The sequence below is a fragment of the Bradyrhizobium sp. LB8.2 genome (assembly GCF_040548035.1).
Classification (GTDB): Bacteria; Pseudomonadota; Alphaproteobacteria; order Rhizobiales; family Xanthobacteraceae; genus Bradyrhizobium.
On the sequence record NZ_JBEPQV010000002.1, the window covers coordinates 113,639 to 171,309 of the forward strand.

The window sequence follows — 57,671 nt, forward strand, 5'->3', positions numbered from 1 at the left end:
GGCACGACGCCGGCGGCGATCGCATCGGCATCCCTCCTCCTGTGGAGCGTCCATTTCCTCGTACTGCGAGGCATCAAGAACGCCGCCACGCTCAACACGATTGCGACCTACGCCAAGATCATCCCGATCTTGCTTTTCATCGGCGTGGCGTTCATCGTCCTCGATCCGGACCTGATCTCGCAGAATTTCTGGGGGACCGAGCAGCCGGGCGCGGTAGCGGTGTTCTCGCAGGTTCGAAGCACGATGCTACTCACGGTGTTCGTCTTTGTCGGAATCGAGGGCGCCAGCGTGTACTCGCGCTACGCCCGTGATCGCTCCGACATCGGATTTGCGACCGTCGCCGGATTCCTGTCCGTCCTCTGCCTTCTCGTCCTCGTGACGATACTATCCTATGGAGTCCTTCCGCGACAGGAGCTCGCGGGCCTGCCGACACCCTCGATGGCCGGCGTGATGGAAGCGATGGTCGGGCGATGGGGCGGCATTTTCATCAGCCTGGCGCTGCTGGTCTCGATCCTCGGGAATTACCTCTCTTGGTCGCTGCTCGCTGCGGAGGTGCTGCATTCCGCGGCCGTCAACCGCACCATGCCCTCCTTTCTAGCGGTCGTGAACAAACACGAAGTCCCTGTCGGAGCACTCTGGCTCACCAACTGCGTCATCCAGGCCTTCGTTCTGGTCACCTGGTTCGCGGAGTACGCGTTCACCGTCGCCCTGAAGATGACCAGCGCGATGACGCTGATCCCCTATTTGCTGGTCGCGGCGTACGGCCTCAAATTGTCATATCTCGGCAATTCCTACCGTGCCGGCGAACGCGCCCGCACCGTCGACGGGATCCGCTCGGCCATCGCAACGCTCTACGCCATCGGCATGATCTACGCCGGTGGCCCGACATTTCTCCTGCTGTCGTCGATACTCTACGCGCCGGGAACGGTTCTATTCTTTCTGGCCAAGCGCGAGCGCAAAGAGGCCGTCTTCAAGCCGTTCGAGGCGATCATCTTTGCTGCGATCGCGCTCGCTGCGTGTGCCGGCGTGTATGCGCTGGCCGTCGGTGCGATCTCGATCTGAGGTGTTGTTGGTCGAAAGGAGGCGAACATGAACGTCCGGACCGTCTATGGCGCACTGATCCTGATCGGGTCGATCGCGGCCGCGCAGCCGAGTTTCTCCCAAGCGCAATCGACCGCGTCGACGCCGAAACCCCCAGCGACAGCGCCCGCAGCCGCCACACCAAATACGAATACGAACCCGACCAAGCATCGCCATTGGCGCCATCGCGGCGGCTCGCATCCTCACTATGGCAGCCGTCGTGTTCGTACCTGATGGGCGGATGCGACGGTCCCAGCTGCAATCCCCGAGTTCCCCCGATGAGCGACGTGACGTCCGGACAAGAGCAACTCCACGAGAGCGCGATCCGCACGACGCCGGCGATCGAACACGGCCCGCGCAGCATTCTCGCAACGGGTCTCGCTCTGCTCGGCGTAAGCGTGGCCCTCTTTTTGATCTGGAAAACCGTCTCGAGCCTGCTCATCATCTTCGCGGGCGTGCTGTTTGCAGCGCTTCTGGATGCCGCCGCAAGGGCGATTGCGCCTGTCGTCCGCCTCGGTCGCATCTGGCGCCTGACCTTGGTGCTGCTGCTGCTCACTGCGGCGGTCGGACTTGGCCTCGTGTGGGGAGCCGGCAAGCTTCCGGAGCAAACTCGTCTTCTGCTGAAGGTCATGGACACCCAATTTGACGTCCTGCAGCAGCATCTTCTGACCTATGGCGTCGATCTGCTCGGTCCCGAATGGGGCCGGGATTTCACGCAATGGCTGGTCTCCGACCAAGGGCGGTTCTTCAAGCACGCCCAATTCGTCCTTGGCGGGGCGTCGAGCTTCCTGACTGGCGTGCTGGTGATCCTGTTCCTGGGCATCCTCTTCGCCTTCGATCCCGATAGCCACCGCGAAAGTCTCGTCATACTCGCGAAGCCGTCCTATCGCGCACGGATGCGCGGCGTGATGGACCAGACGGGAAGCGTCCTGCGGCTCTGGTTCGTAGGACAACTTATCCGCATTGTCCTGATGACGCTGTGCGTCTGGATCGCACTCTACTGGATCGGGCTGCCTGGTCCCTTCCTGCTTGGTTTGCAGGCGGGCTTATCGAACTTCGTCCCGTATCTCGGGCCGATCGTCGCCGCGATTCCGATCGCGCTCGTCGCTATGCCGCTCGGAGGATCGCCGCTGATCTGGGCCGTCGTGGTGTATACCCTGATCCAGTCGATCGAAGGATACGTGATCGGCCCCCTGATCCAGCGCCAAGCCGTCGAAATCCCCCCGGCCTGGACTTTGGTGGCGATCGTGCTGCTGGGCGCCATGTTCGGTGTCATGGGCATCGCGCTCGCCATGCCACTCGTCGCGGTCGGCCGGGTCGCGATCATCAGGTTCTACGTCGAGGACTATCTCGGCGATCCCCCGCTGGTGGTCAACAAGGGACGATCCTGAGGTGCCGCATGAGCGAGCTCGAAGCTGAACGGAACGCCGCAACGGGTCCGCCGTCAACACATCCGGGGATGACCCGCTTGCTGTGGCAGCAGCTGCCCTACATCGTCGCGCTTGTGCTCGCCATTGCGGGCGTCGCCTACACCAATGCTTCGCATCAGCCTCTCGTCGGCTATTGGGAATTCCTTGCTCTTGCCATCGGCGTAGTCTGCGTCATCAACAAGTGGCCCGAGGTCGACGGCAGGGAGGAGCGCTGGCGGCTAATCTGGACCCAGGCGCTACATTGGGTCGCCGTTCTGGTCGCGATGAACATCATGCTGGTATCCGGAGTTCAGCAGTTGCTGCCGACGCCGGCGACAAGCCTGGTTCTCCTTACCTTGCTCGCGCTCGGGACATTCCTCGCCGGCGTCAGTCTCCAGTCCGCCCAGATCGCCTTCCTCGGCCTTGCGATGGGCATCACGGTTCCGGCGATATCCTGGTTGCAGCAGTCCATCATCTTCTTCCTGTTGGGCGCCGTCCTGCTGATCGGCCTCGGTATCACGTTCTGGCTTCGTCAGGACCGCAGCCCAGCGAGCTTGCCCGACAACACTGGAAGCCAAACGGAGGCCTGAATGCGCATTAACCTGCTTCTCGCAATCATCTGCGGATCCGCTTTGATGTGCGCCGACGCCCTACCCGCGCGCGCGGAAACGTTCCGAGTCGGCCGGCTTATATGCGCCAGCACACCACGCGTTGGGCTGGTGCTTGGCTCCGCGCAGGAGCTTCGTTGCGTATTCACGACCACACGCCCGACTCGGCAGTACGTCTACGACGGGCGGATCAGGCGGGTTGGTCTCGACATCGGCGTGACCAGCGCCGGAAGCCTCTCATGGGCCGTCTTCGCCAGGAACTCGCGCGTCGGCCCCGGCACGCTGCGGGGGAGCTACGTGGGCGCGAGCGGCAATGTCGCGTTCGGTCCCGGGCTCGGAGCAAACGTTCTCATTGGAGGCTCTCGCCGGACGATTGCGCTCCAGCCGCTGTCGATCGAGCGATCAATCGGATTGAACCTTGCGGCGGGGATTACGAACCTGACACTCGGCCCGCGCGGACAGCGATAGCAGCTTGTCCCAAGCCCTGGAGCCGGGAGCGGACAATGGATATTGCGGAAATTTCGGTCAGGATGCTGGCGGCGAGTTTCCTGACATTCATCGCTGGCGGCATGGCCTTAGCACAGCCAGCCTCCAGCGCTCCGCCTGCTGTCGGCATCGTCGAAGCGATCAAGCGACCGATCACCGAGAGCAGCGAATTTCTTGGGCGGATCGAGGCGGTCAATCGCGTCAATATCGTGGCTCGCGTCACCGCGTTTCTGGAACAGCGACTGTTCGTCGACGGTGCCGAGCTCAAAAAGGGCGCCCCGCTCTACCGGCTCGAGCACGGCCCGTTCGAGGCCGATCTTGCGTCAAAGCAGGCGCAGGTGGCCCAGCTCCAGGCGATACTCGAGAACGCCAAGCAGACGACCGAGCGCGCGCGTACGCTGCTCAGTGGGCCAGCCGGTCAGCAATCGACCTACGACGCAGCGATCGCCAACGAGCGCAGCCTGGAAGCCCAGGTCCAGGCCGCACAAGCACAAGTCAATGCGTCCCAGATCAACCTCGACTACACCATGATCAGCGCGCCGATCGACGGCAAGATCGGACGCACAGCCGTGACCGAAGGCAATGTCGTCGGTCCAAGCTCGGGCGTGCTGACCACGATCGTCAGCCAGGATCCGATTTACGTCACCTTCCCGGTGCCGCTGCGTCAGGCACTCGAACTGCGCGAACGTTATGGACCGCAAGGGGGTCTGGAAGCCGTGATGATCCGGCTGCGACTGCCCAATGGCCGCATGTATGGCAAGTCCGGCAAGCTGAACTTTGTCGACAACACGATCGCCCAGAATACCGACACGATCACCGTGCGCGGCGAGATCGACAACCCGATCCTGCGCGCGCCGTCCGTCGCGGGCGTGACCGTCCACGAACTGACCGACGGCGAATTCGTTACGGTCGTGCTGGAAGGTATCCAGCCCATCGAGGTGTTGGCGGTCCCGCGTTCGGCCGTGCTGTCCGATCAGCAGGGCGACTACGTTCTCATCGTCGCCACCGGCGACAAGGCCGAACAACGCCGTATCCAGCTTGGGCAGTCGACGCCCACCATCGCTTCCGTCATCAATGGCCTCGCCGCCGGCGACAAAGTCATCGTCGAAGGCCTGCAAAGGGCTCGTGCGGGTCAGGCGGTTTCGCCGGGTCCGGCCAGTGCGCTGATCCAGTCGAGCATGAAGGCCGGCGCAAGCGACGCACCCTCGTTGCCAGACCGTGGCAACTCGACCGCCACGCGCCCGGAGGACAAAAAGCCATGATGTCCGCCGTCTTCATTGATCGCCCGCGACTTGCGATGGTCCTTGCCTTCATTATCACCATCGCAGGCGCGCTCGCGCTGACGCGGATCCCGGTGGCGCAGTTTCCGGACATCGTGCCGCCGCAGGTCACGGTCGCCGGCACCTTTCCCGGCGCGTCTGCCGAGGTCGTGGAGACCAGCGTCGCTCAGCCCCTCGAAGCGCAAGTGATCGGTGTCGATCGGGCGCTCTACATGAAATCGACCAGCGGCAACGACGGCAGCTACACCCTGACGGTGTCGTTTGCGCTCGGCACCGACCCCGATATCAACACCGTCAACGTCAACAACCGCGTGCAGAGCGCGCTGTCGCAATTGCCCACTGAGGTACAGCAGCAGGGCGTGACGGTGCAGAAGAAATCGTCGGCGATCCTGCAATTTCTGGTGCTGTACAGCGCCGAAGGTCAGCAGGACCCGCTGTTCATCACCAATTACGCGATCATCAACGTGCTCGACGCGATCTCCAGCACACCCGGCGTCGGCCAGGCTCACCTGTTCGCCAAGATGAATTACTCGATGCGGATCTGGTTCGATACGCAGCGGCTGACCAGCCTCAATCTCACGCCCTCGGACGTGATCGCAGCAATTCGCACGCAGAGCGTCCAGGCGCCGGTCGGCCGCATCGGTGCGCGTCCGATCAGCGACGACCAGCAATTCCAGTTCAACGTGCAGACCCTGGGGCGGCTCGCAACGGTCGACCAGTTCGCTAATATCGTGCTGCGCGCCAACCCGGACGGTTCGACGCTGCTCGTCAAGGACGTCGCCCGGGTCGAGATGGGCGCGCAGAACCTTGACAGCGAAGCGAGGATCGACGGGCGCGCCGCGGTGCCTCTCGCGATCTATCTGGCGCCGGGCGCCAATGCCGTAACGACCGCGCAGGCGGTCGCAGCCACGATGCAGCGGCTGTCCAAGCGATTCCCGATGGGGTTGAGCTATCTCGTGCAGTACGATTCCACAAGCTTCGTACGAGATACGATCTCGGAAGTTCTGCGGACGCTGGGCGAGGCATTCGTCCTTGTCGTGATCGTGGTTTATCTGTTCCTCGGCAATCTTCGCGCGACGGTGATACCGGCCGTTGCCGTGCCGGTCAGCCTGGTCGGCACCTTCGCCGTGTTGCTGATGCTCGGCTATTCAGCGAATACGGTGTCGCTGCTCGCAATGGTGCTCGCCATCGGCATCGTCGTGGATGACGCCATCGTCGTAGTGGAGAACGTCGAGCGTGTGATGGAGGAAGAACCGGATATTTCGCCGGCCGAGGCCAGCAAGAAGGCCATGAGGCAGATCACGGCGCCGATTGTTGCGATCACGCTGGTGCTGCTCTCCGTCTTCGTTCCGATCGCCTTCATTCCCGGCATTTCCGGCACGTTGTTTCGGCAGTTTGCGGTGACGATCAGCGCCGCCATGATAATCTCGGCGCTCAATGCGCTGACCCTGTCGCCCGCTTTGTGTGCGCTCATCCTACGGCATACCGGACCGCGGCGCGGCGTGATCGGACGCGTTCTTGACGGCATCGACTGGATTCGCGACCGCTACAGCGGCGGTGTACGACGTCTACTGCGCGTGGCAAGCCTCTCGCTCATACTCGCCGCAATGTTCGCGGCCGGCATTTTCGGGATGTCGCACCTGACTCCGACAGGGTTCCTTCCCGAGGAAGACCAGGGCGCCTTCTTCACCTCGATACAGCTGCCGGACGGCGCGTCTGTCGCGCGGACCAGCGAGGTCACCGGACAGATCGAGCGAGTCCTGACGCAGATGCCTGCGGTCGACCACGTCTTGGCCATCATAGGTTTCTCCCTGCTCGACGGGGCGTCCGAGCCCAACAATGCGCTGGTGGTGACGCGCCTCAAGCCGTTTGCCGATCGCAAGGCGGCCGCGGATTCGGTGCAGGCGTTGATCCGGCAGACTTACGCAGCCGGCGCGCAAATCCGGCAGGCCAATGTGCTACCGTTCAACATGCCGCCGATCATCGGACTCTCGACCTCAGGCGGGTTCGAATACCAGCTCCAGGCGCTGGAAGGACAGGACCCAGCCGCGATTTCCAGTGTCACGAGTGCGTTGATCGGAGCGGCCAATGCCGATCCACGACTGACGCGCGTGTTCTCGACCTTCACCGCGACCAATCCATCGATCTATCTCGACATTGATCGCCGCAAGGCGCAGGCGCTCGGCGTGACCATCAGCGATATCTTCACCGCCCTTCAGGCGACGCTGGGCGGCATCTACGTCAACAACTTCAACCTCTATGGACGCACCTGGCAGGTCAACGTGCAGGGCGAGGCGCTCGACCGCGCCGACATTTCCGATATCTGGCGCATCTATGTGCGCAACGGTACCGGTCAGATGGTTCCGATGCGGTCGCTCGCCAGCATCAAGATCGTAACCGGGCCTCAGGTCATCACCCGCTACAACAATTATCGCTCAGTGACGGTGAATGGCAGCCCGGCGCCAGGCGTCTCGTCGGGCACCGCGATAGCGGCCATGGCGGAGGTCTCCAATGCCGTACTGCCCGCGGGCTACAGTTTCGAGTGGACCGGCACCGCCTATCAGGAGCAACAGGCTTCAGGACAAACCGGAGCGGTGCTCGCGCTGGCCGTGCTGTTCGCCTATCTGTTCCTGGTGGCGCTCTATGAGAGCACGGTGATCCCGATCCCGGTGCTGCTGTCCGTCGTTGTCGGCGTGCTCGGCTCCTATATCGGGATCAAAATCGCCGGCCTCGATCTCGATCTGTATGGCCAGATTGGCCTCGTGGTGCTGATCGCGCTTGCCGCCAAGAACGGCATCCTGATCGTGGAATTCGCGAAGGAACGACGAGAAGCCGGGACGGAACTTGCGGAGGCCGCGATCGAGGGGGCGCATATGCGGTTCCGCGCGGTCATGATGACTTCGGTTGCCTTCATTCTCGGGCTGCTGCCGCTGGTGCTCGCAACCGGCGCCGCTGAACTGAGCCGCAGGGCGGTCGGGACCGCCGTCTTTGCCGGCATGCTCGGCGCAAGCTCGATCGGAATCTTTATGGTGCCAATGCTCTATGTGACATTCCAGCGCCTGCGCGAGCGCCTGAAGGCACGATCGGTTCCGGCGCGAACCACCTGACCCGCGCGTCCAGAACGCCGGGAAGCACTTTCCGGCAGGCTTCGGGACACGGCGAATATTCCCGCCGTCACATTCAGGGTTTCATCGGATGTCGATGTTGCGCGGCGGCGACTAGCGTTTCCGTGGCGCCAACTTGATTGGCCGCCGGAATGCGGGAGGATGACGTGGCCACCTACGATAGCAGCCCCCAGGTAAAGACCTTTAGTTCTCCATCCCGGTGGACATGCGCGCTCCTTGGCGTCGTGATGATCGCGGCCGGCATTTTGGCGCTGGGCGACATCGTCTTCGCAACGATCATCAGCGTCAAGCTGATCGGGCTTACCGCAATCCTTGCCGGTGCATTCGAGATCATCCACGCCTTCTGGACAAAGGGATGGGGCGGATTCCTGTGGCAGATCCTGCTCGGCGCGCTCTATCTCGCGTTCGGGTTGCTGCTGCTCATGCAGCCGGCGGCCGGTGCCCTCATCCTGACCTCCCTGCTGGGCGCGGTTCTGTTGGCATCGGGCATCATCCGGTGCGTGCTGAGCTTTGCACATTGGCGACAGGGTGGCTGGCTGATGCTGGCTTCTGGCGTCATCGGGCTGCTCGCCGGCTTCCTGATCGTGTTTGGCTTCCCATCCATCAGCGTCTGGGCGCTTGGATTCCTGCTGGGAGTCGATCTGATTTCGCACGGGCTCGCTTGGCTGCTCTACGCGCTGCAATCCCCGCGGAGAGCCGCTTAACCTAACCCGAAGAGGAGAAAACCATGAACGCTCCCACCCGTCGCGATTTCCTCGGTCTCGCCCAGAACGCCGTCGCCGCTGGCGCGGTTGGCGCGATTGCACTTCGCTTCATCGGCACAGCGGAGGCGATGCCGGTCGCGTCCAACCCCGGACCTGCCGATAAGCGGCCCGACTTCGTGACTGAAGCACAGTGGGGTCCCGGTTGGGGGCCTCCGCCGCGCCGGCGTCGGCGCCGATGGGTTTGCTGGTGGCATCGCGGCCGCCGTGTTTGCGGCTGGCGCTGGTTCTAATCGGATCGACCGGTCCGCAAGCATCGAGCATCTGCGCCTACGGGCACCCTCCGTGAGGATCGCCTACTCACCTGGAAGCCCCTGGGCCTCATTGCTCGCTTTCCACGCCTCGAAATCGTGGCCAAAGAAATCGAGCTCAATCAAGAGTGATCCACAGTGGCCAGAAGGCCGACAGATCGCCCGCAAGTCTAAATGCTGCGATAGCGTTCGATATATGAAAGATCAGGCATTATGCCGAGCCCCGGATCCTGGTCCAATTCAACCGTGCCCTCCCTCACATTGAGGATCGGGCCACAAAACAGATCGCGCAACGGGTTGTCATTGGCATCGACTTCCAGCCAGCCATCGCCACCGATACCGGCGAGAACATGTGCGGACGCAAGCAAGCCGAGGCCGCCGCCGAGATAGTGCGGACAAAAGGTCTTGCCCGCCTTCAGAATGTCGCGAGCCAGTCCAGCGCAGGCGCTGAGCCCGCCCCACTTCGCGATATCGGGTTGGATCACACCGAGCACGTCTTCGGCCAGGGCCTCCTTGAAGCCTTCGACGCTCGAAATGTTTTCGCCGGCGGCAATCGGCATCTTCGCCTCGGCGCGCAGCTTGTGCCACTCCTCGCGCGGCCGATCGGCCCTGATGGGCTCTTCCAACCAACGCAAATCAAATTCGGCAAGGCGCGGCATCATCTCCAGCGCCTGCGTGACTGACCAGCCTTGATTGGCATCTGTGGCGAGCATGCCGGCACCAACGATCGCGCGCAGTGCAGCCAGATTGGCGAAATCGGTCTCGGCTCCGAACCCGACCTTCAGCTTCAACGCGCGATGGCCGCGCTTGAGGGCGGCTTCGGCTGTTTGCGCGGCGCCGCCGGGATTGATGCCGCTGGCATAGACCTTGATCCTGCGCGACTGCCCGCCGAGAAGCCGCCACAGTGGCAAGCGCTGCCGACGCGCGGAGAGATCCCACAGAGCGAGATCGATGCCCGAAATCGCCTGCGCGAACGGGCCGGGCTCGCCGCATTGAAGCGCAAGCACCTCGGTGCCCTTGGTCAGGACCTCGAATGCCAGCGCGGGACTATCGAACTTGCGCCCTACGAGGCCGGGCGCGAGCACCTCGTTGACGAGCCGTGCGCGATGCTCCGCCCCCGGTGCGGGGAAGTTGGACCAGGCTTCGCCCCACCCCTCGACGCCGTCTTCGTCGACAGCACGAACGAAGACGGCGGGGCGGTTGAGCATTTTTCCGAACGACGTCACCACCGGCGTCGCCAACGGATAGCGATAGCAGAACGCCTCGATCGAGCGGATGGTGAAGCTGTCAGTCGTCATGTTGCAGATCCTGCGAGCGAGATCGGACCACGCTGAACTGCCACCCTCTCAATAGGCGCGCGCGAAGTCACCTTCCTGCTTGATATCAGTGAACACAGGAAAGCGCGCCTTCCACGGCGTGCCTTTGGCCGTAGTCAGTTCACTGAGTCGTTCGAGCACGTTGAGGCCATCGTTGCGCAGGCTTGCCGACACCGCCGCGCGATCCGGAAAATTCTTCAGGACGGCATCGAGCCAGATGGTGCGGCCGGCGAGGAAGCCGCCGGCGCCTGCAGCATAGGCGAAGTCGAGGACGCGCTCGAACTTTTCGGGCGCAGCGCCACCCGACAGCAGCACCCAGGGGATGTTGCGCTCGCGGCAGATATCGCCGATCGAATCGAATTCCTTCTGCGCGACTTTCGCTTGCGCACTGCCGTCGCGGGCCGGCAGGCTATTGGCCGCCAGCGGGCTCTCCAGCTTGAGGAGATCGACGCAGTATTCCGGCTTGGCAAACTCGCGGACGCTGTCGATGACGAGGCCCGGCAGCTTGCCCGGCGACTCCACGTAATCAGCGGTGTGATTGGCGCTGCCGAGGAACGGATAGACAAGCAGTTCGAGGACATAGGGAATGTCGTGGCGGGCGCAGTCCTCGCCGATCTCGCGGACAAACCGCTTCTGATGTTCGTTCACCGCCGCATCGGCATCCGGCCGGTACCAGGCCAGCACCTTGACGGCATCGCTCCCCATGGCACGGATTTTCTCCACGCTCCAGTTGGTGATTGCGCGTGACTTGCGACCGCCTGCGGTTTCTTCGACGCGATGCTCTTCCAGCGTCATGATCAGGCCGCAGCGCGGCGGCAGCAGATCGATCGCGGCAGGCACCGCGAAATTTGGGTCGAACAGCATCGAGCTGCAATGCGGCGCGAGGTTCTCGACCAGGAGACGCTTGGCCGCCGTCACGTCGGAATATTCGACCTGATCCCGCGCGATGCCTCTTGCTTTCGCGATAGCATCGAAAAGTGGCGGCCGCTGATCCAGCGCGACCATGCGAAAGTGGCCATCCGCGTCTGCGAGCCGTGCCAGGCCGCGGTTCTTTCCAATCGTTCTCATGGCTTCGTCCTCATGAATGCAAGACACTCGTTGATGGTGGGGATTCCGTTGCGGCCGCCGGCGTGGCGGCATTTCATCGCAGCTGTCGCTGCCGAAAACGCCATGGCGGCGCGCACATCGAGGCCGACGCCGATCGCAAGCGCATAGGCGCCGTGGAAGACGTCGCCCGCGCCGGTGGTGTCGACGACATCGACCGCAAACGCGGCCTGCTGGTGCAGTTGGCCATTCTCGTACCAGCTCACGCCCGCATCACCGCGCGTGACGGCGATGACACGGCAGCCGAAGCGCGCGAGCGAGGCAAGAGATTCATCTCCAGCCGAGCCGGCAAAGGATGTGAGCGCGGGTTCGGAGAAGATCGCGTGGTCGGTCAAGGGCAGCAGCCGCTCGAATACGTCGGCATCGGCCACGTCGCCGTCAAGCACCGCGGGAATGCCGCGCGCGCGGGCTTCACGGAACAACGTCGCGGCACCTTCGACCCAGCGCGGATCGGCCAGCACGGAGGATGTGCGGGCGACCGCTTCGAGCGGAAGCCAATCCGCAGCTTCCGGGAACAGGCCACGGAAGTTGACGATCTGCCGCTCACCCGAGCGATCGACGATGATTCCGGAGACGGAGGAGCGGCCATCGGGAAACAGCCGGAAATTATCGACATCGACGCCTTCGGCAACAAAGGCCGAGCGCATCTCCGCGCCCGCGGCATCATTGCCTGCCCGGCCCCAGAACGCGACGCAAGCGCCGAGCTTTGCCACCGCGACTGACGCATTGGCAGCCATGCCTCCGCCAAGCGTGCCGTAGCCGGCGGCCTTGATCTTCTCGCTTCCACCCGCGAACAGACGATCGACGCGCCAGACCTGGTCGAGCGCGGACAATCCCAGGCAGACCACCTGCACAGGCCGGGCCCCGGACGCCACGTCCGCCAGCGCCGACATATCTCCGATGTTCGCCGACGCGCTCACCGCAAGACCTGCCCGTTGGTCGCATCGAACAAATGGGTCTTGCCCGCCTGCGGACGCAGGCCGAGACGATCGCCGACCTTTGGCCGCAGGGACGGATCGACCCGCGCGATCGACGACACGCCGGCGAGATCGAAATGGATCAGCGTATCCGAGCCGAGCGGCTCGACGAGCTTGACGTCGATGGCGATGCCGTCGGCGGCATCGGGAGCAATGGCAAAATGTTCAGGGCGAACACCGACGACAGCGCTGCCGGCCTGCCGCAGGCGGCCCGCGGTCTCGCCATCCAACGGCAGCGTTGCTCCTCCTTGCGAAAGGATCGCACGCTCCTCGCGCCATTCTACGGCGAAGAAATTCATCGCGGGCGAGCCGATGAAGCCGGCCACGAACTGGTTGGCCGGCCGCTCGTAGACCGTCTCCGGCGTGTCATATTGCTGGATCGTGCCGCTCTGGAGCACGACGATCCGGTCCGCCATGGTCATGGCTTCGATCTGGTCATGGGTCACGAAGACCATGGTGGTCTTGAGCTCCTGCGACAGCGCCTTGATCTCCGCCCGCACCTGCCCGCGCAGTTTTGCGTCGAGATTGGACAGCGGTTCGTCGAACAGGAACGCCTTGGGATTGCGCACGATCGCGCGGCCCATGGCGACCCGCTGGCGCTGACCACCGGAGAGCTCTTTCGGCTTGCGGTCGAGATAGGGCTCGATGTGCAAAAGCGCGGCGGCGCGCTTCACCCGCGCATCGATCTCCGCCTTCGGCGTCCCCCGCAACTCCAGCGCAAACGACATATTGTCGTAGACGCGCATGTGCGGATAGAGCGCGTAGTCCTGGAACACCATCGCAATGTCGCGCCGCGCGGCCTGGACGCCGTTGACGCGCTTGTCGCCGATATAAAGGTCTCCCGATGAAATCGGCTCGAGGCCCGCAATGATGCGCAGCAGGGTCGACTTGCCGCAGCCGGACGGGCCGACGAACACTACGAATTCGTGGTCAGCGATCTCTAGATTGAGATCGGGGATCACGGTGAAATTGCCGTAGCGCTTGACGAGGTTACGGATCGATATCGAGGCCATGATCGTTTAATCCAGCGCCAGAACTGGCTTGATCAACTCGCCCTTGGCGAACCGCGCGAAATTCTCGGGCAGAGCCGACAGGCCGAACTCGCCATCGACGAGCACGCGGTACTCGTCCTTGTACTTGCGTAGCAACTCGACATTCGGCTCGAAGTCCGAGACCGGGAAATAGAAGGTCCGGATCATGTAAAAATCCTTGCGGCGGAACACCTTGCCTTCCTCGATAGTCCAGGGCGCGGCGTTCTCGCCGACCAACACCAGCGCGCCCCGCGGCAGCACGAGTTCGATCCCGAGGTTGCGCGCGGCATGCGCGCCGGAGCATTCCATGATGAGGGCAAAGCGTTTTGACGCATCGCCCACCGGATGCGCCTTCGCACCGAACGATTGCGCGATCTTCAGGCGCGCCGCGTTCGGATCGGCGATGTGGATGTCGTCGTAGCCGAGCGCACGGAGCGCCAGTACGACGCCGAGACCGACAGGCCCTGCTCCCATCACGAGAACCGGCCCCGCCTCGCCCGGCGGCACCACGCGGCTGACAAAGCGCACGGCGTGGCCGGACGTGCCGATGGTGTCGAGCAGGAGCGGCGCGAGGCTGTCCTCGATATCGTCGGGCACCGGAAGCAGGCAATTTTCCGGCACCGGCACATATTCGGCATAGCCGCCGGGCCTGTTCCAACCGATCAGGCTGGAGACTTCGAGGCACATCTGGGTATCGCCGCGCTTGCAGGCGGCACAGTGATCGCAATGCAAGGGAATATAGACGGCGCAACGGCGGCCATGCAGGCGGTGACCGGGCTGCTCGACGACGCCGAAAATCTCGTGGCCAGCGGTGAACTCGGCGCCCTTGTGCCAGAGCTTGAAGTCCGAACCGCACAGCGCGGTGCGCGAGACACGCACGAGGAGCTCGCCTGCCCCGACGTCAGGCATCGCCACCCGCTCGATGGTGATGCGGTCGTGGCCGTGGAAGACCGCCGCCTGCATGATCGAATTCGGTCGTGGTGACAAATTCATCAGATACCTAACCTTTCACCGCACCGAGCGTCAGCCCAGACACCAGCCAGCGCTGAACCAGGGCGGCCAGCACCAGCGGCGGCAGTGCGATCAACGTCGCCGCGGCCATGAGGGCGCCCCATTGCGTCGAGCCTTCGCCGATGAAGTTGAAGGCCGCCGCGATCAGCGTCTTGGTGTCACCATTCGAGAGCACCAGCGCAAACAGGAAGTAGTTCCACGAGAATACAAAGGCGAGGATCGCGGCGACGGCGACGCCGGATGCCACCAGCGGCAGCGCGATACGCCAAAGGATGCGCGTAACGCTGCATCCGTCGACCTGCGCCGCCTCGAAGATGCTGCGCGGGATACCATCGAACGACGGCAGCAGTACCCAGATCACGATCGGCAGCGTGATGACCGCGTGGCTGAGGATCAGCGCCGTGTACGATCCGATCATGCCGACCTGCCTGAACATGACGTACCACGGCAGCAGGAACAGCGTGCCGGGCGCCATGCGCGCCGCGAGCGTCAGGATCGCCGGCCACGTAATCCGCGTCCAGGACACGGCGAAAGCGGCGGGAATTCCGAACAGCAGCCCGAGCGCAGTCGAGCCGACGGTGACGATGAGGCTGTTGAGGGCATAGCTCAGGAACGGCGTGGTCTTCGTCAGCTCGACATAGTTATCCAGCGTCGGCGTAAAGACCAACGTCGGCGGATAGGCCGTCACCTCGAACGATGGCTTGAACGAGGACAGCACCATCCAGACCGTGGGCGCCATGATGATGATTCCGGCCAGCACGAGCTGCACCAGATTGAGCCGCCGGATCCAGCGATCGGTGTTGACTGCGTCCGTCATGGTGTCACCATGCCACGGCGCCGCGAAGGCGGTTGAAGGCGAGCACGGCGCCGAACACGATCGCTGTCAGCGTCAGCATCAGCGCGCTGGCATAGCCGATGTTGAAGAATTCGAAGCCGACCCGGAAGCCATAGATGTTGAGCGTGTTCGAGGCGTTGCCCGGGCCGCCCTGGGTGGTGATGTAGATGATGTCGAAGAAGCGCAGGAGATCGACGCTGCGCAGGATCGCCGCGGTGACGATCGTCGGCAGCAGCAGCGGCAGCGTGATGCGCTGGAACGTCTTGAATGGAGTTGCGCCGTCGATTTGCGCGGCTTCGTAGACGCTCGGTGGCAGGGATTGCAGGCCACCCAGCACGATCAAAGCGACATAAGGAGTCCACTGCCAGCTGTCGATCAGTGCGATGGTCGGAATGACCAGTGACGGCGATGCCAGCCAGTCGGATGGCGGCAGGCCTAACGACTGGAGGATATAGTTGGCCGCACCCAGCGAAGGATCGAGGATCACCAGCCACATCATGCCGGCCACCACCGGCGGCATCATGAACGGCGAGATGAATAGCGAGCGCACGATTCCGGGCAAGCGCTTGGCGTGGAACAGCACCAGCGCGAGCCAGACCCCGAAGACGAGTTGGAGCATCAGCGACAGCACGAACAGCGCAATGGTGATCCATAGCCCGTGCCAGAATTCGTAGTCGGAGATCAGCTTGGAGTAATTGGCGAGGCCGGCAAAGGATTGCTTGCCGGTCGAGGAGAAAGTCTGGAAGCCGAGCCAGATCGTATAGACGACCGGAAACGCGATCATCGCGACCGTGAAGATCACGGCCGGCGCCGAGAGGGCCGACATTTCCAGTCGCTGTCGGTCCCGCGTTATTGTCGCAGCCGCATCAGACATGCGTCCGTGTCCTTGATCGGTTGAGATTCCGGCCGGCACGAAGCCGACCGGCATCGGGCCGTTACTTCTGTGCGATCAGCGCGTCGAGCGCCTTGTCGGCGTCAGCACAAGCCTGGTCGATCGGCTTCTGCTTCAAGATGAGATCCTGCACGGCTTGGCCGATGAACTCGCGCGACTCGGGGTTGGCGACGATGGGATAGCCGACCTCGGAGGAGCCCTTGGTGGCGAGCACGTCGAGCGCGGCCTGCCATTCCTTGCGCACCGGTTCTTCGTCGATCCACTTGCGATATTCAGGATCCTTGGCGACGGACGGGCGCGGCGGAGCGATGCCCTGGAGCGCCATCTTCTTCTGCACCTCGGGGCTGGTCGCCCATTGCACGAAATACCAGGCTGCGTCCGGCTGCCTGCTGTGCGAGGACACTGCCATGCCCCAGCCGATCGTGGTTGGCACCTGCCCGGCCTCGCCCGCTGGGAACGACGAGAGCCCCGTATCCTTGAGGCGCGCGCCGCCTTCCATCACCGTGCGCAACTCATTCGACGATTCAAACGCCATCGCAGCGCGGCCGCTGCGGTAGAGCGCGGAAATCTGCTGGAAGCTGTAGTTGACGACGCCGGGCGGTCCAAAGTCACGCAGCAACCGGCTATAGGTGTCGAGTGCCTCCTTGCCCTTGGCCGAGCAGAGGTTCGACTTGCCGGCGGCGATGTAGCTGCCGCCGACATTGTGCAGCACATTGCTGAAGGTGTAAGCGATCGCAGGCTTGAGGCCGCGCGAGACGAACGGCGTGACCGCGCTGTCGCAGGTCTTGATCTTCTCGGCCGCGGCCTCGACGTCCTTGATGGTTTTCGGCGCCTCGATGCCGCATTTCTTGAAGATGTCGGTGCGGTAATAGAAGATCGGACCTTCGATGTTCATGGGCATGCTGGTCAGCTTGCCGCCGAATGTCGCAGCCTTCAGGAGGGCCTGGCTCAGCCCGGCCGGGTCGTATTCCCTGGCGACATCGTTCTTGGCCATCGCGGTGAGATCCCCGTACCAACCGGCCGCGGCGAACTGTTCGCCTTCACGCGAGGGCAGCGTCATGAACACGTCGACCTCGTCGCTGTTCGCATTCATGACCGTGATCAGACGCTGGCGCATCTGCTGTTCCTGATAGCCGTCGACCTTTAGCGTCATGCCGGTCAGCTTTTCGAAATCGGCCTTGTAGGTCAGCAGCGCCTGCGAGACCGGATTGTTGTTGGCGAGAAAGGTGACCGTCTTGCCCTTGAATTTCATCCAGTCGAAATCGGCCGCGCGCGCCTGCGCACTGGCGGCAGCAATAACGAGAACCGGCAACGCGACGTGCGTCACGAGCATCCTGGCCTTCATCGAACTCTCCTCCCGGTTGGCCCGCCTTAAGCTGGCGGACCTTTTTGAACGCGATCTGTTTGAACATTAGCTGAAAACGGTTACATCCTAAGCATCACATCGGCCCTGTCAAGCGATGGACAAACCGCACAATCTAAGGCAGATTTACAATATCTGCGCTACCCAACGGCCGCTCCATGTCAATGTAACGTTACATTTATGAGACTGACGAATGCCAAATCTGTGAAGCAGGGCATCCGCGCCGTTGCGGCCCGCGCCGGCGTCTCGACCGCGTCGGTCTCGCGCGTTCTCAACAATCCCGACGCGGTAAGTCCCTCTTTACGCGCGCGCATCACGCAGGCCATCGAGGCACTCGGCTACATCCCGCATGCGCCGGCGCGCATCCTGTCGTCGCGGCGCTCGCGCACACTGGGCGCGATCGTGCCGACGATCGACAATACGATGTTCGCGCGCGGTATCGCCTCGCTTCAGCAGTATCTCTCCTCGGTTGGATACATGCTGTTTCTCACCACCAGCGGCTATGATCTCGATGTCGAATTACAGCAAGCGCGCAACCTGATCAGCCGCGGTGTCGATGGCCTCGTGCTTCGCGGCGACTGCCATCATGACGGGTTACGCAAGCTGCTCGCGGACAATGCAGTGCCCTTCATCAATGTCGGCATCTATCAGCCGGACCGGCCCTACCCCTGCGTCGGAACCGACAATGAAGCTGCCGCGCACCGCGCAGCCACGCATGTCATCGAACTCGGCCATCGCCGCATCGGAATCGTCTCGGCCCTCCAGCGCAACAACGACCGCGCCAGCGCCCGCGTCGCCGGCTTTCGCCGCGCGCTCGCGGAAAACGGCCTCGAACGCCCCCCGCAATGGCACGTCGAGGTGCCCTATACGCTGGACGACGCGCGCGAGGCGGCGCGCTATCTCCTCAATCTGAGTGATCGTCCAACGGCCGTGGTGTGCGGCAACGACGTTATCGCCTACGGCGTCCTGCTCGAGGCTGAACGCAGCGGTTTTTCGGTGCCGCGCGATCTATCAGTCGTCGGCTTCGACGACCTCGACTGGAGCCGCCATTTGCGACCGAGCCTGACCACGATCCATGTTCCGACCGGAGAAACCTGGCAGCGCGCAGGAGAATATCTGGTGCGCAGCCTCGCTGGCGAGCAAACCATCATGCATCGAGAGATCGATTTTTCGCTGGTAGTCCGCGAATCGACAGCTTCGCCTCCCAAATCCTGAAGTGAGATCCTTGCGATGAGCTCAATCTTTTCTCTTGCCCCCGGCTTTCATGCCGTGGTGATCGGCGGGGCCGGCGACATCGGCGCCGCAATCAGCAACCAGTTTTGCGACCTCGGCGCAACCGTGACTGCAACAGGTGCCAACGAGACCGATCTTGCGCGCACCCTGCTGAAATCGCGTACCGGGCTCACGCTCGCATCGCTCGACGTCACGAACGACGACGCTGTCATCTCTTTCTCCCGACAGCACGAGCGCGTCGACGCGCTGATCAACTGCGCCGGGATTCTCGCGCGCGACAAGGAATTCGAAATCGAGACCTTCATGAAGGTGCTCGACGTCAATCTCACCGGCACGTTCCGAACCTGCATGGCGTTCCGTCCGCTGCTCGCCGAGAGAGGAGGCTCGATCGTCAACATCGCCTCGATGAATGCCACGCTGGCGCTGCCGCGGATTCCCGCCTACTGCGCCAGCAAAGGCGGCGTCGTGATGCTGACCAAGGCGCTCGCCTTGAAATGGGCCGAGGAAGGTATCCGCGTCAATGCCGTGGCGCCCGGCTATATCGAAACGGCGATCAACGCGGCCGGCCGCACCGATCTCGCACATTATCAGCGCATCGCCGACCGCACCGCGTTCAAGCGCTGGGGGCAACCGGAAGACATTGCAGGCGCCGTTGCCTTCCTCTGCATGCCGGCCTCGCAATACGCGACCGGAACGGTTGTCGCCGTAGACGGCGGTTTCTTGGCGGGATGATTGACCCGACGCTCCCGGCCACAAGGGCTTCGCATTAGCCAGAACTGACGCGTCCGAGCCTGCAACAAGCACGCTGCTCGTTCATCTCTTTGCCGAAGACATGCGCGAGAGTGCACCGCAGAACGATTTGCGCCGCAACATTCAAAATGAGACTGGCCGTTAAGCCGCGCACGGCTCCGACACGTGCGCTGCATCCGAGTTCGGTTAGCTTCCATTTCAAGAACCGCCAGCCTCGCCAAAACGCCGCACCTCGCGGCGGACGCGCGAGGGTGCGGTAAAAAATTGCGACAAGAACGCCCAGGGAGGGGAGCAATGTTGAGAAGCAGTCTAGGACTGATCGCGTTGAGCAGCCTGTTACTTTCGGGCACCGCCTTCGCACAGGAGAAGATCAAGGTCGGCGTCACCGCGACGCTCGAAGGCACCTACACCGTGCTCGGCGAGGACGGTATCCGCGGCTTCCAGACGGCCCTCAACGTGCTCGGCAAGAAGGTCGGCGACAAGGAACTCGAATTTGTCATCGCCTCGACCGACGCGACGCCCGACTCCGCGGTCCGCGCCGTACGAAAACTGATCGAGCAGGACAAGGTGCAGATTCTGCTGTCGCCGCTGTCCGGAGACGAAGGCATCGCGGTCAAGAATTTTGCAAAGACCCATCCCGAGCTGACCTTCATCAACGCCGCCTCCGGCGCCCAGGAAACGACCTATGTCGATCCGGCTCCAAATTTCTTCCGCTACAACATGGACGGCGCGCAATGGCAGGTCGGCCTCGGAAAATACGCCTTTGAGGAAAAGAAGTATCGCAAGATCGCCACCGTCGGCGAAGACTACTCCTTCATCTACACCCAGGTGTTCGGCCTCGTGCTCGAGTTCTGCGGTGCCGGCGGACAGGTCACCAACCGGCAATGGGTGCCGCTTGGCACCAAGGACTTTGCCTCGGTCATCGCCGCGCTGCCCGACGACGTCGATGCAATCTATCTCGGCCTCGGCGGCGCCGACGCCGTCAACTTCCTCAATCAGTACCAACAGGCCGGCGGCAAGGCGCATCTGATGGGCGGCTCGATCATGATCGACCAGACCATCCTGTCGTCCAAGGGCAACGCCAAGAACGCGCTGGTCGGCACGCTGGCCGCGAGCGGCCAGGCCGACACCTGGGAAAACCCCGGTTGGCAGAAGTTCGTGAAGGACTATCAGGACGCCTTCCCGCCCAACAAGCGCTTCCCGAGCCCCTCGCTGCTCGCCACCAACTATTACGGCTCGACCATGGCGCTGATCCTGGCGCTGCGTCAGGTCAACGGTGATCTCTCCAACAACCAGGCCAAGTACAAGGAAGCACTCGCCAAGATTGAACTCGACGCCCCCAACGGCAAGATCAAGCTGGACTCCAACCGCCAGGCGATCGGCACCAATTTCGTCACCGAGGTCGTCGACGACGGAAAGGGCGCGCTGTTTTCAAAGGTTGTCAAGGTGATTCCGAACGTCAACCAGACGCTCGGCTACGATCCCGCGGTGTTCGCCAAGATCGGTTTGCCAAGCCGTACAGTACCGGAATGTAAGAAGTACTGACGTAGTCTCGTTCGCGAGCGATGGCGGACTTGGGAGAGATTTGCAAGGCGCGGACTTCGTGCGCCCTTGCATTCTCTCCCCGGTTGTTGAACGCTACCAAAAAACGACAAGAGCTTTTGGGAGGGAAGGCATGAGCCGGGCGCTCGCCGTCTTCCACGGCCGCTTTGGCCGGGCGACGGTCTATCAGTTGAACCGCCCTTTCAACATCCACGCACATCGCGAAGGTCATCTGATCTTCCATGTCGGGGGACGTCCCGCTTGCATCGATGTGAGCGAGGGACATTACGAACTCACCGAAGGTTCTGTCGTCGCGGTCAATCCATGGGAGCCGCATAATTTCCTGCCATCCGATCTGGAAGGCGGCGCCGTTTTCTTCGTGCTCTATGTCAATGCGGAGTGGTTCGCGCCCGATGCGCCCGGCGCCGACCGTCTGCGCTTCGGCCGTACCCAGTTCACGCGGTCGGTTGCGCTGGACAAGCAGATCAGGCACGCAGCCGCCCTCGTGTGCGGCGCACCCTCGCTCAACAGCCTCGATGGCGAGCTGAGAGGTCTGATCGATATCTGTTACGACGAAAGCTGGCAGCAGGCCGCGATCGCGCGTGATCCGCGCGCAAACGGCTCCGTCACAGATTTTCGCGTGCGCAAGTGCATCAAGATGATGTCGGAGAGTCCCGGCGCCGAGATCGAGCTCGACACTATCGCGCGCGAATCCGGCCTGTCGCGGCCGCATTTCTATCGGCTATTCCGCACCCAGACCGGCGTCACCCCACATCTCTATCTCAACACGCTGATGATGGAGCAGGCGCTGGAGGCGCTGGTGGCGAGCGAAGCGCCGATCGCCGATATCGGCTTCGACCTCGGCTTCTCATCGCAGAGCGGATTCACCCGCTTCTTCGCCGCCAATGTCGGCATGGCGCCGACCGATTATCGCCGCGTGGCCAAGGTTTTGCGCACCTGACGGCACGCGAAAAGATACTCACGATCAAGTGCCTCCCTTATGGCCGCATTAGGATGCGCCAAACGCGGTCCCGAAAAGAGGATCGCACTCGATAGGGAGCGCACGTTCATGGCAGGGCTTGCGGCCGGCAACGGTCTGCGTGCCCCTTCGCCCCGCTTGCGGGGTGAGAGTTGGGGTGACGTGAAGACGGAGCGGCGATCATGACCCGCTTTGTCGAACGCCATCCCGTCTGGGCACTGATTGTCATCATCGCGATCGCGGTGGCGCTTTGGCTGATTTTTGCGGTGTGGCCGCAGGGCCTTGAAGAAGCGATCGGCCGCAAGCGCGTCTTCCTCAACGCCGTCTTCAACGGCATCACGCTCGGTGGGCTCTACTTCCTGGTCGCCAGCGGTTTTACGCTGATTTTCGGCCTGATGCGCAACGTCAACCTCGCGCACGGCTCGCTCTATTTGTTCGGCGGCTATGTCGGCTACGCCATCAGCGCCTCGACCGGCTCATGGGTCCTCAGCTTCATCGTCGCCTTCATCCTGACGGCACTGGTCGGCGTCCTGCTTCAGGTCCTCGTCTTCCGCCGCATGGAGGGCCAGGACCTGCGCCAGACCATGGTGACGATCGGCCTTTCGATCGTGTTCGCCGATTTGATGCTGTGGGCCTGCGGCGGCGATTTCTATCAGATTCAGACCCCGAACTGGCTGATCGGACCTGTGGAGCTGCCGCTGGTCACCGCGATCAAATCATCAGGCGAGCCGGTCTATCTGCGCTATCCCTTGGTCCGACTCGTGATCTTCGCCGCCTCCGTCGTGATCGGCGTGGCGATGTGGCTGGCGCTCAACCGCACGCGCATCGGCATGATCATCCGCGCCGGCGTTGACGATCGCGACATCCTGGCTGCGACCGGAGTGCGGATCCAGCTCGTCTTCGTGGTGGTGTTCGCACTCGGCGCCGGGCTCGCCGGCATCGCCGGCGTCGTCGGCGGGACTTTCCAGTCGCTCTCGCCCGGCGAGGATATCCGCTTCCTGCTCGCCTCCCTCGTTGTCGTGATCGTCGGTGGCATGGGCTCGATCCCGGGAGCCGCGCTGGGCGCGCTTATCATCGGCCTCGCCGAGCAGCTCGGCTCGGTCTACATCCCGACCTACGCTATCGTCGTGACCTTCTTGATCATGGTGCTGGTGCTGGCAATTCGGCCGCAGGGCCTGTTGGCGAGGCGCTGACATGTCCCTCGCTCACGACGCCCACGTCACGGTTCGTCCCACGGCTGCGGTTCAGGGCTCCAAATTGCGCGGATGGCCGGAGATCGACAATCCAGCGGCCTGGACCGTCGCGGCCATTCTCCTGATCATGCCGCTGATCGCCAACGGCTTCTTCCTGATCGAGATTTTCGCGACCGCGCTGATTCTCGGAATCATGGCGCTGAGTCTGATGTTTCTTGCCGGCTATGGCGGCATGGTCAGCCTGATGCAGCTCACCATCGCTGGTTTCGCGGCCTATATGGTCGCGGTGTTCGGCGTCAGCGGCAATGCCAATATCAGCCTGGGCTGGCCGTGGTGGCTCGCGGTTCCGATGGCACTCGCGTTGGCGACCATCTTCGGCACGCTTGGCGGCGCGCTGGCTGTGCGCACTGAAGGCATCTACACCATCATGATCACGCTCGCGATCGGCGCGGCGTTCTATTATTTCACCAACCAGAACTGGGCGATCTTCAACGGTCATACCGGCATCAACACCGTTGCCACGCCGCATTTCTGGGGCGTCAACTGGCGCGCCGACATTCCCTACTACTATATTGTGCTCGCGGTTGCCGCACTCTGCTACTTCGCCGTCGACTACATCTCTCGCGCCCCGTTCGGCCTGGCGCTGCAAGGCGTGCGCGACAATCCCCGCCGCATGGCGGCACTCGGCTTCCACGTCAATGCGCACCGCGTGGCGGCTTACGCCTTCGCGTCCTTTGTCGCGGCGCTGGCCGGGGTGCTCCAAGTCTGGAATTACGGACAGATCTCGCCGGGATCCGTGAGCGTTGCAGCCTGCATCGATATCCTCATCATCGCAGTGGTCGGCGGCATCACGCGGCCCATCGGTCCCTTTATCGGCGCGCTGATCTTCGTGCTGCTGCGCACCTTCGCACTCGACTTCCTGGTCAAGCTGGGGCTCGACGGCAACCGCTTCCGGCTCCTGATCGGCCTTGGCTTCCTCGCCATCGTGTTCTGGTCCTCGGACGGCGTCATCGGGCTCTGGCAGAATTGGCGGCAGCGCCAACGTTCCGGCGCCGCCAGTTCAAGCGGCCGACGTGGCCGAGGATCTGGCCAAGGATCTGGCCAAGGATCTGGCCAAGGATCTGGCCAAGGATCCAGCCATGGATAGCGTCGCGCAACGCCTCTCTGCCGTCGGCGCCGGCGCAGCGCTGGAGCTTCGCGGCGTGACGCGCATGTTCGGCGCGCTCGCGGCGCTCACCGACGTCACCATTACCGTCCGCCCCGGCGAACGGCGCGCCGTGCTCGGCTCCAACGGCGCCGGCAAGACCACGCTGTTCAACTGCATCACCGGCGACTTCCCGCCTTCTTCCGGCACCATCCGCTTCTTCGGCGAGGACGTCACGCACTTCCCGCCCTATGAGCGAATCCGCCGCGGCCTGCGCCGGACTTACCAGATCTCCGCGCTGTTCCCCGGCCTCACCGTCCAGGACAATGTCTATCTCGCTTGCCGTGGCGTCTCACGGGGGCGGTTCTCGTTTCTCCGCCCCGGCCAGAACGACGCGCTGATGCACGCGGCCGAAAATCTCGTGCAGGCCGTCCATCTCACGGGCGTGAAGGATCAGCACGTTGCCGAGCTCGCACATGGCCAGCAGCGCCAGCTCGAGATCGCACTGGCGCTTGCCGGCGCGCCTCGCTTCGTCCTGTTCGATGAACCGGCCGCAGGACTGTCGCCGACCGAGCGTGCCGAGCTGATCGAGATATTGACCTCGCTGCCGGCGCATATCGGCTACATCATCATCGAGCACGACATGGACGTGGCCCTGCGCGTCGTCGAGAGCGTCACGATGATGCACAACGGGCGCATCTTCAAGGAAGGCCGTCCGCAGGAGATCGAGTCCGATCCCGAGGTGCAGGAGCTTTACCTCGGAGGCGGCCATGAGTGAGGCCCGCCGTTCCGCAGCCGCGCTCGAAGTCCGCGGCCTGGACGTCTACTACGGCCATTCGCATGCGCTGCAGGGCGTGGACCTGACGCTCGAGGCCGGCGTGTTCTCGGTCGTCGGCCGCAACGGCATGGGCAAGACCACTCTGTGCAAGGCCATCATGGGGCTGGCGCCGGTCAGCGGCGGCTCGATCCGCGTCCGCGGCGATGACATTACCCGGCGGCCGCCCGCCCACATAGCCCGACTCGGCGTCGGCTACGTCCCGCAAGGACGGCGGCTGTGGCGTTCGCTCAGCGTCGACGAGCATCTGCAGCTTGCTGCAGGCTTGCGCCGCGGCGCCTGGACGGTCGAGCGCATCTACGAGACGTTTCCGCGATTGGCCGAGCGCAAGAATCACGGCGGCGGCCAGCTCTCCGGCGGCGAGCAACAGATGCTCGCGATCTCGCGCGCATTGCTCACCAACCCGCGGCTCCTGATCATGGACGAACCCACCGAGGGGCTTGCGCCTGTCATCGTCGCCCAGGTCGAGGAGATGCTGCTACAGCTTGGCGAGGACGGCGACATGTCCGTCCTTGTGATCGAGCAGAATATTGGCGTGGCGACCGCCGTGTCGCGCAACGTCGCCATCATGGTCAACGGTCGCGTCAACCGCATCATCGATTCGGCGCGGCTGGCCGCCGACCGCGAACTGCAGCAGCGCCTACTCGGCGTCGGATTGCACGCCGAGCTCGAGCTCGACCTCGACTTGCCCGCGGGTACGGAGGCGAAGCCTGCCCCGCGGCAAGCGCGCCCAGGCGGCGCGATCCGCATCTACATGTCGAACCCGACGCCGCCGACGCGCTGGTCGCAGCCGGTGCCGATCGCTCGCATCGAGGCCGCCGCCCGTACGTTCTCGGCACAGGCGATGCGTCTCGACGAGACGGCACGGCCCAGGCGCGAACCGGTCGCGGCGCAAACGCAGGGCCACCCGGTCGTGCTCGTCGTCGGTACGCTCGACACCAAGGGCACGGAGCTCCGCTTCATCCGCGACATCATCACGGGGGCCGGTCTGCGCACGCGATTGGTCGATGTCTCCACCAGCGGCAGGCACGCGGCCAGCGACGTCTCCGCTCAGGAGATCGCCTTGAACCATGGTCGGGGCGGATCGGCGGTGTTCGGACCCGACCGCGGCGCCGCCGTCACCGCGATGGCCGAGGCCTTCGCCAGCTGGCTGCGGCGCCAGAGCAATGTTGCCGGCGTGATTTCGGCGGGCGGCTCGGGCGCAGCCTCACTGGTCGCACCGGGTATGCGGACCCTTCCTGTCGGGGTGCCGAAGCTGATCATCTCGTCCGTCGCCTCCGGCGACGTCGGGCCCTATGTCGGCGCCGCGGACATCACCATGATGCATTCGGTCGCCGACGTGCAGGGCCTCAACTCGATCTCGCGCGCCGTGCTCGCCAATGGCGCCAACGCGCTGGCCGGCATGGTCAAGGCGCGCCTCGAACAGCATGCACGGAAGGATCGAGGCGACAGCGGATTGCCGCCGGTCGGCATCACCATGTTCGGTGTCACGACGCCGGCGGTACAGAAGATCGCGGCCGGCCTGGGCGGGGATTTCGAGTGCATCGTCTTCCATGCCACCGGCGTTGGCGGCCGCTCAATGGAGAAGCTCGTCGATTCCGGACAGCTCGCAGGCGTCATCGACCTCACGACCACGGAGATCGGCGATCTCCTGATGGGCGGCGTGTTCCCGGCAACCGACGACCGCTTTGGCGCCATCATCCGCAGCCGGGTGCCTTTCATCGGCTCGGTTGGCGCACTGGACATGGTGAATTTCGGTGCCCCCGAGACCATCCCGGAGCGCTACCGCGCCAGGAAATTCCACGTCCACAACCCGCAGGTCACCCTGATGCGGACCACGGCGGAGGAGAACGAGCGCATGGGGCAATGGGTCGCTGATCGGCTCAACCGGATGGACGGCCCGGTGCGCTTCTTCCTGCCCGAGGGCGGCGTCTCCGCGCTCGACGCGCGAGGACAGCCATTCTGGGATCCGGACGCCGATGCGGCGCTGTTCCGCGCGCTGGAGCGGAACGTGCGGCAGACCGCCAACCGTCAGCTCATCCGCGTCTCCAAGAACATCAACGATCCCGAGTTCGCCTCCACCATTGTCGGCGCGTTCCGAACATTGTTCGGCCGCACCGGGGCGCGCCGGAGACTAGCGAGGTGACCGATGGCCCGGTTTGAACGCGCAGCACTGTTGAAACGATTCCGCGACATGGCTAGGCGCGGCGAGCCCATCGTCGGCGGCGGCGCAGGCACCGGCCTGTCGGCCAAATGCGAGGAGGCCGGCGGTGTCGACCTCATCGTCATCTACAATTCCGGTCGCTACCGCATGGCCGGCCGCGGCTCGCTCGCGGGACTGATGGCTTACGGCGACGCCAACGCCATCGTGCTGGAAATGGCCGGCGAAGTGCTGCCCGTCGTGACCAGGACGCCAGTGCTCGCAGGCGTCAACGGAACCGATCCGTTCCGCGACATGGATCTTTTCCTGGATCAGTTGAAGGCGCTCGGCTTCGCCGGCGTGCAGAACTTTCCGACCGTCGGCCTCATCGACGGTGTGTTCCGTGCCAACCTCGAAGAGACCGGCATGTCCTATGCGCTGGAGATCGACATGATCGCAAAGGCGCGCGAGAAGGATCTGCTGACGACACCCTACGTCTTCAGCGAGAAGGAAGCCGCCGCGATGGCGATCGCGGGCGCAGATATCATCGTCTGTCATCTAGGCCTGACGACCGGGGGCACCATCGGCGCGCAGACCGCGCTCAAGCTGAAGGATTGCCCGGCCCACATCGACACCTGGGCCTCCGCCGCGCTCAGCGTCAATCCAGACATTCTGGTGCTCGCTCATGGCGGACCGATTGCCGATCCGGACGATGCCGATTTCGTCATGAGGAACACGCGCCACTGCCACGGCTTCTACGGCGCCTCCTCGATGGAGCGGCTGCCGGTCGAGCGGGCGCTGACGGATCAGGTGCGCAAATTCAAGGCGATCGGCGCGCGATAACGCCGGAAGGACGAGGGAGAGAAACATGTCAGGGACTTTAGTCGGTGAATTGATCCTCTGGCTGATCGTCGCCGTCGTGGTGATCGTGGTCGGCGTCTACATCGTGAACTGGCTCTATCACCGCTCGTCCAAGGAGACCTCATTCGTCCGGACCGGCCTGCTCGGTGAGCGCGTCGTGATCAACGGCGGCGCGTTCGTGCTGCCTTTCATTCACGACTACACGCCGGTCAACATGAACGTGCAGCCGATGGGCATCGTGCGCTCCCGGCAGGACGCCGTGATCACCCGTGACCGCATGCGCGTCGACATCGAGGCCGATTTCTATGTTCGCGTTCAGGCCACCCGCGAAGCCGTGTCCATCGCGGCCGCCACGCTCGGCCGCCGCACCATGGAGCCCGAACAGCTCCACGCCCTCCTTGCCGGAAAATTCATCTCAGCTATCCGCTCCGTCGCCTCCGAGATGACCCTCGAGCAGATGCACGAGCAGCGCGGTGAGTACGTCGCCCGCCTCAAGGCGAACGCGGCAGAGGCCCTCGCCCAGAACGGACTCGAGCTGGAATCGGTCGCGATCACCGATCTCGACCAGACCGATCTCGAATTCTTCAACCCCTCGAACCGCTTCGACGCCGAAGGTCTGACACGCCTGATGGAGGACATCGAGGCGAAACGCAAGCTGCGCAACGACATCGAGCAGGATTCGATGATCAAGATCCGCTCCCGCAATTTGGAGGCAGAGCGGCAGGCCCTTGAGATCGAACGCGAAAGTGAAACGGCGCGCCTCGAGCAGGAGCGCGACATCGAGATGCGCCGCGCCCTGCAACGCACCGAGGTCGCGCGCGAGCGGGCCTTGCGCGAGACCGAAGCCGAGCAGGCGCAGATTTCCGCCCGCGAGACTATCGAGAAGGCGCGCATCGCCAACGACCAGGCGATCGCCGAAGCCCGCATCGCCTCGGAGCGTGAGACCCGTCAGCGGGAGATTGAGCGCACCCGCACCATCGAAGAGAAGGAGCTGCTCGCACGGGAGGAGATCGAGAAGACCCGGATCGCCAACCAGCGCTCGATCGATACCAGCCGCATTGCCTCCGAGCGCGAGGTGCGCCAGCGCGAAATCGAGCGGATGCGGACCATCGAGGAAGCCGAGATTGCCGCCCGCGAGGCGATCGAGAAAGCGCGCATCCAGCAGGACCGCGTGGTGACCGACGCCCGCATCGCCAACGAAGAGGAGACCCGGCGCCGCGAGATCGAGCGGACCCGCGCCGTGGACGAAGCCGAGATCGCGGCCCGCGAGGCGACCGAAAAGGCCCGCATCGCCCAGACCATGATCGTCAATGTCGAGCGTATCGCATCTGATGAGCGCACCCGCGCGTTGGAGATCCAGCAGGTGCGTATCATCCAGGAAGCCGAGATTGAGGCGCAGCGCGCCGTCGAGAGCGCGCGCATCACCCGTGAGCACAGGCTCGCCGCCGAGCGCATCGCGGCCGAGCAGAATACCCGTCAGTTGGAGATCGAACGCAACCAGACGCTGGAAGTCGCAGGGGTCGCAGCGCGCGAAGCGACGGAAGCTGCCCGTATCACCCAGGAAGAACGTGTTCGTTCCCTGGAAATCGCCCGCAACCGCGTCGTCGAGGAAGCCGACATTGCCTCCCGCGAAGCCATCGAGGCCGCCCGGATTGCGCAGGAGAAGTCCGTTGCAGCCGAGCGTATTCAGGCCGAGCGCGACACGCGCACGCTCGAGATCGAGCGCACCGCCGTGCTCGAGGCCGCCGAGTTGAAGCGTCGCGACGCCATCGAGCGACAGCGCATCGGCGTCGATCTCGCGCTCGAAGCCGAGCGGATCACTTCCTCCAGGAAACGCGAGGTGCTCAATATCGAGCATAAGAAGGCGATCGAGATCGCGGATGAGGACCGCGTCATTGCGCTCTCGACCAAGAAGTCCGAGCGCATCGACGCCGACCGCCAAGTTAAGCAGGCCGAGATCGTCGCACGCAAGGAGCTCGAGACCACGGACGTCTCGCGCGAGCAAGCGCTGGAGGCGGCGCGGATCGAACGCCGCCGTTCGATCGAACAACTCGAGGTCGCCCGCGTCCAGTCGCTCCAGGAGTCCGAGATTGCCGCGCGCGAAGAGGTCGAGCGCGCCCGCATCGCATCCGATCGCGGCCTGGACGAGGCCCGCATCGGCCGCGAGCGCGAGCTGCGCAAACTCGAAATCAATCGCGAGAAGGAGGTCGAGACCGTTTTGATGGAGAAGGCGATTGCGATCCACCTGAAGTCGTTGGAGGAATCCGCGGCCAAAACCTCGGCCGAGGAGGCGCGTGTGCATGCGACCGAAGCCACCGAGCGCGTCATCACCGCGCGCGAGAGCGAGATCGCGAAGCGCCGGAAGACCGTGGAGATCCTGATCGCCGAGAAGCAGGCTGAGGAAACGCGAATTGCCGCGGAAGCCGAGCGCATCCGCGCCGCGGTCGAGGCCGAGGCGCGGCGTATGCTCAACGAGGCCGAAAATGTGCTGACCGACCAGGCACGCTACTCGCTGTTCCGCAGAAAGCTGCTCGACCGCATCGAGGGCATCGTCCGCGAGAGCGTCAAGCCGATGGAGAAGATCGAGGGCATCCGCATCCTTCAGGTCGATGGCCTCAACGGCAATGGCCATGGCGGCAATGGCGGCCGCAGCGCCACCGACGAGGTGATCGACTCGGCGCTGCGTTACCGTGTCCAGGCGCCGCTGATCGACTCGCTTCTGGCGGACATCGGCGTCGAAGGCGGCAGCCTCGCCAAGATGCCGGGCTTGATCCGGGAGGCGCGCGACATGCAGGGCATCAAGGAGTCCGCGCGCAAAGGCGGCGGCGAGAAGCCGGCCGCTGCGCCCTCGCCTTCGGCCGACGGCGAGCCGCCCGCCGAGCGCAGCCCCCGGAAGAAGGGCTGAGGTCGCACCATGGCCCGCGTCTACATCTCAACCGTCGTCAACGCGCGCAACGACCGCGTCTGGGCGCGGGTGCGCGACTTCAACGGTCTGCCGAACTGGCATCCCGCGATTGCGGAAAGTCGCATCGAGGGCGGCGAGCCCTCCGACAAGATCGGCTGCGTCAGGGATTTTCGCCTGCGCAACGGCGATCGTATCCGGGAAAAGCTGCTCGGCCTGTCCGATTACGACATGTTCTGCACCTACTCGATCCTCGAATCCCCCATGGGGGTCGAGAACTACGTCGCGACGCTACGGCTGACGCCGGTCACGGATGGCGACCAGACCTTCATGGAATGGACCGCCGAGTTCGACTGCGCACCCGAGCGGGAGGCGGAACTCGTCGGAAATATCGGCGGCGGCGTGTTCCAGGGCGGCTTCGACGCCCTCAAGCGCCAGTTCGGAGGGTGAGCGCCGTGCCGCATGTCGTCAAGAGCACGATCCTGGATGCGCCGACCGCCTCCGTGTGGGCCGTGCTGCGCGATTTCAACGGGCACGATCGCTGGCATCCGGCGGTCGCAGCCTCCACGATCGAGCGTGCGCAGGCCTCGGACAAGATCGGCTGTGTCAGGCGCTTCAAGCTGCAGGACGGCTCGGAGCTGCGCGAGCAGTTGCTGACGCTGTCGGATCTGGAGCAGACCTTCAGCTATTGCCTGCTCGATACGCCGATCCCGATGTTCAACTACGTGGCCCATGTCCGCCTGCTGCCCGTGACGGACGGCGACCGCACCTTCTGGCACTGGGAATCCCGCTTCTCGACGCGGCCGGAAGACAAGGACCGCATCACCCACATGGTCGCGGAAGACATCTACCAGGCGGGATTCGAAGCGATCCGCCGACACCTCAAGGAGGCTGTGTCAACATGACTGTGACGGTGAAGACCTTCACGAGTTCAAGCGAGGCCGCCGCCGCGCTGTCGTCCGATCGCAACGCGCGCTATCTCGGCGGCGGCACGCTCGTGATGCGCGCACTGAACGAAGGCGACATCTCGCTCTCGACCGTCGTGCGCGCCAATGACCAAACCTTGACGCGCATCGACCCATCCGGCCCGCGGATCACCCTGGGTGCTGGCGTAACTTTCGCCCGGATTCTGGGCGAGCGCGACCTCGCTTTCCTACACGCCCCTGCCCGCTCGATTGGTGGTCCGGCGGTCCGCAACATGGGTACGGTGGGTGGCAATCTGTTCGCGCCCAATCCCTATGGTGATTTCACCGTCGCCCTGCTTGCACTCGATGCCGCGGTGACCGTGCAAGGCGGCTTCGGATCGCGCGACATTCCGATTGAGGAGTTTTTGCAATCGCGCGAGAGGCAGGCGGGCACTCTCGTCTTGTCGGTATCCTGCACGCGACCGACAAGCGCAGAGGCATTTCACTACCGCAAGATCGCACGGATCAAGCCCAAAGGCGGCTCGGTCATCACGCTCGCAGCACATCTGCCGATCAGTGGCGGACGGATCGCCGGGGCGCGCATTGCATTGGGATCGATGGCGCCGACGCAAATACGTGCGCGGGCGGCCGAACGCGCGCTGGAAGGCCGCTCGCTCGACGCCGCGACCGTCGAGGCCGCAGCCGCGGCAGCCGCGGAAGGAACATCGCCGTCTGACAACGCGCTCAGTAGCGCCTGGTACCGCCGCGAGATCGTCGGCGTGCATCTGCGTCGTCTTCTCTTGGGTCAGGAATAGATCGTATGGCCAAGACTGCCCTGCAATTTCGTCACAACAGCAGCGATGTTGCCATTTTCGTTGATGGCGGAACCAACCTGCTCGTGGCGCTTCGCGAATTGATCGGCGACATGACGCCGAAGTTCGGCTGCGGACAAGGGGGCTGCGGCACGTGCAGTGTCCTGATCGACGGCGAGCTCCATCTCTCCTGTCTGACGCTGGCCGAGACCGTCGCCGGTCGCTCCGTCGAGACGCTGGATAGCCTGAAGCAGGGACCCAACCTCCATCCGCTGCAACGCGCGTTCGCCGAGAATTTTGCCGCCCAGTGCGGCTATTGCACGCCGGGCATGCTGATGGCGGCCAAGGCGTTGCTCGACCGCAATCCCTCCCCGAGCCGCGCCGAAGTCGTCGAGGCGATCTCCGGCAACATCTGCCGCTGCACCGGCTACGAGCCGATCATCAACGCCATCCTCGCCGCCTCCGGCGGCCGGGCAAGCGCCTAAGGGACCAGATCATGCTGGAATTGCGCAAGGACATTTTCGCCGACGAGCGCGACGACAATCTCAAGGAGATCGGCAAGGGCACCCAGCGCCAGGACATGCTCGGCCATGTCACGGGCACGTCGAGCTATTTCAACGACCACAAGCTCCAGGGCATGCTGCACCTGAAAGTCGTCCGCTCGACCCATTCGCATGCAAGAATCCGGCGGATCGACACCGCGGACGCCGAGCGCTCGGCCGGCGTGCGCCGGATCATCCGCGGCTCCGACGTGCCCCGCAATCTCAACACGCTCTTGAGCCTGATCAATTTCGGCAAAGACGACGAACCGTCGCTGGCCGTCGACAAGGTCCGCTACAAGGGTGAACCGATCCTGGCCATCGTCGCCGACAGCGAGCGCGAGGCCTTCGAGGCGATCGCGAAGGTGCGGATCGACTATGAACCGCTGCCGGCCGTGTTCGACGTCGAAGATGCGCTGAAGGCCGGCGCGCCGATCGTCAACGATACTTATCCGAAGAATGCCTTCATTTACCACGACGTCTATGACCACCAGAAACTCCGCTTCGGCGACGCCGATGCGGCCCTCGCGACCGCCGATCACGTGCTCGAACAGCGCTACCAGATGTCGCCCATCGAGCACGCGCCGACCGAAACCAACGGATCGATCGCGGCGCCCGACACCAACGGCCGCTATGTCGTCTATACGTCGACGCAGGCGCTGTTCTTCTCGGTTGACACCTGCGCCAAGATCCTCGACGTCCCCTCCAACACTTTTCATTTCATTGGCGGCACCGTCGGCGGCGGCTTTGGCGGCAAGGTGGACACGCTGACCGAACCTTTATGCATCCTGGGCGCGATGCTGACGGGACGTCCCGTGCGCTACGTGTTCGGACGCGAAGAAGAGATGCAATATGGCCCGCCGCGCGGCGCCGAGCGCATCTACATCAAGGACGGCGTGATGCGCGACGGCCGCGTCGTCGCGCGAAAGACCCGCGCATATTTCGACAGCGGCGCATATACGCGGCTCTCGAGCTATGCCGCAGTGAAATGCGCAGCCCACCTGCCCGGCCCCTACACCATCCCGAACGTCTATGGCGACGTCTACTGCGTCTTCACCAACCGCACGCCGGCGACCGCAATGCGCGGCTTCGGCGTCACTGCAATGGATTTTGCGATCGAGTGCCAGATGGACAAGCTGGCGCATCTCGTCAGCATGGACCCGATGGAGTTCCGCATCCTCAACGCCTATCGCGACGGCGACATGAAGGCCCATCGGCGCGAGGCCAAGAACACGGCGCTGATCGAGTGCGTCCAGGTCGCGGCCGAGAAAGCCAAATGGCCGATCCGCGACGAGTTCAAGCGCGCCTCCTCTCGCAAGGACGGTGGCGGCAGCCGCGCCGCCATCCCGCGGACGCCTGCCGACACCAACGCGGGGACAACCGCGCCGGCGCAGCAGCGCACGAGCTATGATCGCCTGCCGACGGCCGCGGCGCGCGAACCACCGCGCGAGCCGCCACCACCCGCACCGCCGCCGTCACCGCCATCACCGCGACCGGCGTCGCCCTCGCATGGGGCGGGCCGCTTCTCATCCGTGTTCGGCACCAGGAGACGTTGAGATGACCCGACATCGCGGACGCGGCATCGCATCGATCAATTATCCCATCGGCATGAACCTCGGTGGCGATCCCAGCCAGGCCCTGGTCCATTCCAATCCAAGCGGCAAGTTCACCGTGGCGCTGTCGTCGATCGACCTCGGCCAGGGCATGAAGTCGGTAACGCGGCAGATCTGCGCAGAGACGCTCGGCGTGCCCGTCGAGGACGTCTATGTCGACACCGCCGATTCCGACACGGGCCCGCATTGCATGGGCTCGTTCGCCTCGCGCGGCACCCATCGCGTCGGCAATGCCGTGATGGCGGCGGCGCGCGAGGCGCGCGGCGTGATGATGGAGGCCGCCGCCGAGGAGCTCGAGGTCAATGCCGCCGATCTCGAAACCGACGGGCGTGGCAACATCCACGTCAAGGGCGCACCGCACCGCTCGATCTCCACCAAGGACGTCGCCATCGCCGCGCAGTTCAAACAGGGCAAGACCATCGCGGGCCGTGGCATCTTCCTGGTGCCGCTATCCAACGTCGATCCCGAGACTGGCGAGATGTCGCCGGCAACCTGCTACGCCCATGCCTGTCTTGTCGCCGAGGTCGAGGTCGACGACGAGACCGGCGAGGTCACGATGATCCGCATGGACTCTGCCTACGAACTCGGCCGTGCGCTCAATCCGCGCCTGGTCGAGCAACAGCTCGTCGGTGGCGCCTGGATGGGCGTCAGTCACGCGCTCTACGAGACGCCTGAACCCTATTATCCCGACCCAATCCACGGCCCTCGCGACTTCGTCGAATATGTCATGCCTGGCCCCGGCGACATCTGCCCGCACGACATCGCCGTGTTGGAACGCCCCGCTCCCGATGGCCCTTTCGGCGCCAAGGGCCCCGGCGAAATGTGCGCGAATCCCGTATTGCCGGCCGTCGCGAACGCCATCTTCAACGCCGTCGGCGTCCGCATCGACGACCTGCCGATTACACCGGAGAAAGTGCTGCGCGCGATCAAGGCCGAGGGCGGCGCACGCCCTCAGGCGCGGCGCTGAGGTTTCGATGGCCGTCCGCAGCAACATCGTCGGCATCGATAGCCCCGAGGCACTGGAGAAGGCGCTTCGGGCGGCCTATTACCTCGCCGACGAGGGACTGGCGACCGCAGCCTATCTCGGTCTGGCACTCGGCAAGCCATTACTGCTCGAAGGTGCGCCGGGCGTCGGCAAGACCGAGGCCGCCAAAGCCATTGCCGCTGTCCTCGGTCGCCGGCTGATCCGCCTGCAATGCTACGAAGGCATCGACGCGTCCGCCGCGCTGTACGAATGGAACTATCCGCGCCAGATGCTCGCCATCCGCCAGGCCGGCGATGAGAGCATCGATATCTACGGCGAAGCGTTTCTGATCGAGCGGCCGATGCTGGCGACGCTGCGCGCGCCCGACTCGACCGTGCTATTGATCGACGAGATCGATCGCGCCGACCAGGAGTTCGAAGCCTTCCTGCTCGAATTTCTGTCCGACTTCCAGATCTCGATCCCGGAGCGCGGTACGGTACGCGCCTCGGAGCGCCCGGTCGTCGTCCTGACCTCAAACCGCACGCGGGATCTTCATGAGGCCTTGCGGAGACGCTGCGTCTATCACTGGATCGACTATCCTTCCGCCGAGCGCGAAGCACGCATCGTGATGATGCGGGCCTCCAGCGTCGCCGAGGGGACCGCGCGGGCCGTCGTCGCGGCCGTCGAGAAGCTGCGACGCGAGCCGCTCAGCAAGGCGCCGGGGATCGCCGAGGCCGTCGACTGGGCTGAAGCCGCCACGCTGCTGCACAAGGGCGGCGCGCGCTGGCCCGATGCCTTCAGGCGCTCGATCGGCGTTGCGCTGAAAGACGAGGAGGATCTGCACTTCATTTCGCCGCGCCTCGACGCCCTGCTGGCGGAGGCCTCTGCATGAGCGCCGAACCCGAACTGCCGCGCGCTGCGCGTGTCTTCATCTCCTTCGTAGGGCTGTTGCGAACGAACAAGTTTGCCGTCGCACCGGAACAGACGACCTCGTTCCTGGCCGCGATCCAGCTGCTCGGCCCACGCAGCCTGGAAGACATTCGGCAGGCAGCCCTCGCAACACTGGCGCCTCCGCCGGAGCGTCGTGCCACGTTCGACCGGCTTTTCGATCTGCACTTTCGCGGAAACGAGGCAATCGAGCGCGTCGACGACGGGGAGGACGACGAGACTGTTCGGCTGCAAGAGGAGGCCCGCGGAGACGATGAGCCGTTGTTGTCGGACGAGGCCAACGAGTCCGGTCTCGCAGCAGCGCGCGCCGAAGCCCTGGTCGAGCGCCGCTTTGCGCAGCTCTCGACCACTGATGCGCTGCGCCGGCTGTCCCGTGAGGCGCCCAGGCGCCTGCCGAAGCGGCGCGGCCATCGCCGCATGCGGGCCCGCCGGGGGCCCTACGCCGATTTGCGCCGCACCCTGCGTGACTCTGTACGCAGCGACGGCGAAATCCTTCGGCTGGGGCGTTTGAAGCGTCGGCAGCGCCCACGCAAGGTGCTGCTCCTGATCGACGTCTCCGGCTCGATGAAGACCCGCACCGAAGAGAATATGAAGCTCGCGCACACGCTGGTGCAGGCGGCGCCCAACGTCGAGGTCTTCACCTTCGGCACGCGGCTGACCCGTATCACCCGCCCGTTACGTCTCAGGCGCCGCGAGCAGGCGCTCAACGCCGCAGCCTATCTGGTCAGCGACTGGGACGGCGGCACCCGAATCGGCGACGCGCTTCAGGCCTTTCTCGCTATACCCCGCTTCGGTGGATATGCGCGCGGCGCCGCCGTGATCATCATTTCCGACGGTCTGGAGCGGGGCGAACCCGATGCGCTGCGCGATGCGGTAGCGAAACTGTCGCGCCGTGCGTGGCGCGTGAGCTGGCTGACGCCGCTCGCGGCCGGTCCCGGCTTTCGTCCGCAGACCGAAGCGCTGGTCGCAATCGAACGGTTCGTCGACGACCTCGTCGACGGCGGATCGAGCGCGTCGATCGTTGCGCATGTGCTGGCGCTGGGACAAAGGAGAGTTGCGTGACCGACATCGTCGATGGGCACCATCATATCTGGCGCCAGGCCGACCTGCCCTGGCTGGTCGGCTCGATGCAGCCGCGCATCTTCGGTCCATACGAGCCGATCCGACGCGATTACCCGATCGAGGAATATCTCGGCGACCTCAAAGGCAGCGGCGTCACCCGCTCGGTCTATGTCCAGACCAACTGGTCCAATGACCGCTTCGAGGACGAGGCCGCTTGGGTGCAGCAGACCGCCGAGGAGCACGGCTGGCCGCATGCCATCGTGGCTTATGCCGATTTCTCAGTGGACGACGTGCGTCCGCAACTCGACCGCCTGAAGCGCTATTCCCTCGTACGCGGCGTCCGCATGCAACTTCATTGGCACGAGAACCCGCTTTATCGCTTTGCGGCCCGCCCCGATCTCTGCACCGATCCCGTGGTACGGCGCAACATCGCCCGCCTTGCGGATTATGCCTTGAGTTTTGACCTCCAGGTGTTCACGCCGCAGATGCCGGACGCCGCACACCTTGCGGAAGCCTGTCCCAAAGTGACCTTTATCCTCCAGCACGCCGGCATGCTGGAGGACCTTTCACCCTCAGGTCGCGCGGTGTGGCGCGCCGGGATGGCCCGCCTCGCCGCCTGCCCGAACGTCGTGTCGAAACTGTCGGGGCTCGGAACCTTCATCCACCGCAACGACCCCGCACATATCGCATCCGTCCTGACCGACACGATTGCGATCTTCGGCGCCGAACGCTGCTTGTTCGGCTCTAATTTTCCAATCGAGAAATTGTGGACCAGTTATCGCGAGCTGATCGATGCGTTCCGTGCCGCCGCAGCGCCGCTTCGAGATGGTCAGCGCGAAGCCATTTTCAAGACCACCGCCATGCGCGTCTATCGGCTCTGAGCGCCGAGGAAACGAACGAGAACGGACACAGGGAGGGACGGAATGCCGCTGGAAATCAAGATCCTGGACTATGGCGATATCGAGCTGGAATCGAGCTTTCTGGTTCTCGGCCACGACTGCGGCCGCACCCGCCGTGTCCTCACCCTCGGCTTCCTGATCCTCGGCGGCAAATATCCGGTCGTGGTAGATACGGGTTACCGCTCCAACCAGATCATGGAAACGCTGGGGATGCGCGGCCTGCAGTATCACGAGCACATGATCGAGAACCAGCTTGCGCGGCACGGCGTGCGCATGGGCGATGTGCGCTTCGTCTGCCACACCCATCTGCATATCGACCACGCCGGCAAGGACGATCTGTTCCCGATGAACACGACCGTCGTCGTCAACCGCCGCGAGCTCGAGTATTCCGTGTCCGGCCTGATGCATCCGCAATATCCGGCGCCGGACATCAAGCATCTGATCGACCGTCTGCACACCAAGAGCGCGCTGCGCCTTCTCGACCTCGAGATCACGGGTCCCATCGAACTGATCCCGGGCGTCTACTGCGACGCAGCGAATGCGCACACCGAGGGCTCGATGAACATCATCGTCGAGACCGCCGACGGCATTGCTACCATCTGCGGCGACGTCATCTATGATTTCAACGACCAGATCGTGGCGCCCTTTAACGAGATCCACGACTGGGAGCCGCGCACCACGGGCAACCACGGCACCACCAAGCGCGCCGAGAAGGCCGCCATCAAAAAGCTGCTCAGCAATTCGCGCTATCTGCTGCCGGTCCACGACCGTCCCGCCAAGATCGAGGGCGGCAACGTCGTCGGCCGGCTGCACGACCAGGTCCCCGGACCGATCGTGCAGTCTGTGCCCCAGCGCAACTGGTTTCCGGCCTAGACACCAGAGGATGGACGATGACGCACGTCACCTTGCGCTCCGAATTCGAGACCCTGATCGACCCCTACGCGCCGGTCGCGCAGGTCGGCACCGGTTTTGACTTCACGGAGGGACCGATCTGGCATCCGGTCGATCATTATCTGCTGTTCTCGGACATGCCGGGCGACGTGCGCCGGCGCTGGGATGCGCGGCGCGGCGTCGCCGAAGTCAAACGGCCGTCGAACAAATGCAACGGCATGACCTATGACGCCGAGCTCAATTTGATCGTTTGCGAGCACGCGACATCGTCGTTGATCCGCGAGCGGCCGGACGGACGGCGCGAGGTGCTGGCCTCGCACTTTGGGGGACAGGAGCTCAACAGCCCCAACGACGTCTGCGTGCACTCCTCCGGCGCGATCTATTTCTCTGATCCCTGGTATGGCCGCATGCCGGTCTATGGCGTCGAGCGGCCGAGGCAGCTCGGCTTCCAGGGCGTTTATCGCGTCGTGCCCGGCGCCGACCCGAAGCTGGTCGTTGACCGCAATCTATTCGACCAGCCGAACGGGCTGTGCTTCTCGCCCGACGAGAAACTGCTCTATGTCAACGACACCGTGCAGGCACTGATCCGCGTATTCGACGTCAACGGCGACGGCTCGCTGTCTGGTGCACGTGTGTTCGCGAGCGGCATCCGCTCCGAGCTCGAGCCCGGCTTGCCCGACGGCATGAAGTGCGACCAGCACGGCAATGTCTGGGTCACTGCACCCGGCGGGATCTGGGTCTATTCGCCGCGGAGCGAGCTGCTCGGCAAACTCCGCGTGCCTGAACTGGCCGCCAACCTCGCCTGGGGCGGGCCGGATTTCCGCACCCTCTATCTGACTTCGACGCATTCGGTCTACGCGATCCCGACCAAGGTCGGCCCGCGTCATGAGCCCTATATGAGCGGACGGCGGAGTGGCAGCGGTACAGGCACTGGCACCGCCCCAGCAGCGCCGATCGTGGCCGACAGCGAGATGCAGCTCGACCCGCGACGCTGTGCCATGATCATCCAGGATCTCCAGAACGACGTCATCATGGACGGCGGCGCATTCGCCGATTCCGGCGCACCAGGTCACGCGAAGCAGCAGCAAGTCGTCGAAAACGTCCGGCGTCTTGCGGAAGCTGCGCGGGCCCGCGGCGTCGCCATCATCCATGTCTGGTTCGTGGTCGAAGCCGGCGCGCCCGGCGTGACGCTGAATGCGCCGCTGTTCGAGGGTCTCGTCGACAGCAAGGCGATGGTGCGCGGAAGCTGGGGGGCCGCGCCGGTGTCAGGTCTCGAGCCACGGCCCGGCGATTTCGTGGTCGAGAAGGTGCGAATGAGCGCCTGGGAGGGCACGCGGCTCGAAACGATCCTGAAAGCCACCGGCCGCGACATGATCATCAACACCGGCGCCTGGACCAACATGTCGGTCGAGCACACGGCACGGACCGGTGCCGACAAGGGCTACTTCATGGTGGTTCCTGAGGATTGCTGCTCCACCATGAACGCCGATTGGCACGCCGCATCGATCAACTTCGCCATGCAAAACGTTGCCGTCGTGACCAAGGCCGATGCAGTCATCAAAGCGCTGGGATGAGCGGTGGCAAAGCTCCTGCACCTGTCCTGCTCGCCCCGCAGCGACTCCTGGTCGAGCGCCGGCGCACACGTCTTCGTTGACGGCTTTCGCCGAGCGCGGCCCGATTGGGACGTGGATGTCATGGATCTCTGGCGGGAGCGGCTGCCGGAATTTTCGGGCCCTATCGTCGAGGCCAAATATGCACGGATGAAGGCGGAAGGCTTCAACGACGCGCAACGGGACAGCTTTGCGGAGGCCGAGCGTGTGGCGCTCCGCTTGGCGCTTGCCGATCGGGTGCTGATCTCGACCCCCATGTGGAACTTCAGCATTCCCTATAAGCTCAAGCAATGGTTCGACGTTATCGTCCAGCCCGGGCTCACCTTCCGGTTCGACCCATCCCTGGGATATGTCCCGTTGCTGAAGGACCGGCCGACCATCGTCATCATCGCCAGTGGCAGCGATTTCCCCACCGGAATGAACCGCGGTCGCATCGACATGGCAACGCCGTACCTGCGCGAAATTTTGCGTTTTGTCGGGATCAGCAATGTCCGTTTCGTACCGATCGGGCCAACCATCGGACCGCTACAGCCCATCGAGGCTTCCCGCGAACGAGCCCATCAACGCCTGGCCGCAATGGCCGCGAGCTTCTGATGCACTCCGCAAGCGACTCTAAGTCAGGGCAGATTGTCGCGCAGGAAAATATCGATGCGGATACGCTCCTGAACGGGGCTGATGTTCGTGAGTGCGACCGCCAAATGGCGAAAGATCATCAAGGCCGCCGGAATCGAGCCGCAATAATCCGGCGAAGATTCCGTCCGGGCGCCGCTACTTTGCCAGGCGGAATTTCCCGCCTTCCACCTTGATCAGAAAGGCGGAGCGTTCGTCGTAGCCGTTGTGATCGGCCTTGCTCATGTTCGACAGCCCATTGTTGAGATAGATGTTCTGCCCGCGCTCTAGCGCGTCCCGCAGAGCCGCGCGAAATTCGGTTGTGCCGGGCTTTGCCGTCTTCAGCGCATCCGGTGCAGCTCTTCCAATCAGCGCGACGACATCCCAAAGGTGAGCAGCGAACATGTTGGGCTTTTGCCCGTTCGCCGCTTCATACGCGGTCACGAATTCCTCCGTCGAGCGACGGAACGGATCTCCTGTGGGAAGATCGGCGGCAATGGTGAAGGCCTCGCCTGCAAATACGGCACCTTCGACGTTCGCGCCCCCGAGCTTGATGAACTCCTCACTGGCCACGCCGTGTGTTTGAAATATCTTCCCAGCGTATCCGCGCTCACGGAGCGCCTGCTGCGGCAAGACCGCCGGAGTTCCTGCGGAAGCAATGAAGACGGCATCGGGATTGGTCGACATCACCTTGAGCGCCTGACCGGTGACGCTCGTGTCTGCGCGCGCATAGACCTCATGTGTGGTCACGGTCAGACCCAGAGCGGGCGCGAGGCGGCTCACCTCCTTGTAGTAGCCTTCGCCGTACCCATCCGAAACGCCGATATAGCCGAGCGTCTTCACGCCTGATTTCGCGATATGCTTGAGGATGGCGGCCGCCATGAGGTCATCATTGGGAACGACTTTGAAGGCCCAGGCGCGCTTCTCGTCCATCGGTTGAACTATGGCGGTAGCGGCGGCGAGCGACAGCAGTGGCGTCTTCGATTCGAGCGCGACATCCAGCATCGGCATGGTCACCGGGGTCAGCGAGGAGCCGACCAGCACGTCGACCTTGTCTTGGATCACGAGGCGGCGTGCGTTCTGGACCCCTTTGGTCGAATCTGACTCGTCGTCCAGGGTGATATAGGTGACCTTCTCCCCAGCGATCTCTTTCGGAAGAGCTGCAACCGTCTTGAGCTGCGGCTGCCCCAGCGCGGATCCCGGGCCGCTTGCCGAGATCACAATTCCAATTTTAATCTCCGCGTTCGCCGTATTTCCATAAAGGACGCATGCCACAAGAATCGAAACTCGCGCGAAACCGATCTTCATGTCGTGTTCCTCCTCGTCCGCTTTCGTCCGACATACACGCTTGCTCCTGCGGTCCCGAGCAACCGGGCGGACCACCGTAAGCGGACCGGAGGGACATGTCTGTCCCTAGCGTTAGGGACAAGACATCGGTGCCCGAGCGTCTGCGCACGCTTCGGACGTACGGCCGCGCTCTCGCGACGGATTTCGCCCGAGCTTTGCTTCGTCGCTTCACCCTCTTGTCCAGGAGGGCGCAGGGAAGGCCGGGTGCCGGCTGGCACCCGCGGTCCGCTGCGCGAAGATGTAGCGCAAGGAAACCGCACAGCAGCATACAGGTGTAGCCAAATCACTCGGCCTTCCCTGCGCAGTGGCTTTACGGCTTATGCCGTGCTCTCCCGGGAGCCGAGTTCCTGTTGGCCTCCCTCGCCTTCACGAAAGTCGCGGACATCGCGCCGGTTGACGCGAATGCCGCATCCGCAAAGGCTTGACCGTAGCAACGACGGCCAGGACCACACGGTTTTGCCGTACGCGCGGCTCGCCATTTCGCCACAGGGTCCGACGGCGTTGTGCACGTTGCCGTCGACATCATGGCGAGACGAACCTGGCAGCGCCGCTCGTCGGCACGAAGCCTCGGGCTCACGGAGAGCAATCCGCCCTGCCCGCACTTTCGCGCCCGACGCTGCCGCGTCCACCGCAAGCCCGGCTCTACGACCATCACGACACAAGATCGCCCCTCAAGGGTGAGCCGGGATGGGCGATACATACGTCATTTTCGAATTTCGGTAAAGCGGAATATTTTGTCGGGAGGGGTTGACGGGGTGCTGAGTGTTTTGCCCGACGGGTCTCAGCGCGACAATCCTTCCGCGATGTGAATTTGTTCCGCTTGACGCAACCGCACCTCCCCGAGCTGACTTCTCACCGTCGCCTGAAGGCAATCGCGATCTGGCTGATATTTGCGGCAAGCTCGGAGGTGCAGCAAACTGTGCAGAAGAATCGGGCGCGCGATTTCAACGCGTTGGCGGCATCAGGGCGCGCAGGATGCCCGGCTTCCAGGCCTGACGTGCGCTGTCGAAGGCCGCGAAGTCGTGATCGAATTGCCAGTAGGCCCATGCCCAGCCAAGTCTGTCGGCGCTTCTCGCCACGAACGACAAATAGCGCTCGCGACTGTCGGATGGCGCACGCTCGTACACTCCGAACTCACCGAGATAAACCGGGCGCTTCTCTTTCTCCGCCCATACGCTCATCTTCTTGAAATCGGCGGCCGCCTTCGCTTCGTCGTCCGGGCTGCCCCAATCCAGGGGCCCGATCCGCGAAAACGTCGGAGACCAGGGCGCGCCCTGATGGGTGAACCGTATCGGCGCGTAATAATGAAACGTGACGATGAGGTGCCTGTCGTCGGCCGGCAGAGCCAGTTCGTCGACCGGGATCTCATCCGTGTTGAGGACGGCGGCAATGACCGGCCGTTCGGGATTGGTGCGGCGGATGATGCCGAGACATTCGTTGAGGAGCGAATTCCAGCTGGCGGACGTCATTTCTCCACCAGGCTCGTTCAAGACCTCGAAGACGAGCGCCGGATATCTGCCGGCGTAGCGCTCGGCGATCTGCCGCCAGAACGCCCTGAGCTTCTCGCCGCATTCGGAAACGTCGCGTTGGCAAAGGTGGGTATCGTGCTCATCGACGATGGGAACGAGTTTCCTCGCAAGCACGTCCTCGATGACGGCGTCAAGCCGCCTCAGGACAATCTCGTCCAGGACGTTCCCTGGGCCCATGAACTTGAAGCCGAAAAAATTGATCCTGACGTGCGAGAACCCGGCCTGCTTGATTGCGGTCAAATTGTTCAGGCGAAATGGCGCGTTTTGGCCACCTTCCCAGATTCCATCGTAGCCGAGAATGTTGATGCCGCGACCGAGTTTTGGCGTGTCACGGGAGGCGGGCTGCTCGGCCCCATGGACATGGGAGAACAGAAGGAAAAATGCCGTTGCTGCAAGATTGAAGCTTCTCGGCCAACGAGCGCGTACGGCGGTCATCCTGCATCCATTGGTAAAGACTGCAATTCCGTCGATCGCACCGGTCTGCACGTCGCGAAGAAAAACCCCACCAGGAGCACCGATGTGAACATCGTCGAGCGAAGGAATGTCGTCTCCGTGAAATTGGTCTGAAAGCTGAGGACGACGAATCCGATGATGAGAGCACAGTGCGATCGGTCGATCGTGCGTGCGGAAATCAGATGGAGGATCTTGTGCGAGAACAGCAGGACGCTCGCGGCAAACAGCGTGTACCCCAAAAATCCCGTTTCCATCAGGATCGCGATGTAGCCGCTGTGATAATTGTCGAGCACCCAGCCGTGGTTCTGTTCGAAATAATCGTAGATCGACGGGATCGTCCAAAAGCCGTTGATGCCGAAGCCGAGCAACGGCGCATCGTCAAAATGGCTTATCGCGTAGTGCCAGATGAAGGTCCGCTCGGTAAAATCGACACTCGCGTCGCCGATATGAATGGCGTCATATCCCGTCGCATAAAAATACAGGATCAGGAATCCGGCCAGAATGCACATGACGAATGGCAGGACCGCATAGAGCCTCATGCAGCCGACCGACCACATCGAGGTCACGAGCATTGCGCAAGCAGCCAGGGCGACAGCACCGGCGCCGCGCGATTCCGACGCGAGGACGCTTGTTGACGCCAGCAGGAATACAACGAGGAAGGCCAGCCACCCCTGCCCCGTCATCTTCCGATAGCAAGCAAGGAACATCAGATAGGCACCCACGAAACCAAGTGTCTGCTTGGATTCGTAGATGCCCTGCCATTGACCATTGTGCATCCAGCTGTGGTCGACCCCGATGTCGGGCACGGCGATCGCGCAGAAAGCCGATGCGGCGACCAATATGAAAAGCCCATTGGCCGTGGTCCTCACGACCTCGTCCAGATCGACGCGCGTGACGAGACAGAATGCGCCGAACGTCGTCATCGCAAGCGCAGCGCTCTTCATGATCGCTGCGACGTTCAGGCTGGACCAGAACACCGAGACAACGGCGAAGCCGTAGAATGCGACCAGCGCCACCAGATCGGGATTGACCTGTAACCGCAGACGCGGCTGCACGAATGCACTAGCGTAGATCAGGACACCCCACATCAGGATGGCTATGGCCTGCTGCAGAAAGCTCAGCTCCGCCGGCAGCAGCCCGGCGTTGAAGATGCCCATCGACGCGACCACGTTGACGGTGATCGAACAGCTGATCGCCGCCCTGGCAATCCTCTCAGCGCCAACGCTGCGCGTCTTCCAGATCGCGCTCCCGGATGCCCCGGAATCCACCTCGGTGTACAGGCTGGCCATGAAACGACCTTCCTTAAGCTCGGTTAATTATTTGCTAGCGCAGGTCGATCTCCGCGCCACGAGGCCGCTCGGGCGCGAAATTTAAGGATTTGGTAACGATACGAACGTTGCTCGAAGCATTAATGCAAATCACACGCCGGCGGTGTCTCACCCGTAACGACCCTGCTATAAAGCACAGATCCGGCTCGATCGTCCCGAGCTATCTGGTTTTCCCTGGCTGCGCATGAACAGACCTAGCAACACGTTCGACATCGCCATCGAGCAGGGATTCGACTTCCTGTCGCCGGACTATGCGAAGCTGTTTGAAAACTCGGCCGCCACCGCGTTCCAGCATCCGCTCTGGCTGGATACCCTCTACACCAGGCTCGCGTCTCATGCAGGCGCAACTCCCCTGGTTGTCGCGGTCCGCCACCGCCCGATGGGCACCCTTGCGATGGTGCTGCCCTTGCTGCGGGTCCGGCGCGGCCCGATACGGACCGTCGAATTCGCCGACCTCCGCGTCTCCGACTATCTGGCGCCGGTGTGCAGCCCGCAGGTATTTTCCGAGCTGCTCAAGGACGAGAGTGCCTGCGCAGAAATCCGCTGCCTCGTCCGCCCGTTCGATCTGCTGCGAATGGCCAAGCTGCCAGACGGACGGCTTCCGATCGAGAACCTCCTGGCTACGCCCCGCCGCGTCGCGATGGACTCCAATGCCTACGCGAGCGTTCTGGTCGCGCCGTTCGAGCAATGGCGCGCCAGTGCGATGGATCGCTCCTATCAGAAGGAGCTCGCAAAAAAGTCCAGGCAGCTCCAGAAGAAGGGCGACTTGAGTTTTTCATGCTGCAACGACGGCGCCTCCGTGATCGAGGCGCTGGACGTGATGAGGAAATTGCGCGGTCCGCGCTTTCAGGCACAAGGCGACGGAGACCTGCTCCAGCGTCCGGAATATTACGGCTTCTATTCCGAAATGGCGCTCCGCGGTCTCGGCTCCTTTGTCCGGCTTTATGCCATGAAGATGGACGGCGACGTGATCGCCGCCGTGCTCGGACTCTGCCATCAAGGCAGCTTCCTTGTCATCATGAGCGCCTTCGACATTGCCGGATACAAGAGCCAGTCCTTGGGCGCGCTGATGTTCGAGCAAGTGGCGAGGGATTGCATCGAGCGCGGGGATCGGATGCTCGATTTCACCATCGGTGACGAACCCTACAAGAAACTGTTCGGCGCGCAGCCTTCGCCGATGTGGGCGGTCACACAGGCGGGCAGCACCGTTGGCGCCATATCCTTGTTCGCCCTGAAACAAGCGCCCTGGCTGAAACTCGCCGCCAAGCGAATGTCGGAGTTCAGGCTCCTGCCGACCCGCACCTCGACGCCGACGCGCTGACCAGCGCGAGGCGCCGACAGGGTGCGGCTCTCAGGCGCGTAGCGCGCTTCGAACATGCGCGAGCCAGCCCGGCCGCATTTGATCGACCCGGTGGGTGAGACTGCGGCGCAGGAAGTGCAGCCGCCGCCGCACGTCCCAACCGATATCGTTGCGGGATGTCAGGGCTTGGCGGAAGCGCGCCATCTTCAGTGACTGCTGGTCCGCCGCGACCTTGTCGGGATCGGAATAGAACTCCGAAATCTTCTCCTTGCTCATGCCCTCGGTCTTGAGCCAACGCGGTGCATATTCGGTGCACAGGCGATCGACGTCCACCAGCAGCCGGGCAACGCCCGTGCCGGCGGCGGGGCAATTGGTCTGGAACGCGTCGCCGATGAGCACGACGCCGGGCTGGAGATGTCCTTCCGCGACGGACAGGTCCATCACCCAATTCTGCACCCGGTCGGTCACGTGGAAATCGCCAAGGTAAGGCCGCAATCCCGGCAGCAGGCGCAAAACCGTCGCTTCCGGTTCGCGGCGTAGCTCGCGCATGATCGGATCGGTCGGGTCGCGGAACATGAAAAGGTTTGCGCGCATACCGGCACGCACTGGAAACAGGCTGAGATAATCGATGCCGTCCGCCGTGCGCTCGCCGTAACAGGTCAGCGCCTCGAAAGCGAACGGCGCATCGTCCCGGCGGGCGATCGTGAAGCCGAACGAAACCGAATGGCGCTCGGCCAGCACGCGCCGCTTGATGCCGAGCTTGTAGCCGAGAACGCCCGCCATGCCCGTAGCCAGAACGACGAGACGCGCGTCGAGGCGCCTTCCGGAAGCGAGCTCGATATGCTGGATATCGTCGCTACAATTGACTGCAGTGACTTCGTCGACGATCAGGCTCGACGGATCAGGCAGTTGGCTGCGCGCCATGGCAACGAGATCGGCGTAGGGAAGCCCGTAAGCTTGGCCGACGCTGACATCGACCACCTTGCCTTCCCTGATATTGAGTACCTGATCATATCGGCAGGCCACGCGGTCGAGCGCATAGAGGAAGCCCAGCTTGCGCAACATGACCAGCTGATGGCCGCCGATTTTCTCGACCCGAAACTCGTCCGGATAGACCGCGCGCTTGTCGACGAGAGCGACACGATGCCCTGCCCGCGCGAGCACCGCCGCCGCGAGCGATCCCGCAAGGCCGCCGCCGACAATGGCGATGTCGGCGACGATCGTCGCGGTCGCAGATCCAGCGTTCGGCTCAGTCAACTTGCTATCGGCCGTCATAGTCCAGGCTCCCACGGTCAACGATGGTTGCACGTGCAATTCTCTCGCCTGATGTCGCATCACAGGACCAAACGCGATCATTTCTCGATATCTCGGTTAATGAAGCAGAGGGCTGCCCGGCTTGACGATATCCGGCACGCGCCTTGCTGAGGATGCCCTGCAAACCTCGGTCTCCGGCAACTCGGCGGCCATTCCGGGCGAGCCAGTCCGCATTCAAACGGCTCATCTCGCCTTCATTGACCGTCGATACGGCGCTATGCCGCCACGCGATCGGGCCGGGCTTTGCTTGATCTGGGACCGTGGGGTCAGCGATGTTCCATAGTGAAGCAGCCGGCATAGCCACGACATCGTCGCGGCCGGCAAGCGCATGGAGGCCGCCCATTAACACTCGCGGTTTTTCGGCATGCTAGGCTGTCGGCTGTATCGGAAAATGTCTCTCCAGGGGGAGTTACCCCTTCAATTCCCATGATCGATTCCATCGTCCAGTTCATGCGGCGCGACGTGACGCGCGGTGTTGCCGGAACCATCCTCCTCAAGGTTGGTAGCGGTGCGCTTGCGTTTGCGTTGTTCTCGCTGGCGGCACGAACGATGTCGCCCGATGGGTTCGGCATCTTTGCGACCTGGCTTTCGGTGGCCCAGATGGCGGCGGTCGTCGGGCTGGTCGGCCAGGAATCGCTGCTGGTGCGATTTCTGAACGAGTATCGGGTGGGTAATCAGCCCGATCTCACCAAAGGCGTTCTGCTATCGAGCCTCAGGATTTCCTCCGTCGCAATGCTGATTGCGATCGGCGCAACCGCGATCGGCGCGAACATCAGAGGCGATTCGTGGCTGCTGATCATCGCGGTGTCGGCCTACATCGCCGTCAATGCGGGACTGATGCTTGGCAGCCAGATCGCTCGCTCGCTGGTCAGCATTCTCATGGGAGAAGGAAACAGGGAGTTCTTCTGGCGCGTCAGCGTTGTGCTGTTTCTGCTCGCAATCATGTCCGGCCATCGGCAGCTCGATCCCGCCGAATTGATCGCCGTGATGACGATTGCCATGTCGGTCGGGCTGGTCGCGCAGACCATCGCGATTGCGCGAGTTTTGCCGGATTTCCGCGGCACGGCGGTGCGCTCCGAGACGTCGCGCTGGAGATCGAGCGCGCTCCATTTCTGGGTCGCGTCCATCCTGGAAGCAGCGAACCAGTATTTCGACGTCATTCTGGTCTACTGGATGCTGGACCCGGCAACCGCCGGAATTTATTTTGCCGCTTCGCGCCTGGCCAACATGTTCGCCATGCTGTCCGCCGCATTGTACAGTTTTAGCGCGCGGCGGCTCCCCTCACTGTACTTCAGCAAGAACCACGAGGAATTCGAGCGAACCTTGCGGCTCATGGCGGAAGTGACCGCGCTGTGCGTGGTCAGCGGACTTCTCCTGATCTGGGTTGGCGGTCCCCATCTTCTCAACCTGTTCGGGCCGCATTTCGCCGCGCAGCACTGGGTCCTGATCGTGCTCGCGATCGGGACGGCCTTCCAGGCAGCGGGCGGTCCATCTGCGGCGATCTTGCAGCTGACCGGCCATGAGCGCGAGTATGTCCCTGTCGTTGCCGCCAACGTGGCGTTGCGGCTGATCGGATTTCTCATCCTCATTCCCTGGCTCGGCGTTCTTGGCGCAGCGATCTCGGCCACTGTGTCGCTGGCGCTCGCGACCATCGCCCTCAACATCCTCTGTCGGCGGCGAACCGGGGTCGATCCTTCGGTTCTGGGACTTTTGCGCTTCTCGGCATCGAAGCGCGGCGCCTACGCGGTCCGCGGCGCGGAACCCGGCGAATAGACGTCTTCTCGGTCAGGGCATTGCATGGCTCGGCAATCCGTTGCCGCGTGGCGTCAACCAGCCAGCCCCAGCACTTCGCCGCGACGGGATGCCGACGGGCCCGCCGGCACACGGTTGACGACGATGCCGGTCGGCACACCGACAAACCGGGAGAGCGCAGCAATAGCCCTGCGCATTGCGGCCGAATCGACCGCGTCTTCGCGAGCGACCAGGATGACAAGATCGGCGTGAGCCGCCAGCGCCGCCGCCTCCGGCTGCAAGGCCAGAGAGGTGGCGTGGACGACGATCAGATCGAACTCCGAACGAATATCGTCTGCGGGCTGTGGCTCGGGCTTCTTGCCGGCGCTCAGGAGCTCGTCGACGCTGCGAAAGTCCGCGGTGGTCATGCCGTCGGCCTGGCCGTTGGCGAGGCCAGCCCCGGCACCGCCGAGGTCCGGCTCGACCCGGATCAGGACGCTCAGCTTCCCCGTGTTCACGGCCCATCGGTTCAGCGACCGCGCGACGGTGTTGCCGCCGGCCCGCTTGCCGACCGACATCACGAGGACGACCTTGCCAAGAGGTCCCGGCACCTTCTCCAGCCGCTCCAGCAACGGACGCAGATGGGGACTGAGATCGAGTTCGGTGGTCGCGGACACCGGCCCTTGCCAGATGTTTCTAGGGACTTCGCCGGGCGTCAGGTCGGGAATGCGGGCCCACACGGGCGGACGTGACCAGGTCGCGGGCTGGCGCGGAGCCGGTTCGGGGTCGCGGATATCAGGAGCGGATTTGTCCGATCCGCGTCCCGTGGCGGCGACGACCGCCGTCGATGTCAGCAGCGAACCGATCGCGAGAGCGGCGAGCAGCAAAGACAGCGGTGGCAGGGTCGAGCGCAGCGGCGGAATGGCGGAAGACGCAACCTTGGTCTGAGAGCTCTGCAACAGGCGCTGCTCGTTCGTCGTCTTGGAGCGCGAGAGGAACTGCTCGTAGATGTTTCTGTTGGCCTCGGCGTCGCGCTGCAGCTCCTGGAGCCGGACCAGAGCCTGACCGTCGACCAGAAGCTGCGATTCCGCCGCCTTCATCTGGCCTTCCAGCGCCTTCTGCTGCTCACGCTGGGCCTCGTATTCCGATTTTGCGGTGTCGATGCCCTTGGTCCGCTCGACCTCGATCTGCCTGTTCAGATCGGTCAACTGGCTGTACGACATGACGAGGTCGGGATGGCGATCGCCGAACACCGCCCGCTTCTGCGCAATCTGGTCATTGAGCGCCGACCGCTGTGCGCGCAGAGCGCTCAGGAGATCCTGCTTGACGGGGCTCTCTACATTCGCCTTCACGTCGCGCTGTGCCTGCTCGTAGCGGGCCTTCGCCTCTTCGGTCCGGGCGCGCGCAGCGGCAACCTGCTGCGACAGTTCAGTAACCCGCAATTGCTGGGTGGTGGAATCCTTGCCCGCGTTGACGATCCTGTGCTCGAGCTTGAACGTGGCCACGGCGTCCTCTGACGTCTTCAACCGTTCATTCAATGATTTGAGCCGGCCACTGAGCCAGTCGGCGGCCTCGTCGGTCGCATCGGTGCGGCTGCGGCCCTGGCTGGCGACGAACGCCTCGGCGATCGCATTGGCGTAGTAGGCCGCCCGCTCCGGCCGGCTCGAGGTGAAGCGGATGGCGATGACATAGGTCAGTCCGCGACGGGAAATGTCGAGGCGGTTGCGGAATCTCTCGAGCAGGCGCGCGGGGTCGGTGTGTCCTCCCGAAATGTCTTCGTCGTCGCGAATCTTGAGCTGCTCGATCAGCGGCTTCAGAAAGCCGTCGGACTTCGCCACTTCGACCAGGCTTTGCAGCGCGGCGCTATCCTGCCCGATACCCGGCAGAACGTCCTGCTCCGTGGTCACGCGTTGCTCGCGGGGATCGACCACCACCAGCGCGGTCGCTGCGTACCGAACCGGAATCACCAGGAGAACGACGACGCCAAGGGCGAAGATCGCGACTGCGAACGTCAGGATGCGGCGAGCGTTGTCCCGCAAGAAGGAGAGCGCACCCGCGGCCGTGAGCGCACCGCCAGAGCGTGCGGCGGTTTCACGAGCCTCGCCGTTCGACCCATTCCGAGTCTGCCACGACGCGGCGACACCGGTCGATCCGGAACTTGTCGGGTCTGCGCGGCGACCGAACGTCATGGATTTTACTCGGATTCAACTGGCGAACACTGTTCAGTGGCCTCCTCCAACGTAAATATCTATGGTTAATCCGCGGTTACCCGCGCCTCATCCGACCATGACCAATTGGTTAACGCGCTCGCTTCATTTGGTTGGGAACCAGCGGAATTCTCTCGCGAACGGTGCCCTTCCGGCAGGCCGCGCATTAACTCCGTTTATTGCTAGTCGGTGTCCGCGCGATGCCCGCATGGTAGCTACGGAGTCAAGAAGGTGAACATTTCGTTTCATCAGTGGATCGGGATCCGTGCTCCATTACCAGCCAAACAAGGAGTTGGGCGAGACGGCTGCGACAGCACTCCCGCCGCCCGAGGGCAGCGGACGAAAGCTGCACGTGCTTCTCGTACAGACCCAGGCCGAGAACGCCGGTGCGCAGGAGATCTCGCGACTGCTTGGCGCCGGGCTGACCGCGCGGGGCTACCGGGTCACCAATCTGTTTTTCTTCCGCAAGTCGGATTCGTTCGATGAGCCGCCCGATACGGTCTATTGCGCATCGCACCGGCCGGGACATCCGCTGGCACTGCTGCAAATGCTGTGGACGCTCGGCCGCCATATCAGGGCCACCAGGCCCGACGCAGTTCTGACGTTTCAGCACTTCGGCAATGTCATCGGCGCCGGCGTGGCGCGCCTCGTCTGCCGCGCGCCCGTTATCGCCAATCAGGTTTCATCGGCGCTGTCGATGAGCTGGCCGGTCCGTGCGGCCGACATCGTCATGGGCAGCCTCGGCTTCTTCGACCGCATCACGCTCAACTCGCTGGACATGCAGCGCGAGTATTCGCGCTACCCTGCGGCCTATCGGTCGCGCATGGTGCATGTCCCGCACGGCTTCGACGACAAGGCCCTCACCCTGTCGAAGCAAGCTGCACGACAGAAATTCAATCTGCCGCCGGATGCCGTCCTGCTCGGCTGCGCGGCAAGATTGCACCCGCACAAGCGGCTCGATGCCGCGATACGCCTGTTGCCGGATCAACCATCCTGGCACCTCGCACTGGCCGGCCAGGGAGCCGACGAGGCCCGGCTGAGGCAGTTGGCGGATGAGTTGAAAGTCTCGGACAGGCTGCATCTGCTCGGCGAAATCACCCCGCGGCAGATGGCGGAGTTTCTCGCCGCTCTCGACGTGTTCGTATTTCCGACCCAGGCAGAGACCTTCGGTCTGGCCGCTGTGGAAGCCGCGAACGCAGGCGTTCCCTCGGTCGTCACCGATCTTCCCGTCTTGCGCGAGGTGTTGTCCGTTGAAGGAAAGCCGACGGCGCTGTTCGTCGATGCCTCCGATCATACGAAGCTGTCGGCGGCCGTCTCCAGGCTGCTGACGGACCAACAACTGAGCGACGAACTGCGACAAAACGCCAAAGGCCTGAAGCTGCGCTATTCAGTGGATGCCATGGTGGAGGAATACGTTCGAATTCTCGGCCAGGTCATTTGACCGGGTCGCATTGAAATGGATTGGCTCGACATGATCATCGAGTTTCGCTGTGAAACTGAGCATGCGCGGCGGTGGATGGGCCGCGAGACGCTGTCGGTCGACGGCCGGGATGTACCGGTTCAGATCGCATGGACGGCAACGGCCGAGCCGCGCCCCACCGGTCTCGACGCGCTGTTCGAGCTCGAACGTTTGGTGTTGCACAAGGGCAAGCACAGCGGCGCCGACAGGCTGAAGATCAGTCCGGAACGGATGCAGGCTCGCGCCGGCACGGCCGACATGATCGTCGATTTCACCGGCGCCGCGCGGGATCCGAACTGCTCCGCCCGGCAGTATCTCCGCCCGCTGTTCAATGGAGCCGCAGGCGAAAACGCAGCCCTTACCGCCATTCTCGCCGGCGACCTGCCGGTGATCGAAATCGTGGACGAGGTCGACGGTGCAATCCTCGATCGCGGCCACCCCTCCGCCGAAATCGCGGCCGGTCTGAGCGGCGGCCTAGAAACGGTCATGGCGCGAACCCTGACCATGGTGGCGGCCATCCTGTCGGGAAGGCCGCGCATCGTGCCGCAGCTGGCACGCCCGGCCCGAGCCGGCAACGGCCGCCCGCCAGCGGCGTACGTCGCGCGCGGCCTCGCCGTATCGATCGCTAAGGAGATCTATCGCCTCTGCTGCTATGCCCCGCATTGGCATGTCGGATGGCGCTTCAATGATGGCGCAGGCGTCTGGCAGACCGGAGATCTCTCCGGGTCCGGCTGGAACGTCCTTGCAGATCCCGGAAACCACTTCTACGCCGATCCCTTCCCGATCACCTGGCAGGGCCGAACATTCGTCTTCTTTGAAGACCTCGACCACCGGGTTGGAAAAGGCATCGTGTCGGCGATCGAGTTCAACGACGCCGGCCCGGTCGGAGAGGTCGTCCCCGTGCTGGAGGAGCCTTGGCACCTCTCCTATCCATTCCTCATCGAGGACGATGGTGCGTTGTGGATGATCCCGGAGAGTTCGACCAATGGGGACGTCGCCATCTATAAATGCGTTCGGTTTCCGGACAAATGGGAGCGGCACGCGACACTGCTTTCAGGACTTGAACTCGCCGATGCGACGATCACGCGGCACAACGGCTTGAACTATCTGTTCGGGGCCTGGCGCGACGGCACCGGCGGGTATTCGGATTCGCTGGCGATCTATTACGCCGAGCACCTCATGGGCCCGTGGTTGCCGCATGCCAGCAACCCCGTCCTGATCGACCGCGCGAGCACGCGACCTGCGGGGAATTTCATTACCGTCAATGACCGATTGTGGCGACCGGTCCAGGATTGTGCTGGCGGATACGGAGCAGCGCTCGCCTTGGCGGAAATCGTCGAGTTGTCGCCGACGACGTTCAAGCAGATCGTCCGCCACTCCCTGAGGCCCGGACCGGCCTGGCCCGGCAGGAAGCTGCACACCTTGAACCGCTGCGGCCGGCTCGAGGTGATCGACGGATCGCGTGTCCAACCCAAGACCCGCGCCTTCACGAGCAAATTTCCGTCGCGCGTTTTGTCGCCGCGGACCAGCGCAAACTCGGCACACTGATCAATCGGCCCGCCAATCAACTGCCGGATCATGGCAGTCGAAACTCAAAGCGTTCGTCTCACTTCGCCGCGTCGATCCAGATCCCCGGCTGCGAATGCTCGCGGATGTGGGTGACCAGAAAGTCGGAAAAGACCCTGATCTTGGCGGGCAGTCCGGCACGGTTCTGGTAAGCGATGTTCATCGTCAGCAGCGGCAGCTCCCAGTCCATCAGAACCGGGACGAGACGACCCGCCGCGATATCGCTTTGCACGATGTAGAGCGGCTGGATGAGAATGCCGAGCCCTGCCAGTGCGGCGCCGCGGATGACTTGGCCGTCATTGCTGTCGAGCGTCGGCGTGATGCGGACAGTCTGCGCGCCGTTGCCCTTGCGCAGGCGCAGCGAATAAGGATCGTTGGCGAGATTGTAGACCAGCATGTTGTGGCGCGCGAGATCGGCGGGCTGTTCCGGCTCGCCACAGCTTGCGAGATACGAGGGCGCAGCAGCAAGCACACGCCGCATCTGGCCGATGCGGCGGACGATGATGTTCGAATCCGGCTCCTGCTCGCGCGTCCTGATCGCCACGTCGATTCCGGCCTCGATGAAATCGGAGTACCGATTGGCGGTGGTGATCTGCATGTTGAGCTTCGGATAGCGCGCGCGGAAGGCCGGCAGCATCGGCGCCAGATAGATCACAGCAAAGGACAGCGAACTCGTGACCCGCAGTGTGCCTTGCGGCGACAGCGCGCGGTCGCTGACGATGTCCTCGGCCTCCGCCAATTCGCTCAAGACCCGGCTGGAGCGCTCCAGCAGCTCCTGCCCCGCCTCCGTCAACCACAGCCGGCGGGTGTTGCGCTCGATCAGCCGGACCGCAAGCCGCTCCTCGAGCGCGCTGAGGTGGCGGCTCGCGGCAGCATTCGACATGCGCAGGGCTTCGGCAGCTTTGGACAGGCTGCCGAGTTCGGCCGTCTTGGCAAACACTTCGAGTTGGAGCAGGCGGTCCATTTTTTCGCAAATAGAAAAAGAGACTTGCAATTATTGGCCTTTATTTCCGCATCCCGCAAGTCAAAATGGCGCCAACACAAGCAAGATAGCAGGCGAGGAAACAGGGAAATGTCGGGCCCGATCAGGCACATCGTGATGTGGCGGCTGCGCGGGGAGACGCCAGCGGAGCGTTCCGCCGCCCGGATCAAGGTCAAAACCCTGTTCGAGGGGCTGCGCGGCAGGATCGACGGCCTCACCCATATCGAGGTCGGCGTGGATGTCAGCGATGTCGACTACGCCTGCGACGTCGTCCTGTTCTCCGAATTCACCGACCACGCCTCGCTCCAGGCCTACGCCACCCACCCGGAACATTTGCGGGTGCGCGAGGCGCTGGGCGACTTGCGGATCGGGCGCTTCCAGGTCGATTATCCCATCAAAGAGACCGGCGCATGATCGGTACGTTCACCTTTGAAAACCTGCCCTGCCGCGTCGTGTTCGGCAGCGGAACGCTGGCCTCGGCCAAAGCCGAGGTCG

At 63.6% G+C, this 57,671-nt stretch carries 51 protein-coding genes (2 of these 51 running past the window's edge); 37 read left to right on the forward strand and 14 right to left on the reverse strand.

From position 1 onward, the window contains the following. The 9 genes from ABIB06_RS02990 to ABIB06_RS03030 all read left to right on the forward strand — a co-directional run. Positions 1-1,062, forward strand: partial view of a basic amino acid/polyamine antiporter gene (locus tag ABIB06_RS02990; protein WP_354043993.1) — the 3' portion only. The gene continues 378 nt to the left of window position 1, outside the view; the window shows 1,062 of its 1,440 coding nt (coding positions 379-1,440); the start codon falls outside the window, past its left edge; its stop codon occupies positions 1,060-1,062. Positions 1,063-1,089: 27 nt separating this feature from the next. After that, complete coding sequence (locus ABIB06_RS02995; protein ID WP_354043996.1) at positions 1,090-1,314, forward strand: hypothetical protein; 225 nt, start codon at positions 1,090-1,092, stop codon at positions 1,312-1,314. A 44-nt stretch (positions 1,315-1,358) separates the two neighbouring features. Beyond that, complete coding sequence (locus tag ABIB06_RS03000; RefSeq protein WP_354043999.1) at positions 1,359-2,471, forward strand: AI-2E family transporter; 1,113 nt, start codon at positions 1,359-1,361, stop codon at positions 2,469-2,471. Positions 2,472-2,479: 8 nt separating this feature from the next. Beyond that, a complete protein-coding gene (locus ABIB06_RS03005; protein WP_354044002.1) occupies positions 2,480-3,079 on the forward strand; it encodes a hypothetical protein in 600 nt (199 codons plus the stop codon). After that, positions 3,080-3,565 (forward strand): DUF992 domain-containing protein, encoded by a 486-nt coding sequence (locus ABIB06_RS03010; protein WP_354044005.1) that lies wholly within the window; start codon positions 3,080-3,082, stop codon positions 3,563-3,565. 35 nt (positions 3,566-3,600) lie between these two features. Further along, complete coding sequence (locus ABIB06_RS03015; protein ID WP_354068455.1) at positions 3,601-4,845, forward strand: efflux RND transporter periplasmic adaptor subunit; 1,245 nt, start codon at positions 3,601-3,603, stop codon at positions 4,843-4,845. Beyond that, positions 4,842-7,970 carry an efflux RND transporter permease subunit gene (locus tag ABIB06_RS03020; RefSeq protein WP_354044009.1) on the forward strand — a complete coding sequence of 1,043 codons (3,129 nt, stop codon included), beginning with the start codon at positions 4,842-4,844 and terminating at the stop codon, positions 7,968-7,970. Before ABIB06_RS03015 ends, ABIB06_RS03020 begins: the two co-directional genes overlap by 4 nt. Before the next feature lie 149 nt (positions 7,971-8,119). Beyond that, positions 8,120-8,692, forward strand: a complete 573-nt coding sequence (locus ABIB06_RS03025; RefSeq protein ID WP_354044012.1) for an HdeD family acid-resistance protein — start codon at positions 8,120-8,122, stop codon at positions 8,690-8,692. A gap of 23 nt (positions 8,693-8,715) precedes the next feature. Then, the gene (locus tag ABIB06_RS03030) at positions 8,716-8,982 is read left to right on the forward strand and encodes a twin-arginine translocation signal domain-containing protein (RefSeq protein ID WP_247444849.1); all 267 of its coding nucleotides are present in this window, start codon (positions 8,716-8,718) and stop codon (positions 8,980-8,982) included. Between the two features lie 188 nt (positions 8,983-9,170). Here ABIB06_RS03030 and ABIB06_RS03035 read toward each other — a convergent pair whose 3' ends face one another. The 8 genes from ABIB06_RS03035 to ABIB06_RS03070 form a co-directional block, all read right to left on the reverse strand. Then, positions 9,171-10,298, reverse strand: coding sequence for a mandelate racemase/muconate lactonizing enzyme family protein (locus ABIB06_RS03035; RefSeq protein WP_354044016.1), 1,128 nt, complete (start codon positions 10,296-10,298; stop codon positions 9,171-9,173). A gap of 48 nt (positions 10,299-10,346) precedes the next feature. Beyond that, positions 10,347-11,384 (reverse strand): tagatose 1,6-diphosphate aldolase, encoded by a 1,038-nt coding sequence (locus ABIB06_RS03040; RefSeq protein WP_354044019.1) that lies wholly within the window; start codon positions 11,382-11,384, stop codon positions 10,347-10,349. Beyond that, positions 11,381-12,340, reverse strand: coding sequence for a sugar kinase (locus tag ABIB06_RS03045; protein ID WP_354044022.1), 960 nt, complete (start codon positions 12,338-12,340; stop codon positions 11,381-11,383). Before ABIB06_RS03045 ends, ABIB06_RS03040 begins: the two co-directional genes overlap by 4 nt. Continuing rightward, the gene (locus ABIB06_RS03050) at positions 12,337-13,410 is read right to left on the reverse strand and encodes an ABC transporter ATP-binding protein (protein ID WP_354044026.1); all 1,074 of its coding nucleotides are present in this window, start codon (positions 13,408-13,410) and stop codon (positions 12,337-12,339) included. Before ABIB06_RS03050 ends, ABIB06_RS03045 begins: the two co-directional genes overlap by 4 nt. A gap of 6 nt (positions 13,411-13,416) precedes the next feature. Next, a complete protein-coding gene (locus tag ABIB06_RS03055; RefSeq protein WP_354044029.1) occupies positions 13,417-14,421 on the reverse strand; it encodes a zinc-dependent alcohol dehydrogenase family protein in 1,005 nt (334 codons plus the stop codon). 7 nt (positions 14,422-14,428) lie between these two features. After that, positions 14,429-15,256, reverse strand: a complete 828-nt coding sequence (locus ABIB06_RS03060) for a carbohydrate ABC transporter permease (protein WP_354044033.1) — start codon at positions 15,254-15,256, stop codon at positions 14,429-14,431. A 4-nt stretch (positions 15,257-15,260) separates the two neighbouring features. Further along, entirely contained in the window at positions 15,261-16,100 is an 840-nt protein-coding gene (locus tag ABIB06_RS03065) for a carbohydrate ABC transporter permease (RefSeq protein ID WP_247444856.1), read from the reverse strand. 109 nt (positions 16,101-16,209) lie between these two features. Then, positions 16,210-17,511: an ABC transporter substrate-binding protein gene (locus tag ABIB06_RS03070; protein ID WP_354068453.1), complete on the reverse strand. Its 1,302-nt coding sequence runs from the start codon at positions 17,509-17,511 to the stop codon at positions 16,210-16,212. Between the two features lie 198 nt (positions 17,512-17,709). Here ABIB06_RS03070 and ABIB06_RS03075 point away from each other — a divergent pair, with 198 nt between their 5' ends. From ABIB06_RS03075 to ABIB06_RS03180, 22 genes are all read left to right on the forward strand, one after another. After that, positions 17,710-18,744 carry a LacI family DNA-binding transcriptional regulator gene (locus ABIB06_RS03075; RefSeq protein ID WP_354044043.1) on the forward strand — a complete coding sequence of 345 codons (1,035 nt, stop codon included), beginning with the start codon at positions 17,710-17,712 and terminating at the stop codon, positions 18,742-18,744. A 15-nt stretch (positions 18,745-18,759) separates the two neighbouring features. Then, a complete protein-coding gene (locus ABIB06_RS03080; RefSeq protein ID WP_354044046.1) occupies positions 18,760-19,494 on the forward strand; it encodes an SDR family NAD(P)-dependent oxidoreductase in 735 nt (244 codons plus the stop codon). A gap of 312 nt (positions 19,495-19,806) precedes the next feature. Continuing rightward, positions 19,807-21,057 (forward strand): ABC transporter substrate-binding protein, encoded by a 1,251-nt coding sequence (locus tag ABIB06_RS03085; RefSeq protein WP_247340939.1) that lies wholly within the window; start codon positions 19,807-19,809, stop codon positions 21,055-21,057. 130 nt (positions 21,058-21,187) lie between these two features. Further along, the gene (locus tag ABIB06_RS03090) at positions 21,188-22,015 is read left to right on the forward strand and encodes a helix-turn-helix transcriptional regulator (RefSeq protein WP_354044052.1); all 828 of its coding nucleotides are present in this window, start codon (positions 21,188-21,190) and stop codon (positions 22,013-22,015) included. Between the two features lie 200 nt (positions 22,016-22,215). After that, a complete protein-coding gene (locus ABIB06_RS03095; protein ID WP_354044055.1) occupies positions 22,216-23,226 on the forward strand; it encodes a branched-chain amino acid ABC transporter permease in 1,011 nt (336 codons plus the stop codon). A gap of 1 nt (position 23,227) precedes the next feature. Next, positions 23,228-24,373, forward strand: coding sequence for a branched-chain amino acid ABC transporter permease (locus ABIB06_RS03100; protein ID WP_354125565.1), 1,146 nt, complete (start codon positions 23,228-23,230; stop codon positions 24,371-24,373). After that, the gene (locus ABIB06_RS03105) at positions 24,366-25,148 is read left to right on the forward strand and encodes an ABC transporter ATP-binding protein (protein WP_354044573.1); all 783 of its coding nucleotides are present in this window, start codon (positions 24,366-24,368) and stop codon (positions 25,146-25,148) included. Before ABIB06_RS03100 ends, ABIB06_RS03105 begins: the two co-directional genes overlap by 8 nt. Beyond that, positions 25,141-27,351, forward strand: a complete 2,211-nt coding sequence (locus ABIB06_RS03110; protein WP_354044062.1) for an ABC transporter permease — start codon at positions 25,141-25,143, stop codon at positions 27,349-27,351. Before ABIB06_RS03105 ends, ABIB06_RS03110 begins: the two co-directional genes overlap by 8 nt. Before the next feature lie 3 nt (positions 27,352-27,354). Then, positions 27,355-28,188 (forward strand): phosphoenolpyruvate hydrolase family protein, encoded by an 834-nt coding sequence (locus tag ABIB06_RS03115; RefSeq protein WP_354044065.1) that lies wholly within the window; start codon positions 27,355-27,357, stop codon positions 28,186-28,188. 25 nt (positions 28,189-28,213) lie between these two features. Next, positions 28,214-31,111 (forward strand): flotillin family protein, encoded by a 2,898-nt coding sequence (locus ABIB06_RS03120; RefSeq protein ID WP_354044068.1) that lies wholly within the window; start codon positions 28,214-28,216, stop codon positions 31,109-31,111. 9 nt (positions 31,112-31,120) lie between these two features. Continuing rightward, positions 31,121-31,558 (forward strand): SRPBCC family protein, encoded by a 438-nt coding sequence (locus tag ABIB06_RS03125; protein WP_247340951.1) that lies wholly within the window; start codon positions 31,121-31,123, stop codon positions 31,556-31,558. Positions 31,559-31,563: 5 nt separating this feature from the next. Then, a complete protein-coding gene (locus tag ABIB06_RS03130) occupies positions 31,564-32,013 on the forward strand; it encodes an SRPBCC family protein (RefSeq protein WP_354044072.1) in 450 nt (149 codons plus the stop codon). Further along, positions 32,010-32,828 (forward strand): FAD binding domain-containing protein, encoded by an 819-nt coding sequence (locus ABIB06_RS03135; RefSeq protein ID WP_354044075.1) that lies wholly within the window; start codon positions 32,010-32,012, stop codon positions 32,826-32,828. The genes ABIB06_RS03130 and ABIB06_RS03135 overlap by 4 nt, the downstream gene beginning before the upstream one ends. Before the next feature lie 5 nt (positions 32,829-32,833). Further along, the gene (locus ABIB06_RS03140; RefSeq protein ID WP_354044079.1) at positions 32,834-33,310 is read left to right on the forward strand and encodes a (2Fe-2S)-binding protein; all 477 of its coding nucleotides are present in this window, start codon (positions 32,834-32,836) and stop codon (positions 33,308-33,310) included. 11 nt (positions 33,311-33,321) lie between these two features. After that, entirely contained in the window at positions 33,322-34,920 is a 1,599-nt protein-coding gene (locus ABIB06_RS03145) for a xanthine dehydrogenase family protein molybdopterin-binding subunit (RefSeq protein WP_354044082.1), read from the forward strand. A gap of 1 nt (position 34,921) precedes the next feature. Next, positions 34,922-35,944: a xanthine dehydrogenase family protein molybdopterin-binding subunit gene (locus tag ABIB06_RS03150; protein ID WP_354044086.1), complete on the forward strand. Its 1,023-nt coding sequence runs from the start codon at positions 34,922-34,924 to the stop codon at positions 35,942-35,944. A gap of 7 nt (positions 35,945-35,951) precedes the next feature. Then, entirely contained in the window at positions 35,952-36,833 is an 882-nt protein-coding gene (locus ABIB06_RS03155) for an AAA family ATPase (protein ID WP_279659800.1), read from the forward strand. Then, positions 36,830-37,951, forward strand: a complete 1,122-nt coding sequence (locus tag ABIB06_RS03160) for a vWA domain-containing protein (protein WP_354044091.1) — start codon at positions 36,830-36,832, stop codon at positions 37,949-37,951. Before ABIB06_RS03155 ends, ABIB06_RS03160 begins: the two co-directional genes overlap by 4 nt. Then, on the forward strand, positions 37,948-38,832 hold the full coding sequence (locus ABIB06_RS03165; RefSeq protein ID WP_354044094.1) for an amidohydrolase family protein: 885 nt from the start codon (positions 37,948-37,950) through the stop codon (positions 38,830-38,832). The genes ABIB06_RS03160 and ABIB06_RS03165 overlap by 4 nt, the downstream gene beginning before the upstream one ends. Positions 38,833-38,874: 42 nt before the next feature. Beyond that, complete coding sequence (locus tag ABIB06_RS03170; protein ID WP_354044097.1) at positions 38,875-39,723, forward strand: MBL fold metallo-hydrolase; 849 nt, start codon at positions 38,875-38,877, stop codon at positions 39,721-39,723. A gap of 17 nt (positions 39,724-39,740) precedes the next feature. Next, positions 39,741-41,315 carry an isochorismatase family protein gene (locus tag ABIB06_RS03175; RefSeq protein WP_354044100.1) on the forward strand — a complete coding sequence of 525 codons (1,575 nt, stop codon included), beginning with the start codon at positions 39,741-39,743 and terminating at the stop codon, positions 41,313-41,315. A 3-nt stretch (positions 41,316-41,318) separates the two neighbouring features. Further along, the gene (locus ABIB06_RS03180) at positions 41,319-41,945 is read left to right on the forward strand and encodes an FMN-dependent NADH-azoreductase (protein WP_354044103.1); all 627 of its coding nucleotides are present in this window, start codon (positions 41,319-41,321) and stop codon (positions 41,943-41,945) included. Between the two features lie 174 nt (positions 41,946-42,119). On the opposite strand, the gene ABIB06_RS03185 is transcribed toward ABIB06_RS03180, so the two are convergent. The 3 genes from ABIB06_RS03185 to ABIB06_RS03195 all read right to left on the reverse strand — a co-directional run bounded on the left by ABIB06_RS03185 (position 42,120) and on the right by ABIB06_RS03195 (position 46,578). Next, complete coding sequence (locus ABIB06_RS03185) at positions 42,120-43,268, reverse strand: ABC transporter substrate-binding protein (RefSeq protein ID WP_354044106.1); 1,149 nt, start codon at positions 43,266-43,268, stop codon at positions 42,120-42,122. A 983-nt stretch (positions 43,269-44,251) separates the two neighbouring features. Further along, positions 44,252-45,271 carry a glycoside hydrolase family 5 protein gene (locus tag ABIB06_RS03190; protein ID WP_354044109.1) on the reverse strand — a complete coding sequence of 340 codons (1,020 nt, stop codon included), beginning with the start codon at positions 45,269-45,271 and terminating at the stop codon, positions 44,252-44,254. Next, positions 45,268-46,578, reverse strand: a complete 1,311-nt coding sequence (locus ABIB06_RS03195) for an O-antigen ligase family protein (protein ID WP_354044113.1) — start codon at positions 46,576-46,578, stop codon at positions 45,268-45,270. Before ABIB06_RS03195 ends, ABIB06_RS03190 begins: the two co-directional genes overlap by 4 nt. Positions 46,579-46,801: 223 nt before the next feature. Between ABIB06_RS03195 and ABIB06_RS03200 the strand changes: the two genes are divergently transcribed. Beyond that, a complete protein-coding gene (locus tag ABIB06_RS03200; RefSeq protein WP_354044117.1) occupies positions 46,802-47,938 on the forward strand; it encodes a GNAT family N-acetyltransferase in 1,137 nt (378 codons plus the stop codon). Between the two features lie 30 nt (positions 47,939-47,968). On the opposite strand, the gene ABIB06_RS03205 is transcribed toward ABIB06_RS03200, so the two are convergent. Next, a complete protein-coding gene (locus ABIB06_RS03205) occupies positions 47,969-49,192 on the reverse strand; it encodes an FAD-dependent oxidoreductase (RefSeq protein ID WP_354044120.1) in 1,224 nt (407 codons plus the stop codon). 465 nt (positions 49,193-49,657) lie between these two features. Between ABIB06_RS03205 and ABIB06_RS03210 the strand changes: the two genes are divergently transcribed. Beyond that, positions 49,658-51,004: a lipopolysaccharide biosynthesis protein gene (locus ABIB06_RS03210; RefSeq protein ID WP_354044123.1), complete on the forward strand. Its 1,347-nt coding sequence runs from the start codon at positions 49,658-49,660 to the stop codon at positions 51,002-51,004. Between the two features lie 53 nt (positions 51,005-51,057). On the opposite strand, the gene ABIB06_RS03215 is transcribed toward ABIB06_RS03210, so the two are convergent. After that, positions 51,058-53,151 (reverse strand): Wzz/FepE/Etk N-terminal domain-containing protein, encoded by a 2,094-nt coding sequence (locus tag ABIB06_RS03215; protein ID WP_354044126.1) that lies wholly within the window; start codon positions 53,149-53,151, stop codon positions 51,058-51,060. 283 nt (positions 53,152-53,434) lie between these two features. Here ABIB06_RS03215 and ABIB06_RS03220 point away from each other — a divergent pair, with 283 nt between their 5' ends. Then, complete coding sequence (locus tag ABIB06_RS03220) at positions 53,435-54,610, forward strand: glycosyltransferase family 4 protein (protein ID WP_354044130.1); 1,176 nt, start codon at positions 53,435-53,437, stop codon at positions 54,608-54,610. A 30-nt stretch (positions 54,611-54,640) separates the two neighbouring features. Further along, complete coding sequence (locus ABIB06_RS03225; RefSeq protein ID WP_354044134.1) at positions 54,641-56,176, forward strand: glucosamine inositolphosphorylceramide transferase family protein; 1,536 nt, start codon at positions 54,641-54,643, stop codon at positions 56,174-56,176. Positions 56,177-56,234: 58 nt separating this feature from the next. Here the strand turns inward: ABIB06_RS03225 and ABIB06_RS03230 are convergent, their stop codons facing one another. After that, positions 56,235-57,158, reverse strand: a complete 924-nt coding sequence (locus ABIB06_RS03230) for a LysR family transcriptional regulator (protein ID WP_279659824.1) — start codon at positions 57,156-57,158, stop codon at positions 56,235-56,237. Positions 57,159-57,266: 108 nt separating this feature from the next. On the opposite strand from ABIB06_RS03230, the gene ABIB06_RS03235 reads away from it, so the two are divergent. Both ABIB06_RS03235 and ABIB06_RS03240 read left to right on the forward strand, forming a co-directional pair. Then, positions 57,267-57,590, forward strand: coding sequence for a Dabb family protein (locus ABIB06_RS03235; RefSeq protein WP_247350212.1), 324 nt, complete (start codon positions 57,267-57,269; stop codon positions 57,588-57,590). Beyond that, positions 57,587-57,671, forward strand: partial view of a maleylacetate reductase gene (locus tag ABIB06_RS03240; RefSeq protein ID WP_354044141.1) — the 5' portion only. The gene runs 995 nt beyond the window's last position; only the first 85 of its 1,080 coding nucleotides appear in the window; it begins with the start codon at positions 57,587-57,589; its stop codon lies off the right edge, out of view. Before ABIB06_RS03235 ends, ABIB06_RS03240 begins: the two co-directional genes overlap by 4 nt.

Coding starts and splice junctions, on each gene's coding strand:
- ABIB06_RS03060 (WP_354044033.1), bottom strand. CDS start 15,256: ATGACGGACGCAGTCAACACCGATCGCTGGATCCGGCGGCTCAATCTG.
- ABIB06_RS03230 (WP_279659824.1), bottom strand. CDS start 57,158: ATGGACCGCCTGCTCCAACTCGAAGTGTTTGCCAAGACGGCCGAACTC.
- ABIB06_RS03160 (WP_354044091.1), top strand. CDS start 36,830: ATGAGCGCCGAACCCGAACTGCCGCGCGCTGCGCGTGTCTTCATCTCC.
- ABIB06_RS03175 (WP_354044100.1), top strand. CDS start 39,741: ATGACGCACGTCACCTTGCGCTCCGAATTCGAGACCCTGATCGACCCC.
- ABIB06_RS03085 (WP_247340939.1), top strand. CDS start 19,807: ATGTTGAGAAGCAGTCTAGGACTGATCGCGTTGAGCAGCCTGTTACTT.
- ABIB06_RS03205 (WP_354044120.1), bottom strand. CDS start 49,192: ATGACGGCCGATAGCAAGTTGACTGAGCCGAACGCTGGATCTGCGACC.
- ABIB06_RS03185 (WP_354044106.1), bottom strand. CDS start 43,268: ATGAAGATCGGTTTCGCGCGAGTTTCGATTCTTGTGGCATGCGTCCTT.
- ABIB06_RS03100 (WP_354125565.1), top strand. CDS start 23,228: ATGTCCCTCGCTCACGACGCCCACGTCACGGTTCGTCCCACGGCTGCG.
- ABIB06_RS03195 (WP_354044113.1), bottom strand. CDS start 46,578: ATGGCCAGCCTGTACACCGAGGTGGATTCCGGGGCATCCGGGAGCGCG.
- ABIB06_RS03135 (WP_354044075.1), top strand. CDS start 32,010: ATGACTGTGACGGTGAAGACCTTCACGAGTTCAAGCGAGGCCGCCGCC.
- ABIB06_RS03065 (WP_247444856.1), bottom strand. CDS start 16,100: ATGTCGGCCCTCTCGGCGCCGGCCGTGATCTTCACGGTCGCGATGATC.
- ABIB06_RS03055 (WP_354044029.1), bottom strand. CDS start 14,421: ATGAATTTGTCACCACGACCGAATTCGATCATGCAGGCGGCGGTCTTC.
- ABIB06_RS03080 (WP_354044046.1), top strand. CDS start 18,760: ATGAGCTCAATCTTTTCTCTTGCCCCCGGCTTTCATGCCGTGGTGATC.
- ABIB06_RS03200 (WP_354044117.1), top strand. CDS start 46,802: ATGAACAGACCTAGCAACACGTTCGACATCGCCATCGAGCAGGGATTC.
- ABIB06_RS03040 (WP_354044019.1), bottom strand. CDS start 11,384: ATGAGAACGATTGGAAAGAACCGCGGCCTGGCACGGCTCGCAGACGCG.
- ABIB06_RS03140 (WP_354044079.1), top strand. CDS start 32,834: ATGGCCAAGACTGCCCTGCAATTTCGTCACAACAGCAGCGATGTTGCC.
- ABIB06_RS03115 (WP_354044065.1), top strand. CDS start 27,355: ATGGCCCGGTTTGAACGCGCAGCACTGTTGAAACGATTCCGCGACATG.
- ABIB06_RS03215 (WP_354044126.1), bottom strand. CDS start 53,151: ATGACGTTCGGTCGCCGCGCAGACCCGACAAGTTCCGGATCGACCGGT.
- ABIB06_RS02995 (WP_354043996.1), top strand. CDS start 1,090: ATGAACGTCCGGACCGTCTATGGCGCACTGATCCTGATCGGGTCGATC.
- ABIB06_RS03225 (WP_354044134.1), top strand. CDS start 54,641: ATGATCATCGAGTTTCGCTGTGAAACTGAGCATGCGCGGCGGTGGATG.
- ABIB06_RS03095 (WP_354044055.1), top strand. CDS start 22,216: ATGACCCGCTTTGTCGAACGCCATCCCGTCTGGGCACTGATTGTCATC.
- ABIB06_RS03025 (WP_354044012.1), top strand. CDS start 8,120: ATGCGGGAGGATGACGTGGCCACCTACGATAGCAGCCCCCAGGTAAAG.
- ABIB06_RS03075 (WP_354044043.1), top strand. CDS start 17,710: ATGAGACTGACGAATGCCAAATCTGTGAAGCAGGGCATCCGCGCCGTT.
- ABIB06_RS03050 (WP_354044026.1), bottom strand. CDS start 13,410: ATGGCCTCGATATCGATCCGTAACCTCGTCAAGCGCTACGGCAATTTC.
- ABIB06_RS03090 (WP_354044052.1), top strand. CDS start 21,188: ATGAGCCGGGCGCTCGCCGTCTTCCACGGCCGCTTTGGCCGGGCGACG.
- ABIB06_RS03190 (WP_354044109.1), bottom strand. CDS start 45,271: ATGACCGCCGTACGCGCTCGTTGGCCGAGAAGCTTCAATCTTGCAGCA.
- ABIB06_RS03000 (WP_354043999.1), top strand. CDS start 1,359: ATGAGCGACGTGACGTCCGGACAAGAGCAACTCCACGAGAGCGCGATC.
- ABIB06_RS03030 (WP_247444849.1), top strand. CDS start 8,716: ATGAACGCTCCCACCCGTCGCGATTTCCTCGGTCTCGCCCAGAACGCC.
- ABIB06_RS03010 (WP_354044005.1), top strand. CDS start 3,080: ATGCGCATTAACCTGCTTCTCGCAATCATCTGCGGATCCGCTTTGATG.
- ABIB06_RS03155 (WP_279659800.1), top strand. CDS start 35,952: ATGGCCGTCCGCAGCAACATCGTCGGCATCGATAGCCCCGAGGCACTG.
- ABIB06_RS03105 (WP_354044573.1), top strand. CDS start 24,366: ATGGATAGCGTCGCGCAACGCCTCTCTGCCGTCGGCGCCGGCGCAGCG.
- ABIB06_RS03035 (WP_354044016.1), bottom strand. CDS start 10,298: ATGACGACTGACAGCTTCACCATCCGCTCGATCGAGGCGTTCTGCTAT.
- ABIB06_RS03070 (WP_354068453.1), bottom strand. CDS start 17,511: ATGAAGGCCAGGATGCTCGTGACGCACGTCGCGTTGCCGGTTCTCGTT.
- ABIB06_RS03145 (WP_354044082.1), top strand. CDS start 33,322: ATGCTGGAATTGCGCAAGGACATTTTCGCCGACGAGCGCGACGACAAT.
- ABIB06_RS03235 (WP_247350212.1), top strand. CDS start 57,267: ATGTCGGGCCCGATCAGGCACATCGTGATGTGGCGGCTGCGCGGGGAG.
- ABIB06_RS03020 (WP_354044009.1), top strand. CDS start 4,842: ATGATGTCCGCCGTCTTCATTGATCGCCCGCGACTTGCGATGGTCCTT.
- ABIB06_RS03210 (WP_354044123.1), top strand. CDS start 49,658: ATGATCGATTCCATCGTCCAGTTCATGCGGCGCGACGTGACGCGCGGT.
- ABIB06_RS03110 (WP_354044062.1), top strand. CDS start 25,141: ATGAGTGAGGCCCGCCGTTCCGCAGCCGCGCTCGAAGTCCGCGGCCTG.
- ABIB06_RS03150 (WP_354044086.1), top strand. CDS start 34,922: ATGACCCGACATCGCGGACGCGGCATCGCATCGATCAATTATCCCATC.
- ABIB06_RS03005 (WP_354044002.1), top strand. CDS start 2,480: ATGAGCGAGCTCGAAGCTGAACGGAACGCCGCAACGGGTCCGCCGTCA.
- ABIB06_RS03170 (WP_354044097.1), top strand. CDS start 38,875: ATGCCGCTGGAAATCAAGATCCTGGACTATGGCGATATCGAGCTGGAA.
- ABIB06_RS03015 (WP_354068455.1), top strand. CDS start 3,601: ATGGATATTGCGGAAATTTCGGTCAGGATGCTGGCGGCGAGTTTCCTG.
- ABIB06_RS03120 (WP_354044068.1), top strand. CDS start 28,214: ATGTCAGGGACTTTAGTCGGTGAATTGATCCTCTGGCTGATCGTCGCC.
- ABIB06_RS03125 (WP_247340951.1), top strand. CDS start 31,121: ATGGCCCGCGTCTACATCTCAACCGTCGTCAACGCGCGCAACGACCGC.